The sequence below is a fragment of the Microbulbifer epialgicus genome (assembly GCF_041447265.1).
Classification (GTDB): Bacteria; Pseudomonadota; Gammaproteobacteria; order Pseudomonadales; family Cellvibrionaceae; genus Microbulbifer; species Microbulbifer epialgicus.
Genome location: NZ_JBGMEK010000014.1, coordinates 1 through 57,671, shown reverse-complemented (window position 1 = coordinate 57,671; position 57,671 = coordinate 1). Strand labels below are relative to the sequence as shown.

Below are 57,671 nucleotides of genomic sequence, written 5' to 3'. Positions count from 1 at the left end.
GAGAGGTCGTGGCCGAGACCCTGGGCCGCGATCTGGAAAAAGTGGCGATCTATGGGCGCGAGGGTCAGACCGGCGCCCGTGAGCGCGATACCATCGGCTTCGCCACTGTGCGCGGTGGCGATGTGGTCGGCGAGCACTCGGTGATGTTTTTGACTGAGGGAGAGCGGGTTGAGATCAGTCATCGCGCTAGCAGTAGACTCTCTTTTGCCCGCGGCGCGGTTCGGGCTGCTTTGTGGCTGGTTGGTGATGGCAGTGCGCGCACACCTGGACACTATGATATGCGCGATGTGTTGGGGCTGAACTAATCTCACCATGACCAGTTATTTTTGGTGCCTACAGGGGCGCCGCCAGATGATTTTGTAATTTTCATTTGCCCGCCATTTTTGTGGGCGAAGCTATAAAAGGCCGCTGGGTTTCCCACCCTATCGGCCACCCTGTAATCCCTTTTGAGGAACTGCTATTGGAAAAGAAGCTGATTGTCGGCAGTGAGGAGTGGTGCGGGTTTCCTGCACTTGGTATTCCGGCGATAAAGGCGCGAGTGGATTCTGGAGCGAAAACTTCCTGTCTGCACGCTTATAACATCCATACCTTTAAACGCGACGGCGAACCCTGGGTAAGTTTTGAGGCTCATCCATTGCAGCACCAGCGCCGCCCCTCTGTGCGTTGTGAGGCTCGGCTGCTGGATAAACGCCTGGTACGGAGTTCCTCAGGTGAAAGCGAGAAGCGCCCGGTAATTCGCACATCCATGTCTGTGGGGGGCAGCGTCTGGGATATCGAGTTGACCCTGACTAATCGCGACAGCATGGGTTACCGCATGTTGCTCGGCCGGGAGGCCATGCTGGGACGTATGTTAGTGGACCCCTCGGAGAGTTTTTGCCTGGGTGAGATTCCTCAAAGCCAGTTGGATGAGTTCTACCGAGATGAACACCATATAGCAGGTACCGGCCTGCGTATCGGTGTACTGGCATCCAATCCGGATCTCTACAGTAACCGCCGCATTATGGAAGCCGGTGCCGAGCGCGGGCATCGCATGAGTTTTCTCGATATCCGCCAGTGCTACATGAAGCTAGACCCGAGTGAGCCAGAGGTGCACTACCGTGATGGCAGAATCCTCAATAATCTAGATGCCGTGATTCCACGCATCCGCCCCAGCCAGACTTTCTATGGTTGCGCCCTGACGCGCCACTTTGAAAGCTTGGAAGTGTTTGCCCTGAACGGTTCGGCAGCAATCAGTCAGTCGAGGGATAAGCTCTTTTCCTTGCAGCTGTTACAGCAGAGTGGTCTGAATATTCCCACTTCCGGTTTTGCCAACTCTCCGGTGGATACCAACGAGCTGATTGAAATGGTGGGCGGCGCACCTTTGGTTGTGAAGCTGCTGGAGGGGACCCAAGGACGCGGTGTGGTGCTGGCGGAAACCCGCAAGGCGGCCGAGTCGGTGATCAATGCGTTCAAATCCCTGAAGGCCAACCTGTTGGTGCAGGAGTTTATTCGTGAAGCCCAAGGCAAAGATCTGCGCCTGTTTGTCATCGATGGTCGCGTGGTGGCTTCAATTCAGCGGGAAGCGGCACCCGGGGAGTTTCGTGCCAATATCCACCAGGGAGGCACTGCATCAGTGGTAAAAGTCACCCCGGAGGAGAAGCGCCTGGCGATTAAGGCCGCCAAGGTGTTGGGGCTCAAGGTGGCCGGAGTGGATATTATCCGCTCGAGTAAGGGGCCATTATTGCTTGAGGTTAACTCGTCTCCTGGCCTCGAAGGGATTGAGAGCGCCACACGCAAGGATGTGGCCGGCGCTATGATCATGTCTATCGAGAAGGCGCTCAAGTGGCGCTCGGCAGTAACAAGCGATGGTAGTGGAGGGACTCCTCAGGTGATGTAACGGTAGCTGCGGGCGGTAATGGCGCCGACGCTGGCAGGCCCGGTAGACTAACCTTCAGGGGTGGCCGGGCTTTCCGCTGGCGCGCAACCACAGCCTCGGCGTAGGTCTCAAGCCGCGGGCTTCCGCCGATCAAAACCGTTTGCCGGGGCGACAATTGTACTGTCCCGGGCGGTGCAACCCCCAGGGCTTGAACGACCGTGAAAACTCGCAGCTGTCGCACCTTCTCCCGCCTGTCCCTGATTTTTATCCTATTTCTAACTTTGCTTATCGGGTCGGGGGTACAGGCAGCGGTGTACCTCTCCGATACCCCTCTGGGGCGACGGGTGATGGTGGATTACATTTTGCACTTCGCCTACAACCTGCAGTGGCCGGTGAATGCCTTTGCTAACCATAATGCACCTTTCAAAGTCTGTCTGATGGGAGGAGGTTCCCTCGATGAACCGCTGGCTGAGCGCTTCAAAAATCAGCGTATCGATGGTCGCCGGGTGGAGCTGGAGAAGATCGATCTGAAGGAGATGCTGCGCGCGCGAAAATGCCAGATCGTGATACTTGGTGCCATGGAGCGCGCCAATTTATTAAAGATTCTGGTGGCCGTAGAATTCTTCCCGGTCCTCACCATCAGCGATGCCAAGCGCTTCGCCGCAACCGGCGGCATGATCGAGTTTGCTGACAGGGGCGGCGAGGTGGCTTTGCGCATGAACAAGACCATGCTGGAGAAGGCGGAGCTGAAAATGGGGAACAGCCTGTTCCGTCTCGGACAGAAACCGAATTGAACAATATTGGCCCGCTGCGGTTGGCGTATTTTTGCACTAGCGTCTAGAAGCGAATTCGCGTAGAATCTGCGCCCGAATTTGGGCCGGTGCCGCGAAGCTGAATCGCGCAGCGCGAGCCCACCAAAAAGCCGGTGGCAAGCATCGGCCAATTTGTGAGAGCCGCGCGTGAAAAGATTTTTAAAGCGAGATGAAGCTGCGATGTTTCATCTCGCTTTTTTATGCGCGCGCCAGTCAGGAGCCGCGTGCTCCAAAGCCCACAAACCCCGCCCGGAAGCAGTTCTGAAGATTGGAGTTCAATTTGACTAAAGCTGTCCCTACGTCGGAGGCCTTCATGCCCCACAACTTTATGCAGAGTACAACTCCCGCGCTGCTGGTGCTCGCTGATGGTAGCGTCTTTGAAGGACGCGCAATCGGTGCCCACGGCAGTTCTGTTGGCGAGGTAGTGTTCAACACATCCATGACCGGTTACCAGGAGATCCTCACCGACCCCTCCTACGCCCGCCAGATTGTGACTCTGACCTACCCGCACATCGGCAACACTGGCACTAACCAGGAAGATGAGGAGTGCGCTGAAATCTGGGCTGCCGGCCTGGTAATCCGCGACCTGCCGCTGCTCGCCAGCAGCTTTCGCAACGAGCAATCCCTGGAAGACTACCTGCGCGAGCGCAATATCGTCGGTATCGCCGATATTGACACTCGTCGCCTGACCCGCCTGCTGCGCGATAAAGGTGCACAGAGCGGTTGCATCGTCGCCGGTGACAATATCGATCGCGAAGAAGCCCTGGCCAAGGCCAAGGAATTTGCCGGTCTGAAAGGGATGGACCTGGCCAAGGTGGTGAGTACCAAGGAAGCCTACCCCTTTAGCGAAGGTACCTGGGAACTGGGCGAAGGCCACAAGGCCGCGCCGGAACAGCCCTTCAAAGTAGTGGCTTACGACTTCGGTGTGAAGCGCAATATTCTGCGTATGCTGGTGGATCGCGGCTGTGATATCACAGTAGTACCGGCGGAGACCCCTGCTTCCGAAGTACTGGCGATGAATCCCAACGGTGTATTCCTGTCCAATGGCCCCGGTGACCCCGAGCCCTGTGAGTACGCGATTACTGCTATCCGAGAGATCCTCGACGCCGGTATCCCGACTTACGGTATCTGTCTGGGCCACCAGCTGCTGGGCCTGGCGGTGGGCGGTAAAACTGCCAAGATGAAGTTCGGTCACCATGGTGGCAACCATCCGGTACAGGACCTGAACAGCACCAAGGTGATGATCACTGCACAGAACCACGGTTTCGAAGTGGACGCCGACAGCCTGCCGGACAATGTGGAAGTTACCCACAAGTCCCTGTTCGACGGTACCTTGCAGGGTATTCACCTGAAGGACAAGCCGGCCTTCAGCTTCCAGGGACACCCGGAAGCGAGCCCGGGCCCACACGATGTGACACCGTTGTTCGACCACTTTATCGATTTGATGAAAGAGCGCGCCTAAGGGCGTAGCCGCCCAGGGTAGGGCAAATAACCGCCGCTTTTGCGGCGGTTATAAGGAGACTCTGAATAACGCCGTAATACCTCTGCGGGTCCTTGAAGGCTGCAGATGTTAGGCGCAGCTCGCCGCGAATGGCCGTAGCCCTTTGCAAGAGCTGCAACGCAGCAGCTGTGGCCTTCAAGGCCCGCCCTTCGGGGCTTGCATAGCGATTCACACTCCGCGTTGCGACTTCTTGAAAGGTCTAGACATTCCTGCGAAGCCGCGCCTTGATTGTGAACCGCTCTGCAAGCCAGAGGCATCACGGAGTTGTTTAGAGTCTCCTTACAAGAAACGAATGAAATTTAGCGCAGCCGGCCTTAGCCGGTAGTAGAACGGAAGAAAGATGCCAAAACGCACAGATATCCAAAGCATTCTGATTATCGGCGCAGGCCCCATCGTGATCGGCCAGGCGTGCGAATTTGACTACTCTGGCGCCCAGGCCTGTAAGGCGCTGCGCGAAGAGGGTTACCGGGTGATCCTGGTGAACTCCAACCCGGCCACCATCATGACCGACCCAGCCATGGCCGATGCCACCTATATCGAGCCGGTGGAATGGCGCACCGTAGCCAAGATTATCGAGCAGGAACGCCCTGACGCCATCCTGCCCACCATGGGCGGCCAGACAGCATTGAACTGCGCACTGGACCTGGACAAGCACGGTGTCCTGAAGGAATTCAATGTCGAGCTGATCGGTGCGGACAAAGACGCTATCGAGAAAGCGGAAGACCGCGACCTGTTCGACAAGGCGATGAAGGCGATCGGCCTGGAAACTCCGCGCGCCAAGATCGTCCACTCCATGGAAGAGGCGAAGAAAGTACCGGAAGAGTTCGGCTTCCCGGTAATTATCCGTCCGTCCTTCACCATGGGTGGCTCCGGTGGCGGTGTGGCCTACAACTGGCCGGAGTTTGAAGAGATCTGTAAGCGCGGTCTCGATCTCTCCCCCACCAACGAACTGCTGATTGACGAATCCCTGCTCGGCTGGAAAGAGTACGAGATGGAAGTGGTTCGAGATAAGAACGACAACTGCATCATCGTATGTTCCATCGAGAACTTCGACCCGATGGGTGTACACACCGGTGACTCCATCACCGTTGCTCCGGCGCAGACGCTGACCGATAAGGAATACCAGCTGATGCGCAACGCCTCCATCGCGGTACTGCGCGAGATCGGCGTTGAGACCGGCGGCTCCAACGTACAGTTCGGCGTCTGCCCGAAGACTGGCCGCGTGGTTGTGATCGAAATGAACCCCCGCGTATCCCGCTCCTCCGCACTGGCTTCCAAGGCCACCGGTTTCCCGATCGCCAAGGTCGCGGCCAAGCTGGCAGTGGGTTACACCCTGGATGAGCTGCAAAACGACATCACCGGTGGTGCCACTCCGGCGTCTTTCGAGCCGTCCATCGACTACGTTGTCACCAAGATTCCGCGCTTCACCTTTGAGAAATTCGGCGAGGCCGATGCGCGCCTGACTACCCAGATGAAATCTGTGGGTGAAGTAATGGCCATCGGCCGTACCTTCCAGGAGTCCCTGCAGAAAGCCCTGCGCGGCCTGGAAGTGGGCAGCTTTGGTCTGGAAAGCAAGATTGACCCAAGCAAAGACGGCGCTGAGAGCCGCCTGCGCAGTGAACTTTCCGTACCCGGTGCCGAGCGTATCTGGTATGTGGGCGACGCCTTCCGCATGGGCATGAGCGTCGGCGAAGTTTACGACCTGTCCGGTATCGATCCCTGGTTCCTGGTGCAGATCGAAGAGCTGATCAAAATTGAAGAGCCGCTCAAGTCACTGCCTACCTCAGCGTTGACTGCTGAGCATATGCGTTTCCTCAAGCGCAAGGGCTTCTCCGATCGCCGCCTCGCGGACTTACTGGGGGTGAGCCAAAAGAGTGTGCGCGAATTCCGCCACAAGCTGGGTGTATTCCCCTCTTACAAGCGCGTGGACACCTGTGCTGCTGAGTTCAGCACCTCTACTGCTTACATGTACTCCACCTACGATGAGGAGTGCGAAGCGCAGCCGTCCGACAAAAAGAAAATTATGGTACTCGGCGGTGGCCCCAACCGTATCGGCCAGGGCATCGAGTTCGACTACTGCTGTGTACATGCCGCTCTGGCGATGCGCGAAGACGGTTACGAGACCATTATGGTCAACTGTAACCCGGAGACCGTTTCCACTGACTACGACACTTCCGACCGCCTCTACTTCGAGCCGGTAACCCTGGAAGATGTGCTGGAAATTGTTGCCAAAGAGAAGCCGGAAGGCGTGATCGTACAGTTCGGCGGCCAGACCCCTCTGAACCTGGCGCGCTACCTGGCCAACGAAGGTGTGCCGATTATCGGTACCACCCCGGAACAGATCGACCGCGCCGAAGACCGCGAGCGCTTCCAGCAGATGATTATGCGCCTCGGCCTCAAGCAGCCGAAGAACGCTATCGTGCGCTCCGTCTCCGAAGCCATCCAGGCCGCAAAAGAAGTTGGCTACCCGCTGGTTGTGCGCCCGTCTTACGTACTGGGTGGCCGCGCCATGGAGATTGTCTACAAGGAAGACGAACTGCTCACTTACATGAAAGAAGCGGTACAGGTTTCCGACGAAGCGCCGGTACTGCTGGACCACTTCCTCAACGCCGCCATTGAGGTGGATATCGATGCGGTATCCGACGGCCAGGACGTTGTGATCGGCGCCATCATGCAGCACATCGAACAGTGTGGTGTTCACTCCGGTGACTCCGCCTGCTCCCTGCCTCCTTACAGCCTGCCGGCGGATGTGCAGGACCGTATGCGCGAGGAAGTGAAAGCCATGGCTCGCGAACTGGGCGTGGTTGGCCTGATGAACACCCAGCTGGCCTATCAGGACGGCGAGATCTACGTGATCGAGGTGAACCCGCGCGCTTCCCGCACCGTACCGTTCGTCTCCAAGTGCATCGGTACCTCATTGGCGAAAGTGGCTGCGCGCTGTCAGGCGGGTATCAGCCTGAAAGAGCAGGGCTTTACCGAAGAGATTGTTCCGGATTACTACTCCGTCAAAGAGTCGGTATTCCCCTTCAACAAGTTCCCGAAAGTGGACCCGATTCTCGGCCCAGAGATGAAGTCTACCGGCGAAGTGATGGGTGTAGGCGCCACCTTCGCGGAAGCCTTCGACAAGGGCCTGGTTGCCGCTGGCGATCGCCTGCCGGAGTCCGGCCGCGTATTTATCTCTGTGCGTGACTTCGACAAGGCCGATGCAGTGGGCGTTGCCCGCGATCTGGTGGAGCTGGGCTTTGAGGTGATTGCCAGCCGTGGCACCGCCAAGGTCTTGCAAGAAAACGATATTCCCGTTACAACCGTCAACAAGATGAGTGAAGGTCGCCCGCATATCGTCGATATGATTAAAAACGATGAGATTGCACTGGTGGTGAACACCACCGAAGGGCGCCAGGCGATTCGCGACTCTGCGGATATCCGTCGCAGTGCCGAGAACCACCAGGTGTGCTACACCACCACCCTGGCGGCCGCTCAGGCCATGGCGATGGCGATGCGCCAGGAGCAACCGCTGCAGGTGCGTCGCTTACAGGATCTTCACCAGCGTGTCGTCAAGCTCTCTTAAAAGCTAATCAACTTGTGAATTTCGGCCGGGCATAGTGGTTTTACTTGGCCCGGTTTCGTCGTAACAATAATGGAGGTCCCACATTGAACCGGGTACCAATGACCGTTGAAGGCGCGGAAGCGCTGCGTTCAGAACTGGATAATCTGAAAAAGGTCGAGCGTCCTGCGGTGGTGCAGGCGATTGCCGAGGCGCGCGAACACGGTGATTTGAAAGAAAATGCCGAGTATCACGCAGCGCGGGAGAAGCAGGGCTTTATCGAGGGGCGTATCCAGGAAATTGAAGCCAAACTGTCGCAATCTCTGGTTATCGATGTTAAGTCGATTGAGCCTAGTGATAAGGTCATTTTTGGCACTACGGTGACGATTATTCACCTGGATGATGACCAGGAAGTGACTTACAAGATTGTGGGTGACGATGAAGCCGATGTAAAAAACAAAAAAATCTCTGTGAATTCACCGATTGCACGTGCCCTGATTGGCAAGGAAGTCGGAGATGTGGTGGTAGTGCACACGCCATCTGGTGTGGTGGAGTATGAGATCGATACGGTAGCGCATCTGTAATACAAGCAGAAAAAAAGGGCGGCCAGTGGCAGCCCTTTTTGGTGAAGAGCGATTATTGGAATACGACGCTGCTGTTTCCATGGCCCACCTGGAGGACCAGTGCAGTTTCACAGTGGCCAAACTGGCCTACCAAGATATCGTTGTAACCACCAACCTGGACTGCCACCGCCTCGTGCTTTTTACCTATCTGGCCCAGGTATACATCGTTACCATATCCAACCTGCTGAGCGTTCGCGTAGTGGTAGTAGCCGGCCTGGGAGATATCCGCCTCGTTGTACCAGCCTTTCTGGTCAATGAACGCATCATGATGCTTCCCGTAAACCTGACGGATATCGGCATCATTTCTATAACCATGCTGCTTGATATCGGCGTAGCTTTTATCACTGTACTGGTCTACGTCAGCGTCGTTCCTCCGACCTCTTTGGCGAACGACGGCATCATTGTGGTCGCCATACTGATCAATTTCAGCATCATTTCTGTAGCCGCGCTGCTTAATTCTGGCGTAATTGTAATCGCCGGGTTGGTGAATATCGGCGTCGTTTAGCCAGCCTTTCTGATCAATATGGGCGTCATTGTGATTTCCGGTCTGGTGCGCATGGGCATCGTTCAAGCCGCCGTGCTTCTGGTGGATACCGACGTAGTTCCCCACACCGTATTGAATAACGTCGGTTTCGTTCCAATAGCCTTTTTGTTTGATTACGACCACACCGCCGTAACTACCCACCTGTTTAATGGATGCCTCACCATAGTTGCCACTCTGCTTGATCTTGGCAACATTATACGCACCATGAGCCTGGAGAGTTTTCGCCTTGTTGCCATTACCTTCTTGATGGTGGAAAGACTTACTGACGTACTCATTTAATTGCAGGGTTTTAGAGCGGTTGTAGTCACCAATCTGTTTACTGACAGAGTGGTTATATCCCCCGCCATATTGCAGAACATTCGCGTGGTTAGCATCACCGTGTTGATACTGAATTGCTTTGCTGTCGTGCTCATTGGCCTGTTCAGCAGCAGCTTTATTGTAGTTACCATATTGCTTCTGCAAGATCAGGTTGTCTTTGGTGTCGGAGCCAAGTTGGATAGCGTAGGCGTCATTGCCGTGACCATATTGGGCCTGCTCGGTAACATTGTCGGCTGCAAAAGCAGCACCGCTGATAGCGAAGGCGATAGCGGCAGCGATAGGGGTCAGAGTCTTCATGAATTTCTCCATTACAACAAACATCAATGAAAAATACGTTCAGCTTTATTGGGCTGAGCAGTGTGGCACTTAGTCCTTTAGCCCTGTGCCGGGGGATTTACAGTAAAGGCGCCAAATCAGCTGAGAGCGCACAACTGTAAACTGGTCGCGTAGACAATCATTTTGATTGAAACGCAGGTAGACTGTGTCGAAGGAAATGCTGGGGGGGGGGAAACTGGTGCATGGTCGTTGGCATCCTTGATCCTGCTTAGGAGTCCAAATATTTGTTCCGTCCCCTTCATTCTTGTCCCTATAACTGGTTGCGGCTATAGGAGAGAAGTTCTATTTCTGTGGGAATAAAGTTCTATTTTTAGCAAAAAAAATAAGCGACATAAAAAATCTAATTTAGACCCTGATTCGTCCCTTTATGCAAAGTGATTATTTATAAGAGACTCGAAATACAGAAATGATGAATAAGGATAAACCCGCTGAAAAACGAGCCTAAGCAGGCTATTTTTTAAGGAAATATTACGTCCAAATCAATTGTAAAATTACTGGGTAGCCCAGCCCGGAAAGTAAGTTAGGTACAGCAGGTGCAGCCTTGCTGAAAGGCCTCGATGCCCTTCAGCAAGGCTAAAGTAAGAATTTATTGATGTACAACGGCCTTATTGCCATACCCTGTTTGGGTAATATTGGCAGACTCTGAAAAACCGCTTTGAATCACAGTGGCATCATTCATGCCGCCTGATTGGTTCACAATGACCAAGTGGCCTCCGCCGAAGCCGCCCGCACCTGACTGCATAATATTGGCACTATTCATATAGCCGTCCTGGTTAACAAAGGCGCTGTTATACCAGGAAACTTGCACAATGGTAGCAGCATTGCCATCACCATTTTGAATAATATCTGCTTCGTTATGCATATCTCTCTGTAAGATGTCGGCGCTGTTGGATGCGCCCATTTGCTGAATACTGGCGTAGTGTCCAGCGCCCTCCTGCTTGATTATTGCATCGTGGTAAGAGCCTTCCTGGAAGATATAGGCTTCAGAATCGAAGCTGGCATATTGGCCGACAAAGGCGCCATGCACACTGCCAATTTGCTCAATAACTGAATTATTGCCACTGCCCAGGTGCTGCTGGATCTCCGCTACATTGCCCACCCCACCCTGGCGAATGATCGCCTTACTATTGTGCGTGGACAATTGGTAGGTTTTGGCCTTATTGGCTGTACCAGACTGAAAGATTAAAACACTATTGTTTGCGCCCCCTAGTTGCAGGCTGTAACTGTCGTTCAGTGTTCCCCTTTGAACCTGGTAGATAGTGCTCTCAATTTCATCCCGTTGATCTGCTTCAGCGTTATGTAAGCTGCCACTTTGAAAAATTTCAATGTTGTTATCTATTGCAGCGCTATTTTGATCCGCTAAAGCCGTATTGCTGGAACCACTTTGTTCCAGTGTGGATGTGTTCCCCGCCGCATTGGCCAAGCCACTGGTGGTAAATAGCACCACCAGGGGTAAAACGGTAAATCTGTTCACTCCTTACTCCTGTGCATTACTACAAGTCATATTTTCCCATCCTCATGCCCGACGCAGATCCGGAGCGGGATGAAATTGATGTAATAAAAGAGGTTTTCATCGAGAAACCAATAGTTACAGTGGTACTCTAGTTGACTATTTCAAAAGAGAAGCGGTTTGGCATTAGGCTTTTTGTTTATTGTAATTGTTGACAGTTTTTTTGAGTTTTCTTTAGATAAGCAGAGCAAACTTTGCCAATATGGTAAGGTTTTTTAGTCTTATTTTTTACCTTAATAAAAAATCATCTATTGTCGATGCATAAGCACACTAGGGGCTAACGCCTTGATAATGTGATCCATGCCAAGTAAGCCAGTATTGCTTATAGGGTTGCAAAGCTTATGGGGTCGGTAATTTCATCTTCAACATTATTGTCGCTTCAATAATTAGAACGAGAAGTGAAAATAAATGGTGGCAATGCAAACATTCACTCTTACCATTATTTTCACTTCTCGATGATGTGAAATTTTATGTTGCCTAGCTTATTTTTTCGTCGATAAAGTGTAATTATCCTTAAAACAAAATTGGATTAGAATTTGATCAGGCTACTGATCTTTTAAACAGGGAGGGTTGGATGTGCCTGTTGGGCCTACATCATTATTGCTCCAATTATTGATCTGATTTGTACAGGTCATGTTTTCGCTATCGTCATTAAGATCAAGCCCGTTGTTAATAGAGGTATTATTTTTTACGGTGTTGTTGATGGTGGTTAGAGAGTCGATGGTTATGCCAACTTCGAAATTGTTATCAACATAGTTAAAAGTGACAATGTTTTCAGACCCAGTGCCTTCAAGTTCAATTCCATCTTCACCATTCTCGATCACAACGTTGCCGGATACTGTGTTAAAGCCTGTTTCAATGTCGATACCATCATCGGTATTAAATTTTAATAAATTATTACTTATGGTGCTGTTGTCCGCGTCGATTTTAATCCCGTTTAGCCCATTGTTTTCTATCTCATTTAGCGTGATTGATGTGTATTGTCCGTTAACGTTGATGCCATCCGATCCAGCACTGCTGATATAGTTGTTATTTATTGTGTTGTAGTTACTTTTATCGTTGATAACTATGCCATGCACACTTCCGTTTAGACCTATCGTTTTTGAGTTTGAAATCGTGTTGTAACTGCTTGTGACACTGATGCCATTATCAGTAAAATCCAATATTTGTGTGTTCAAAATAGTGTGGGAACCTATTCCATCAAGCTCTATTCCATTTGGGCAAGAATCAATCTTCCCACCAATAACGCTTGCGGAAATGCCCTTTACCAATATGCCTGCATTGCCTTCATCCAATGTGTTATTGCATTCAATCTGCCCCGCACCCAGCATTCTCAAGCTTCCCGTTGGTCCAACAATAGTCAGCGCATAAGGATTGGTTATTGTCAGCTCACAATTTAATGGCTGTACAAGTACAGTTGGAGTTAGTACCGTGTCGTAACATTGAACGGCTAGAGTATGAGCAGAAATTAAAGGGCCCAAAATAGTGATGGGATAAATAGCACTTTTCAGTATCGATTTCATATAAAATGTACCTGCGGATCTTCTCTATAAGATATTGAGATTAATGGTGTGTACGCTCAATTTAATTTAGAATTTTCTGCATGGAAAAGGCGGCCAGATTAAGGCCGCCTAAAAGAGAGTTTATGAAGGAATTACTGTACAACTATACCTACATTACCTACGCCAACCTGACTGGCTACAGAGGTTTCATTGAAGCCGAGTTGAGTGGTACTGTGGAAATTCAGCAAACCAGCCTGTGTAGTAGCGGCAGTATGGCCAAAACCAGCTTGGACAACACTATCTATATTGAGAATACCTAGCTGTCCAGTAAATGCGGTATTACCAATGCCGAACTGTGAATGACCAGATATGTTTAGAACTCCAAGTTGAAATTGAGTGGAATTATTAAACGCTCCAACTTGGGTGGCGCCAGCGATATTTAGTGCACCTATCTGATTGGACGAAAGAACATTTCCAAGTCCAATTTGTGTGTGTCCAGCAATATTCAAAATACCAAATTGATTCACTGTCGCAGTATTAAATGCACCGAAAGGCTGTACTACGGCGGCAATGTTGAACAGACCGGTTTGTGTGATAACAGTAGAATCTAAAACGCTAAGAGTTTGTACAACGGTTCCGACATTACCGAGACCGGTTTGGTTAACGAAAGCCCGGCTTCCAAAGGTTAGTGGGCCCTGCGATGTAAAGCCGAAGTTAAAGGTTCCAGCTTGATTAACGCCAGCAACTGATCCTAAAGATGCTGTCTGGAGTGAAAGAGCAGTGTTAAAATTACCAACCTGAGTATGCTCAATTCGGCCAAAATCATTGCCGCCAGTTTGGATAGCCGTTGAGCCATTCAGGAGTCCGGCCTGGACTTGGACGATAGTATTAAAATCATTGCCTGGGCCAACCTGGGTGGCCACTGCACCGTTGCCAGCGCCTACCTGGGTTTGAAAGACCTGGTTGTTGGCTGCCTGTGCGCTACCTGCAGCGCATAGAATAACGGCTGTTGCAATGGGAGCTAGCTTGTTCATAGATAACCTCTTTCTTCCTTGATAAAACTTACACGTGCAAGATGTGGTCAGAAGACCTACTGAACAATTACACTGATATCGCTGATGCTTTAGCGGAGACAACATCAGTTTCATTGAACCCGGTTTCATTGGCGGACTAACACCACCAGTTTTCGGCCCTTCACTTCAAGGAAAGGTACTTCCTGTAGATTGAAAAGCTAAATCATGTTCTTTGTTAGTGAGTGCGGCTAGGGTATCTCGTCTAGCTCCCACTAAAACTCTTAGTTTGAATGCCCGTATAATTCATTTCTGAAAATTATGACAAATTAGTCGCGCCTAACTTGGCCAGAGAGTTTGACTGCTAGGCGTTATCTGTTGCCTGGGGCGGAGTTCCAATGAAGCTGAAATTTGGATCTCGTATTTTTTGAATGTGTCTTGATCGAATATGTTATGAGTTTTGCTGTTAATACGAGTTTTTGCTATAGGACGGAAGTCCCTAAAAGATAGGAAAATAGTTCGTTTTTTGAACAATTTTGCTGGCGAGATGTCTGGTGTGCGTATTTGTACGAAAGATGAAGGGGTAGATACATTAGTTTAAACAAAATGAGTGAACTATTAACAAAATTTTACTTATTGATGCCACTTTTTAGAGCAATAAATGCTTTGATCTTGATCAAGTGCATTTATGTAAAAAATATTTTATCGCAATTTAACTTTATATTACATAATTTTGAAAATAAAATTTTTCTTGGCTTGTTGGTGTTGTCGAATTATTTTTTAGTTATTGGTTATTATGAATATAAGCCTGCTTTCTTAATCTGAAATCTACTCAATGTGCTTTTAAATGAAAGGTAAAAATTTTAATCATACTGATTGATGTAAGTTGTCGTTGCAGTTCCTGTTACTCTCACCGAGGCATGCAAACCATTTCCGCTCTGGTAAACATGGACTTTATGTAATAACCCTATCTCTTCGACGTAAGCACTATTTTGCATGCCGAACTGCGAAATGCCCGCAGTATTTCCCATGCCGTATTGATCTATATCGATGAAATTCTCATAGCCTACTTGTATTAGGCCGCTGAGGTTTTGATCTCCTACTTGACTGGATAAAACAATATTGTCTTCACCTGCCTGTGTAACAGAGAGACTATTTCTATTACCATCCTGACGAGCCGAGGTGTAATTTGTCTGCCCTGTTTGGCGCACATATACATTATTCGCGCCACCTTCCTGGTTGACGACAGTGAGATTGGATACTGAAAGGAGGTTGGCAGCACTTAATTCACTGGATACGGCCAGCTCGCTCGCTGCATCCAGGTCCGCACCGTTGCAAAATGCGGAAACAGATGCAAGGGTCGTAGCAAATGTGAGATATTGAAATTGTTTGGCGATCATTGGCATGGTCCCTCAGCCTGTTTGACGCTTCCACTATTTATACTGCCTCTCACATAATCACCGTGCTGTCATTTAAATAATACTGCAACACTGGATTGTTGATGTCATCAGGGTTAGCCAGTGCCCAGGAATTGTGGACAATGCCCTCGCTGATCAAGTGAATCACGGCAGATTCCATAGCTGATAGCATAGCAAGCTGTGCGGGTTCATTGAATGTGGTTCCCGCCTCCATTTCTAATAGACGCCGAAATCTAACATAGCGGAACACATCGGCACTGATTGCTTTTGAATAGACTGTTTTAGATGTCAATACAGAGTGCAATATTCGGCCGGAACGAATGTCGATTGCCCGAAGGTTAACGGTGACCTGATCTACACGGTACTGCTCATCCGCTCCGATGCCAAAGTAGCGTGCACCGGCGCCGCCAGTCTGGATGTTTTGGTCATATGCGACAATACCTCCCTCCAGTAAGACATTAGCGGCGATAAGTGTCGGTAGGGGGATATTATTGTTGACTGGCGCATCGGGTTTGGTAAGACCTGCCCGAATAATCTTTCGCTCTGTCAGCAGGTTTTGTAACCCCTCTCTTTCTAGGGCAATAAACCAACCAGATTCATTAAGTACATCCATTAGCATGGCTGCACCGCCCTGAGTTACGGCAGTTGAGAAGCTACTATTAGGAGCTGGCTTATATTGCCCGGTTTGATCCCTGAAATTGTACACCGCAGCAAGAATTTTCCCTCTGGGTTCGGGTAAATTCAGTAAGTCCCGGTAAGTATTCATACGGGGGGTTAGCATGGCATCTGTGCGCCCGGGGCCAAATAAAGCATCACCGAGGCTTTTAACCGCTGAACACCCACTTAAAGAGAGAATGAACGCCATTATGGGCAAAGCTATGGCTATTTTTATTGCATTACGCATTGCCAGTTTTCCTTCGGAGTTGGACCGGACACTAGTTAGCAGGGTTTAGCCCACTCACTATTATTTCGCTTTTATCACCAGTATTTCGATCGGTAATCAATACTGTAAGCACGCCATCGTTATCAACGATCTGCACAACAAAATCGTCAGTAATCAACTCTCCGCTGTTGCCATCTCCAACATCTGTGAGAAGTTGATTAAGGAGTCGGGTTTCTAGAGAATCGGTAAAACGATCGAGTGCGCTGGGCTGTTCGTAAAGATCTTCAGGCTTGTTTGGGTCTTCATGTCTATCTTGCGACTGAGCATTTTGGAGAAGGTAGGTGCCATTTAGGGGATTGCCGCCAAAATTCGGATTCACGGGTTCGTATATTAACTCCGTAGTATTTCCTGTACCGCTTACGAAAATACTGAAAGGTACTATGGCCGTCACTATCAGTGATTTGATCTTCATTAAAATTCGTCCTTTCCCAAGTCAAAATTGTCAGTAAGTGCGCTGCGTACGCGCTCCTGTAGCACAGCCTCATGAATATACTGGGCAGCTTCATCGGCCAGGCGATGGATATTGTTAGTACTTGGACTTATGAAACGCCGAAATACTATTTTGTCGTTATAGGTGACCCAGATTAAATTACCCCAGCGTGCAGAAGGTCGCTCATAAATTGTTAAGTTGTAAGTGGCATCCGGATAATTCAAGTTCCTATATTCACTCATGAATCGTGCGAAATCATGCCCTGTTCGTGTTATTGTGCGATCAATATTAAATCCGCTAATTTCGTCTTCAAGCCTGCCAGAATCTGTGTCTGCTGGTGGAACAATGGTGTCATCCTGCGCTATGACATGAACGGTAAGGAACATGAAAATCAGCAGCGCTGGCCTCATATTTTCTCTTCCAAAAGATTCATTTTTGCCCAGTTACTAGCTTGTAGGCGGTTTTTGACTCCAATTTTTCTAAATATCTTATACATATGGTTTTTGACTGTATGTTCGCTCAGATGTAGCCTGGTCGCGATATCACTGTTGGACTCTCCACCGGTTAATTGATTTAAAATTTCCTGTTCTCTTCGAGTCAGGGATAAGTAATTTGCGTGACTATTTTGGTGTCTTTTCTCACAGCTATTTATTGCATGTTTTATTTTTTGTGTGAGGTTTTCTTGGCTAGTGCTGCTGTCACATAGTAAGTGGAATCCATTCTGGCGCAGCTTTTCTGTTACATGTACTGGCAGGTCCGGTGGAAAGTTTATAAGAAAAGCTTTGGGATGCTTGATTTTTTTTAGGTCAGACAAAAATCTTTTGGCACTCGCAGATGCGTCAAACTGCCAGCAATCAATAATGATTGCTTCATAATTTTGCAGGCAGTGTCTTTGTTTTCCGATGCTGGACTTTTCCCAGGGGTTGGGTATGTTCTGAGAAAAAAGTGAAAACAAAAGTTCGCCTTGCAGGCCGGAATTGCTAAAAAAAAGAACCGGCATATACCTCGTACCTCTCCTTGGTAAATATTAACGCTGCTTAAGCATCAGCTTGAGCTCTGTGCTGTTCTGTCGTGAAAGTCTCTGGATTTGTCTTATGATTCCTTTTGCAGCAGGAATCGATGTGTACGTGTAATCCTACTTGAGGTTAGGCAAAACAACTCACTCAATGAGAATTTAGTTTGGAGTGTAGTCGGGGGAGTAGATCAGCTTGGAAAAAAGGATGCCTTATTTTTTCTTAAAAAACGTATTTTTTGACATTGTCGTCGATGTTTTTATTGAGTTGTTTTTTGTGTTTAGATGAAATTTGAATGTTGGTGTAAGAATCTCATTTTTTAAAATATGATTTTCAGTGTGCCTAAGAGGAGCAGAGGCTTATATCTTTTCCTCTCAACTCATGGCGGCTCTTAATAGCTATTTTTTGATTGATTACGATGAATAGTGCATGAGCGTTGCCATTGAGGGGAATTCTGTTTTTGGAAATGTGGCGTGCATCGTGCATCGTGCATCAGAATGGCTAGGGTCTTTCAATCGGAAAGTGGCGGGCTCGTAAACGTGAGTTTTTTGATTGGCGGAAATCGAGACAAGCAGTCTGGCGCGCTATTTTAATCTTCCACAGAACGTGGTTTTTCCACTTTAGGGGGGGCGTAGGCTGGTGTTGATGTTGACGTCTAGCCATATATAGTGTGAGCTTTTGGGCGATTGTATGGTTTCCAGCTGTTAGGATGGTCTACCGGCATATTTTTTGGGGGGATAAAGTGACAGTGTATATAGAAAGTCTGCCAATTTGGCTGTGGCTCCTGCTGGGATTGTGCTCGCTATTTTTGATTAGAGGGCCGGTGCACAGAGCTATTTATGCGCTGGCGCGCTTGTCCCATCGCGCTTTGCGGTTTGCAAGTCTTGCTTTTGCGGCAGCCGAGCAGCGGTTAGTTGTACGTAATCAGGAAGTATTACTTGCTGCGGGGAAAGAGGCCGCTGAGCGACGCATTGAGCGGGAGCTCGAGCGGATAGAGGCCACTATGCGGCGGGAGTTGTCGCAATATCCTACTCTTCACCGCCGCCTATGCGAACAGCTGGCTGCGCTTGATGAGGATTATGTACACAGTGCGGAGGTCCCTCCGGAGCCTTCCAATTGGGCCAGGGCTATTCGCTCCGTATCGGAGATACCGGCCCAGGACGACTCGGTGGTGGCCGATGTGCTGGATACCATTAATCACTCAATGCGAAAGGCCGAATCCAGAGCGCTCGAATCCTATCGGGAATCCACACGTGAGCGGCACCAACTGCTTAAGCGTATGATGCCAAGCTGGCGTGCAATGCTGAAAACACTCGGGCGGATAAATAAGAATGTGGAGTCGGTGATTCGTCGTGCTAAAGCTCTGGATGGCCATATAGAGCGCTACGAGGAAATTGTGCAGGAAAGTGATCGTGGGCTGCGCACTCTCACCGCCTCCTCTTTTAATCGTTTTCTGGCTTCATCGGTTTTCCTACTCGTGGTATCGGCAGGTATATTGGTGAATTTCCAGTTAATCGCGCGCCCAGTTTCTGAAATTGTCGGCGGTAATATTCTGCTGGGTAACTTCTTTACCGCGGATATTTTCGCCTTCGTGCTGATCTTCCTCCAGGTCGGCATCGGATTGGTAGTTATGGAATGCCTGGGGATTACGCGATTATTTCCTTCGATTGATGCCTTGACAGACAGTACGCGCCGAAGCCTGAAGTGGTCGGCAGTCATTTTGTTGCTTCTATTTGCCGGAGTGGAGGCGAGCCTGGCATTTTCCAGGGAGTTGCTTTTCGAGCGGGATCAGTTGTTGGCGGGCGTTGCTGAGGGAATTACCGGGGGCCTGGGGGAGACCGAATTGCATTGGACCTTATTGTTGGCGCAAATGGGGCTAGGTTTTACTCTACCGCTGGTCTTGGCATTCTCTGCAATACCACTGGAGCAATTTATTTCCTCGGCGCGCACTGTATTGGGGATGTTTTTGGTCTTTACATTACGCTTGCTTGCAACATTGTTGCGCCTGCTTGCCCTGGTTTCGCTGCATAGTGGTGTCATTCTGAATCGAATTTACGATCTGGTGGTTTTCCTGCCTTTGTGGTTGTACAAGCTTTATTTGCGCAGGCAACAAGATCAAAAAAGAGCTGGCACTGGGAGGGAAGGCCAGCCAGCAGGCATCAATGGAAAAGTGGGAGAGGGGTTGCCTGCAGAGCAAGCTGGAAATGTGTAATGCTTTTGTGGATAGCCAATCTTATTGATATTGGTGGTGGTGATACATGGTTATGCTGTTGGTTTTCTGCATTATTCTGATTGTGCTGTTTCTTTATGCGCGCTCAAGGCCTGCACGAAAATCTGCCCTGAAACTTCCAAAATTGCAGGGCCCGATGGTCATTGCCCACGGCAATGATTGTGGCAATGGTCTCTACCCCGGAAATACCCTGCTATACCTGCAAAAAATGGTCGAGATGGGTGTCGATGGGATTGAGATCGACCTCTGGTTGACTGCGGATGGCCATCTGGTGTTATTACATGATCCGGATTTGAAGGACTCATCAGATGGCAGCGGCTTTGTCGAAGAGATGACCCTGGCCCAACTGCAGGCATTGAATATTGCTTATCAATGGAGCCACGATGGGGAATCCTACCCCTACCGCGATAATCCGCTGCGAATCCTCACCTTTGAAGAAGCATTCCAGGTGGTGGAAAATACCCCTCTCATCCTGGATATAAAGAGTAAGCAATATCGAGTAGCAGAAGTGCTGAGCGAGGCATTGCAGCGCCTCGGCAAACAGAGCCAGGTGATTGTTGCTACCTTTCACCAGGAGGTAATACGGGAATTCCGGCGACTCAGTCCCGACATTGCTACGGGGGCGGCGACTTGGGAGGCGGCACGACTGTATTTTGCCCAGTTAATTCGCGCAGAAAACCTACTAGCCCCCAATTACCAGACGACGCAACTGCCCATGTGTCGTTACGGTATTGATGTGGTGACTGCTGGCACGGTGCGTGCTGTGCGTAAGCTCGGCCTGCATCTTTCTGTTTGGACGGTAAATAGTCGGGCCGATTTGCAGCACTATATCGACCTGGGAGTGGATGGTATTGTTACCGACCGCCCGGATATCTTGTTGGCAATGTTGCCCGACCGGGAGCCTGGAGCGGCGCCAAAGCTGCTCGGCCAGATCCCCTAAATATAACCCTATGAAAATAACAATAGAGAAATCTTCATGAAGCAGATAGCAGGTATCGCGACGCTGGTGGCGTCGCTGCTAACCACCCCGGTATTGGCGGAGGACCGTTTTTCTAAAGTAGAAATTATCAGTGAGCCTGTAGCGGGCAATGTTTATATGCTTAAAGGGGCGGGCGGCAATATTGCCGTATTGGTTGGGGAAGACGGTACTTTTATGGTCGATGACCAGTATGCGCCGCTCACTGCCAAAATTCAGAAGGCTGTGACGGGCTTGACGGACAAACCCCTACGCTTTGTGATCAATACCCACTGGCATGGAGATCATACCGGTGGTAATGAGAACCTGGGTAAAAGCGGCGTACTGATCGTGGCCCATGAAAATGTACGTGAGCGTGTGAGTACCGAGCAGTTTATCGAGGCTTTTAAGCGCAAGGTTGAGCCTTCACCGCCTGAGGCGCTGCCGGTGATTACCTTTAGCGATGCCACTACCTTCCATTGGAATGGCGACAAGGTGCGGGTGCAGCATGTAGGCTCGGCCCATACCGACGGTGACGCCATCGTGCATTTTGCCAAAGCAGATGTAATTCATATGGGGGACATCTATTTTAACGGCACCTATCCATTTATCGATCTATCCTCTGGGGGCTCTGTGGATGGCATGATTGAGGCCATGGATACTGCCCTGGCTCTGTCGGGGAAAGAAACCAAAATCATTCCCGGCCACGGACCCTTGAGTACCCCTGCAGAAATGAAAGTGCAGCGGGACATGCTGGCGACGCTGCGGGACCGTATTCTGAAGCTGATCAATACTGGTAAAAATCGCGAGCAGGTGATTGCCACCAAGCCTACCAAGGATTTTGATGACAAATATGGCCAGGGCTTTATGACTCCGGATATCTGGACTGGAATTGTCTATGATTCTCTGGCCGCCAAAGCTAACAATTCCTGATAGGTGTTAAAACACAAACTGAATAAACCCGTCCAATAAAAAAGGGCCCGGATATCACTATCCGGGCCCTTTTTTTAGCGGCGGTATAGGATCGCAGCCGCTCTCTCAGTGACTTCCCTGTGGGGGCGCGCTGTCAAAGCTGGCTGCGGTTTCCGCAGCATCTCCTTTGCTTTCCTCGCGTACCCGGAACCAGGCGGCGTATAGTGCTGGCAGGAAGATTAGGGTCAGGCCTGTGGCCACGATCAGCCCGCCCATAATGGCCACGGCCATGGGCCCGAAGAAGTCGCTGCGGGACAGCGGAATCATCGCCAGCACCGCGGTGAGGGCGGTGAGGGCGATGGGGCGGAAACGCCGCACGGTGGATTCGACAATAGCATCCCAGGCGCTCAGGCCCTGGCTGATATCCTGCTGGATCTGGTCTACCAGGATCACCGAGTTACGCATGATCATACCGGCCAGGGCAATAGTGCCGAGCATGGCCACAAAACCGAAGGGTTTGCCGAACAGCAGCAAAAACAGCGTGACGCCAATCAGGCCCAGCGGTGCGGTGAGGAATACCATGGTGGACAATGACATACTGCGCAGCTGCAGCATCAGGAGAGTAAATACTACCAGGACAAATAGCGGCATTCCGGCGTTAACCGACTTCTGCCCGCGTTCGGATTCCTCCACACTACCGCCAACATCCAACAGATAACCGGGTGGCAGCTGGTCTCGAATGGTCTGCAACCGCGGCCAGACCTCATTCACCACCGTTGCGGGTAACTCTTTACTGTAAATATCGGCGCGCACGGTGACTGTGGGCAGGCGATCGCGGTGCCAGATGATGCCCTCCTCGAAGCCGTACTCCAGAGTGGCGATTTGGTTTAGGGGTACGCTGCGGCCGCTGTTGGTCTGTACCGCAAGGTTGCCCAGTTGGCCCAGGGCGTAGCGCTCCTGTTCGTCGCCGCGCACACGCACATCGATCAGCTCGTTACCCTCGCGGTATTGACTCACCGTCATGCCGGTGAGCGATCTTTGCAGGGCTCGGGATAAAGACGCGCTGTCAATGCCCATGGTGCGGGCGCGGTCCTGATCGATATTCAGGTTGACGGTTTTGCTGGGCTCCTCCCAGTCCAGGTGCACGTTGGTCACCTGGGGGTTCTCCCGCACGCGCTCAGCTACCTGGCGGGCAAGACTGCGCACTTCACCAATATGCTCACCGGAAATGCGGAACTGCACCGGGTAGCCAACCGGTGGACCATTCTCCAGGCGGGATATGCGGCTGCGCAGGGTGGGAAATTCCTCTCCCATGGTTTCAATTAGCCAGCTGCGTACCTGTTCGCGCTCTTCCACACTGCGAGTCATGATCACAAACTGGGCAAAGCTGGCCGCTGGCAGCTGCTGGTCCAAGGGCAGGTAGAAGCGGGGTGAGCCAGTGCCCACATAGGCCACATAGTTTTCCACTTGTTCGTTTTTATCCAGTAGTGCTTCCAAGCGTTTGGCCTGGTACTCGGTGGATTTCAGCGAGGCGCCCTCTGCCAGCTTGAGATCCACCAACAGTTCCAGGCGCCCGGAGGAGGGGAAAAACTGCTGTGGCACCAGACGGAACAAGGCCAAAGAACTGATAAAGATCGCCAGCGTCGCCATAATCACGGTTTTGCGGTGGCGCAGGCACCAGGTGATCAGGCGGCGGAAGCGCTGGTAAAAGGGTTTCTGGTAGGGGTCCTGCAGTTCGCCACTGTGGTCGCGGCGCGCGAGGTTGGGCAGCAGGTAGTGGCCGAGGTAGGGCACAAACACCACCGCGGTAATCCAGGAAACCACTAGCGACAGGGTGACTACCTGGAAAATGGAGCGGGTGTATTCTCCGGTGCCGGATTGGGCTGTCGCGATGGGCAGAAAGCCGGCGGCGGTAATCAGGGTACCGGTGAGCATGGGGAAAGCGGTGCTGGTCCAGGCAAAACCGGCCGCCTTAAGCCGGCTCAATCCCTGCTCCATTTTTATTGCCATCATTTCCACGGCGATAATGGCGTCGTCCACCATCAGGCCGAGGGCGAGTACCAGAGCACCCAAAGAAATTTTATGCAGGCCGATGTTGAAGTAGCTCATCAATGCGAACGTCATGGCCAGCACCAATGGAATCGACAGCGCCACTATCATACCGGGGCGGCTACCGAGGGAGAAGAAACTCACCAGCAGCACAATGCCCAGGGCTTCGGCCAGCACCTGCAGGAATTCCCCTACGCCGCGCTTTACCGCTGCGGGCTGATCGGAAACCTTGCGCAGCTGCATGCCGATCGGCAGGTCTTCCTGCAATTCGGCGAAGGTGGCATCAAGCTGTTTACCCAGCTTGAGAATATCGCCTCCCTCTTTCATGGACACGGCCAGGCCAATGGCGTTCTCCCCCATAAAACGCATGCGAGGCTGCGCTGGGTCGCTGAAACCGCGACGTACTTCGGCGATATCCCCAAGTCTCTGGGTGTGTCCATTGGCGGTGATGGGAAACTGGCGAATTTCATTAACCGAGTGAAATTGACCGCTAACGCGGATGCGTACCCGGTCACTCACGGTATCGATAAAGCCCGCGTCGGCCACCTGGTTTTGCGATTGCAGGGCACTTTGGACTGCGGTGAGAGGAATACCCAGGGAGGCGAGCTTGGTGTTGGAAATCTCCACCCAGATTTTTTCATCCTGCAGGCCCAGTAGCTCCACCTTACCGACATCTTTGACTCGCTGCAGCACCAGCTGTAGGCGCTCGGCGTAATCCTTCATTAGCGCATAATCGAAGCCGCTGCCGGTGAGGGCGTAGATGTTGCCGAAAGTGGTGCCAAACTCATCATTAAAAAGCGGACCCTGGATATCCGGGGGGAGTGTGTGGCGGATATCGCTGATTTTTTTACGCACCTGATACCAGAGGTCAGGAATATCCCGCGAGTGCATGTCGTCGCGGGCGACAAACAAGACCTGGGACTGGCCGGGGCGGGAGAAGGAGGAGATACGCTGGTAGTCGCCGGTCTCCAGCAGCTTCTTTTCTACACGCTCGGTAATCTGGCGCGAAACCTCCTCGGCACTGGCGCCTGGCCACAGGGTGTTGATCACCATCACTTTGAAAGTAAAAGGAGGGTCTTCACTCTGCCCCAGCTGCGTATAGGAAACGGCGCCCAGCAGCCCCAGTACGATCATGGCGTAGAGTACCAGCGGGCGGTTTTTCAGTGCCCATTCGGAAAGGTTAAAACCCATGGCAGTTTCTCTATCTGGTTTGCGCGGGTGCATTTAGCGTGCCGCGTATTGGCAACTTTGTTGGGGGCAGCTGCGAATGGTGCCCGTTCGCTTTTTTTCTGTGTTGTGGCCGGCCGTTTAATCCTGGCGTGCGAGAGTGCGGTCCGGGTCGATTGGTCGGTTCATACGGTCCACCGGGCGTACCCGCTGCCCTTCCAATATAAGGTGGGTGCCGGCGGCCACTATCCAGTCGTCGGCACTGAGGCCTGCAAATATCGGCACAAACTCCTGGCCATAGGGCCCCACCGTGACCTGGGTTTTGTGCAGGGTTTGCTGCTCACTATCCAACACCCACACGAAAGCTATGCCAGCGTCGGCGCTCACTGCGGACATGGGCACTTGCAGAATGTCGGTAGCGGCCTTCCTGGGTACAAATACTCGGGCGCTCTGGCCTATCTCAATGCCCCTGGTTTGATTGGTAAAGGCAACGCGAGCCTCAAATGTGCGGGAAATTGGGTCTGCGGCGGGGGAGAGTTCACGCACCTGTGCAGAAAAGGATTTACCGGGCTGCGACCAGAGTTCCACAGTGAGAGGCTGTCCCACGCGGAAATTGGCGATAGCCTGTTCCGGCAGGTCGATACGCACCTCGCGCTCACCATCGGCGGCCAGTTCAAAAATCCCCTGTCCGGCGGCCACAACCTGGCCAGCTTCCGCCATAAGTCGAGCGATAACGCCGCTCTTCGGGGCTTTCAGCTCAGCGTAGGCGGCCTGGTTGCGCGCCACGTCGAGCTGTGCCTGGGCCTGTTGCAAACGGGCCTCGCTGGCCTCATAGCGGGTTTCCACGGTCTCGAATTGGGAGTGACTGACCAGTTGGCGCTCGAGTAGTTTGCGGTGGCGTTCAAGCTCGCTGCTTGCCAGGCGCTGGTCGGCTTTGGCGGATGTCAATTGTGCGCGGGCAGAGTCCAATTGCAAGAGCAGGTCTTCCGTGTCCAACTCGGCGAGGGGTTGTCCCTTTTCAACACGGTCTCCCACATTGACCAGGCGCCGGTGCATCTTGCCACCTATACGGAAGGCCAGGGCTGGTTCGAAGCGCGCGCGAACTTCTCCCGGGTAAACATCCAACTGGGCGCTGGCTATCTGAGGGCGGACCATTACTGCCGGGCGGGGCTTATCTGCTTTCTCGGTGGGTTCCGATGGCGTACAGGCAGACAGTAGCAGGCTTAGCGACAGTGTGGCGAAGAGTAGCGATCGGTACATAGGGGCTCCCTTCCTCGGCGGCGAGGTGAATCCTGGTCGGATTGGAAATGGCCGGGCGGCCGGTAATGTTATACTGGCGAGTATAGTAAATTTATTAAACTGACGAGTCCAGTATATGGAGTGCTATGTCTGAACAGCCTCAAGGTGCCGCCCAGCGCGGTCGCCCCAAGGACCTGGCCAAACGCCAGGCTATTCTCAATGCAGCCAAAGGGCTGTTCCTGTCCAAAGGTTTTGCCGCCACCAGCGTGGATGCGGTGGCCTCTGCTGCAGGGGTGTCGAAGCTCACGGTATACAGCCACTTCTCCGATAAGGAGACGCTATTCAGTGCGGCTATCACCTCTCGTTGCGAGATGATGATGCCCCTGCCTATTTTCGACCTGAGAGAGGACGATTCGGTGGCAGAGGTCCTGGAGCGCATTGGCCAGGCCTTCCTGAGCATGGTGGACAACGAAGATAGCATCCGTCTGTTACGGCTTTTGTGTGCCTTAGCCTCGCAAGAATCGAAATTGGCACAGTTGTTCTTCGACGCAGGTCCCCAGCGTGTCCTACAGGGTATTGAGCAGGTACTGCGCCGCGCTACCGAGATGGACAAGCTACGAGTAGAGGATCCGGCGGAAGCCGCCGAGGATTTTATCGGCATACTGATGGGGTGCCGTCATATGCGCGTGTTGATTGGCTGCTGTGCGGTTCAGGGGGAGGAGGAGCGGCGCGAGCGGGTGCACAAGGCGGTAACATTATTTATGCGGGGTTACTGCTGACTTGTGCTATTGGCCCGGGCTGTTCGGCATAACCGGACAGCGGCTGATATCCTCACTGATTTCCAACCAGCTTGGTTTGTGTTGGCAGTAGACGTAGCGTTCGGGTTGGATAAATGCCGGATCGTCGAAGGCGCCTCCGGCAATGCCGCGATAATTGGGCAAGAATTCCAGGGTCCAGCTGAGTGCGCTGCCGCAGTGTATGCAGAACTGACACTTAATCCAGCGACCCGCATCGGACATTAGCCGATGGCTTCTCAGTTGACGACTGGGCAAGGCCACCTTTTCTTTGTCGAAATACACCGACACGCCCAACAGGCTGCCGGTGCGCTTCCTGCACCAGCTACAGGAACAGAGGCTGACTCGGCGCGGCTTGCCCACTGCGCGAAAACGCACAGTGCCACAGACACAGCCCCCTTCGTGGATCGTCTCCATTCCCGTGCCCTCTGGGTCAGGTTTTAATACGGTAGCCGGTGCGGAATATCCACCAGATAGTGGTCAAACACAGAAGCAGGAACAGCAGGATCATTCCGATACTGAGGCCCAGGTTGACATCGGCCACTCCGTAAAAAGCCCAGCGAAAGCTGCTGATCAGGTAGACCACCGGGTTAAACAGGGTAATCTTCTGCCACATTTCCGGCAGCATACTGATGGAATAAAAGGCTCCGCCGAGGAAAGTCAGGGGGGTGATTATCATCAGGGGGATAACTTGCAGCTTCTGAAAGTCGTCCGCCCAGACCCCGATAATAAATCCGAACAGGCTGAAGGTGACGGCGGTTAACGTCAAAAATATGATCATCCAGAACGGGTAGGCGATCTCGTAATCCACGAAGACGCGTGCGGTTAGCAGGATCAACAGCCCTAGAATTATGGACTTGGATGCCGCCGCGCCCACATATCCGGCGACTATTTCGAAGGCCGATACTGGCGCAGATAAAACCTCATAGATGGTACCGGAGAATTTAGGGAAGAAAATCCCAAAAGACGCGTTGGAAATACTTTCGCTCAGCAGCGCCAGCATAACCAGGCCGGGAATAATGAAAGCTCCATAGCTGACGCCGTCGATATCTCCCATACGCGAGCCAATCGCCGCCCCGAATACGATAAAGTAGAGGGAAGTTGAGAGTACCGGGGAGGCGATACTCTGCATCAGCGTGCGCCAGGTACGCGCCATTTCGAACTTGTAAATTGCCGCTATTCCATACCAGTTCATTCCTGGGTCTCCTTGCTCAGAAGTTCCTCGCGTTCACGGCGTGCGCCGTTTACCAGATTGACAAAGATCTCCTCCAACGAGCTTTCCCTGGTGTGTAGATCGCGGAATTCTATATTTACTGCATTGAGGCGGCGCAGGAATTCTGCGATACCTGTATCCTCGCTCTTGACGTCAAAGCGATATACCAGTTGGCTGCCGTCGCCACTCAGACTAAGGGGCAGGTCGGCAAGAGCATCGGGAATTTTCTGCAGGGGCTCAGGCAGATTCAGGCTGAGTTCTTTTTCACCCATTTTCTGCATTAGGATATTTTTTTCTTCTACTAATACCAGCTCTCCGTGATTGATCACACCAACGCGATCGGCCATTTCTTCGGCCTCCTCGATATAGTGCGTGGTGAGAATAATTGTGACGCCGGAATCCTGCAGTCCACGTACCATTTCCCACATATCCTGGCGTAACTCCACGTCTACACCTGCTGTGGGTTCGTCCAGGAACAGAACATTGGGTTCGTGGGACAGCGCCTTGGCAATCATCAGTCGGCGCTTCATACCGCCAGACAGGGTAATAATTTTGTTGTCCTTTTTTTCCCAGAGGGACAGCTGCCGCAAGATTTTTTCCAGGTAGGCGGGATTGGGAGCCTTGCCGAACAGTCCGCGGCTGAATTTCACTGCGGCCCAGACGGTTTCAAAGGCGTCGGTCGAAATTTCCTGGGGCACCAAGCCGATTTCATTGCGGGCCTTGCGATAGTTTCTTTGAATGTCATAACCGTTTACGGTGACCTTGCCGTGGCTGGCGTTGACAATGCCGCACACAATGCTGATTAGCGTGGTTTTGCCGGCACCATTGGGGCCGAGCAGGGCAAAAATTTCTCCGCGTTTAATTTGCAGGTCAACATTGTTGAGGGCGGTAAATCCTCCGGCATAGGTTTTGCCGAGGCCCTGGATCGAAATAATAGGTTCCACTTTCTCTCCTTGCCAAAGCGATGGATGCTTCTTTGGCGCTGCGTTGTCGGGCGGGTAGCTATCCTACCGCAAAATAGTTTCCGTGGATGTTTTTGTTTTGAGGCAGTGCACTGTTATTGATACACCCGATAGTAAAAATAACCCCAGACCGATGGTTGAAAAAGCACTGGTAATACCGAAGCTGTCAATCCACGGTTGGCTCCAAAAAGGGGATAGAAACTGCCCGATAAATATACTGGCGGTCAGTGCTCCGGAAACGCGACCGCGCATATGTTCTGTGGCCGACTGCAAGCCGGTAGAAAATATATGTGGTATGAGCGTTCCCATACCACTGCCGTAAACTGCCATGGCAATAATAATTGCGGAGTAAGAATCGGCTATGGAAATCAGGCTCATTCCGACCGCCATGGCAGCGAAACTAAAGGCGAAATTCCCAAATTTTCCAAAAGTGCTGCATACACGGGGGAATAGCATGAGTGAGGCAAGAGCCCCCATCAGATTGCCTGTGGCGATAGCGATGCCAGTCAGACTCGGTGAATTGATGCCGATATCCCGCAGCAGGAACGGTAATTGGGTAGGAATCAGGAAAAATGCCAGGCTGTTTAGCATTGCGGCACTGAGTAGGGCGGCAAATCCGAGCCAGAAGCCGTTGTACAAAGGAGCTTTTCTCAGGCTTTTATCAGAGTGGCTACGCTGTGGCTCTGGTAAGTGGAGTAGCACGGCGGGAACCAGCAGTAGTGCTACAGCGTAAATTGCGAAAGGTCCGCGCCAATGTAATTCTGCCAGAAGCCCACCAAGTATCAGACAGATAACACCGCCGAGGCTGATAAAGGCCCCCTGCTGCCCCATATATACCTGTCTCTGCGCAGGGGTGAAGTAGTCTCCAGCCAGGGCGGTTACTGAAGTCATTGTGCCCGCCACGGCAACGCCCAGCAAAATACGGCTGACGAGTATGCCCTCAAGGCTATGTTGCAGTAGGGCGGATGTCCCGGCCAAGGCATATAGCCCAACCGCTAATAACAGTGGTCTGCGTCGCCCATAACGATCGGAAATAACACCGGCAAAGGGCGCACAGAGGGCGATAGTCAGTGCAGGTAAGCTCAATACAAGCCGACTTAGCAGGGCACTGTTGGGGTGCTGGGCAAAATGGGCTGCCAGTGCGAGCAGTGATGGTGCCACTGTCGCCCCGGACATGACTGTGAGTGCTGCAAGACAGAGCAGTGTCAGGCGGCGTGCAGCGGGAATTTCGGTCCCCCCAGGTGTGGCGAAAGTAGCTGCGGAACTCATCGCCCGGCTCCCAATTCACGACCTTCCAGCTTTGAGCCTCGTACTGTAGAGGGGGCGTGGTTTACGATCTGTCGGGCTAGGTTGATACTCAGGCTTTGCGCTGTGACCATCAGTTGAAAGAAGCCCGGTGCTACCTGTGCCTGGGAAGGCTGGTTTTGTTGTTTATGGTTCCAGTTCATTGTGTATCTCCCTTCGCTTGCATTGAAATGCCGCGCAGTGTAAAACCTAAAGTATTGTTGAGGTCAATGGGAGAGGAGGCTTTTCAGTGACTGAGTTACGTACCAAGAAAACGGCACCTGGCGCGGGTAAAGGTATGCGGCGCGAGCTGACTGTGGGTGAGGTGGCCGAGCGCAGTGATGTGGCGGTGAGTGCGTTGCATTTCTATGAAAGCAAGGGCTTGATCAGCAGTTGGCGTACAGGAGGAAACCAGCGGCGTTATTCCCGCGATGTGTTGCGTCGAGTAGCGATTATCAAGGTGGCGCAAAGCACGGGAATTCCCCTGGCCGAAATTCGTGAAGCGCTAGCAGCCCTACCTGATAGCCGCACACCTAACGCCAAGGACTGGGCGAAACTCTCCGCAGGCTGGCGTGAGAATTTGGATCGGCGTATTCGTCAGTTGATCCAATTACGCGATCGCCTTGAGGGCTGTATTGGTTGTGGTTGCCTCTCCATGGAGAATTGCCCTTTGCGCAATCCTGGCGACCAGGCGGCAAAGCTGGGTGGGGGTGCGCTTTATTTGGGGAATGAGGAGTAGTTCGAGTCGGCTGTATTACTTAAAAACGATGATTTATCTTAACCCGGCAGATTAATCTGCCGGGTTAAGTAGTGGATATTTTCAATCGAAAATATTCTGATAAAACTCCATTGTTCCATTCCATGAATCCATCGCCGCCTCTTTATTGTAAGCGAGTGGCAGTCCGAACTTTTTGCCCCGCTCGGTGGCCATGGGATTGGTGAAGCCATGCAGTACATCAGGGTAACTCACCAGTGTGAGCTTGGCGCCGGCCTCCTGCATTTCCTCGACAAAGGCCCCTACTTGCTTAGGAGGAATCATGGCATCGGCACCGCCGGTGTAGACTTGCAGCTCCGCCTGGATCTTGCCCTTTTCCGCGGCAATATCACTGGCAAGGGCGCCGTGATAGCTGACGGCTCCGCGCAGATCCAGGCCCAGGCGTGCCATGGACAATACCACCCCGCCGCCAAAACAATAGCCCTGTGCGGCGATGCGGCTTGGGTCGACACTGGCATGTTGCTGCAACAGCGATAGCGCAGTGCGAAAACGGGCTTCCAGGGCGACGGGGCTTTTAAGCGCTTCATCGTGGAATTGCTGCGCTTGGGCGGGGTCGTCAGTTTGTTTACCAGTGCCGAACATATCTATAGCGAAGGCGCGGTATCCCTGCTCAGCCAAGCGGTTGGCCTGCTCCCGTACAAAGGCGTTATGCCCCCACCACTCGTGCACCAGAATTACACCGGGGCGTTTCTCACTAATGTCATCATCCCAGGCGAGATAGCCGGTAAAGGAATCTCCATTGACCGTATAATCAATCACTTCGGATTTCATAGGTTTTCCATTTGAAGATTTAGTGGTTGTATGTTCTAAGTTTTAGCATTTGCCGGCCCCTTTAATTCGATGACATTTTTTTCCGGGTCGGAAATATAAATCGACGGGCCCACTCCTTCGGCGCCGTAGCGCTGCTCCACTGGAGAGGCGTCAATATTTTTTGCCTTCATGACCCTGAGAATTTCCTTCGGCTCAAATGGGTCTATGCGTAAGCAGAAGTGATGCAGATTGCGTCCCTCGCTTCCCGGCGCGGCTCCGCCAGCCCGGCCAACCGGCTGGTCTACCGGAACCAAGTCTATTAAGCAGTTTCCCGCCCGTAATTGATAGAGGCCTAAATCGGTATTCTCCCGCTCCATATGGCAGCCGAGGACTTCCTCATAAAAGTCCCGCATAGCATCCAGTGACTTCACACGAAGTACCAAGTGATCGATATGACTGATATTGAACATAAAGAGCCGTATATATTGATGAATATTACGTGGAATAATGGCACTTACGCACCGGCCCTAAGTGTAGGGGGCGAAAGGCATTGAGATGGCTCTATACAGAGGATTTAGCGTCATAACGGGGTTCTTTATGCGGGGCTGAGAATCCTTAGGCCTGCTTTTTGCCGACCCTAGGCGTGGGCGGCGCATTTATCACCAAGTTCTTTGCATTTGTTTTTTGCTGAACGGACCACTTCCGTTTGCATAACTGCTGCTACAGTCTGCCCTGCGGTGTCGCTCTTGCGAGCGGTGCGAATCAGAGCTGAAATTTCCGGTTTACAGGAACCGCAACGAGTTCCACAGCCGAGGGCGCTGCCCAGGGCTTCTACGGAATTGATGCCATTGCTAATGGCCTTCTCGATTTGTGGTCGGGATACCTGTCTACAGGTACAGATCATCTGCACTCCCGCCGGGATGGCGTGCAGGAACTGTGCAGGGAACTTAGGCAAGTCCAGCTGCAGGTAGCGTTCCAGGGTGGGGCGGTCTGGCAGGGTATGCCATTCATTACTGGCAAAGATCAACAGCTGTATCCGCTCTGCATAGGCCAACCAGCGCTGGCTTTTTAGCGTTTTAATTTGCTGCCAGTGGGTGCCTGGAATGTTTTCCAGCAGTTGTGCCCCCAGTTTGCGCCCATTCAGGTGGCGGCGCAAGGCCAGTTCAAAGCGATATCCACCAGTGCAGGGCACGCGATACCAATGCAGTAAGTTGTTATCACTTTGCTTCTGTAACCACTGCCACAGGGATTTTGCTATTGGGTCCGGGCAAATCAGGCTGGCGTAACTGTTACACGGCAGCAGCTGCAGCTTTACGGGTACCTGTTTGAATTCCGGCTGGCCGGAAAAAGGGTCCACGGCTGTTCCGGTAAGGGCGCTGACTTTCGCCTCTTGGGCCAGGGTTTCGCTCCAATGGATAGGGGCAAACAATTCACCGGGCTTTTGTGCCTCGGTTAAAACTGCGCGTCCGTACATCCTGCCATGGGCACTGCGCACCTCTATCAGGTTGCCTTCTTTAATCTCGTATTTGTGCGCATCCCTTGGATTGATTTGTATCTCGGCAATTTCGCTGTGATCGAGCAACTTGCGTGAACGTCCGGTGCGAGTCATGGTGTGCCACTGATCGCGCATTCGGCCACTGTTTAACCACAAAGGGTAGGCATTGCTGATTTTTTGCTCCGGCGCGCGGGGGTTAATCGGTACAAAATTGGCCCGTCCGCTCTCGGTAAAGAATTTACCGTCGCGAAACAGGCGCGCGCTGCCATTAGGGTTGCGGTTATTCACCGGCCACTGCACTGGTTGAAGGTCATCGTATTCCTCGCGTTGGATTTGGCCTAACAGGGAAATATCGAAGGCGCGACTGCCACTGTTCTCGAATCCTGACAGTTGTGCATGCTCACGGAAAATATCCACAGGGTGGGAATAATCAAATTGCTCGGTAAAACCCAGGCGTCTGGCCAGGTCGCAGATTGCCTGCCAGTCGTGGCGGGCTTCGCCAGGAGGGGCAAGAAAAGGGCGCTGCCGGGAGATACGCCGTTCAGAATTGGTGACGGTACCGTTTTTTTCTCCCCATCCGGTTGCCGGCAGTAATACATCGGCGCAACGTGCAGTATCTGTTTCGGCTACGCAATCGGACACAATCACCAGCGGACATTTACGCAGGGCTGCGGTTATGCGGTCGGCATCAGGCATGCTCACCGCGGGGTTGGTGGCCATAATCCAGATCGCCTTGATCTGACCGCTTTCCACTGCACGGAATAAATCCACGGCTTTTAAACCTGGAGTCAATGCTACCTTTGGTGCGCGCCAGAAACGGCCGATGCGGTCGATAGCATCCATATTAAATTCCATATGGGCTGCGAGGATATTGGCCAGCCCGCCCACCTCTCGTCCGCCCATGGCGTTGGGTTGTCCGGTAATGGAAAAAGGACCGGCACCGGCTTTACCGATACGCCCAGTGGCCAGGTGGCAATTGATTATTGCGTTATTTTTATCTGTCCCACTACTGGATTGGTTGATGCCCTGGGAGTAAAAGCTAATGGTTTTTTTGGTTTTGGCAAATAACCAGAAGAAAGCCTGCAGTTTTTCTACGGACACACCACAATTCAGAGCGGTTTGCTGTAAAGACCAGTGTTGGGCTGAAGCGAGAGCAGTCTCAAAACCCTGAGTGTGCTGCTGAATATAGTGGCGGTCAATCTGATTGTGCTGTGCGAGGAAGTTGAGAAGCCCATTAAACAGCGCAGCATCACTGCCGGGAGTAATGGCCAGGTGCAGATCGGCCACTTCGCTGGTAGCGCTGGCCCGCGGGTCAATCACCACCAGTTTGGCACCACCCGCCTGCATACGCTGGAATAGGATTGGGTGGGTCCAAGCCGCATTGGAACCAATTAATACAATCAGGTCTGCGTGTTCAAGATCCTCATAACAACAGGGCACGGCGTCGGCACCGAATGCGCGTTTATACCCTGCGACTGCTGAGGACATACACAGACGCGAATTGGTATCAATATTGGCGCTGCCAATAAAACCTTTCATCAATTTATTGGCAACGTAATAATCTTCGGTAAGAAGTTGCCCGGAGAGGTAAAAAGCAACAGAGTCGGGCCCGTATTCGTCAATATTTCGTGCAAAAGCATTGGCGACAAAGGACATGGCGGTTTCCCAGTCGCACTCCTCGCCGTGTAGGCGAGGGCGTAAAAGGCGGCCGTGCTCACCAAGGGTTTCCCCGAGCGTGGAACCTTTAACACACAGGTGGCCAAAATTGGAAGGGTGTTGGGGGTCGCCATTAACTCTAATGGCAGTGGGATTCACGCGCTCTTCCTTGTTGACCTTAACTCCACAGCCCACACCGCAATAGGGGCAAGTCGTACAGGAGCGGCGCGCGCTCAATAATTCCTTTGCTGCCATTACTGTATCTTATTGCAGTCGATGTAAACCGTATCCCTATTAATTGCCATTGGATAGGTGGCAAGCCTGATACTGCTATCTTCCATGCAGACTCCATCGATCAGGCGGAAGTGGTGTTTATAAAGTGGGGAAGCAACAGTTAATTCCCCTTCCAGTTCCGCAATCATTCCTCGTGCAATTACGCCAGCTTGTGCGATTGGATCCCAGTTGTCAACGGCATAAAGCTGCTGTTTCTGGTCGGGTAAAAAAAACAGGGCGATACTTTTTTTTGCAACAATTTTACCAGTTGGATTAGCTGTTTCCACGGATTTTGTGCAAGTATCGCCCCAAAGGGCACACACCCCGGAGTTGTTCACCAAATCTGATCGCTGACAGATCGGTAACCATTGGGGGTGGGTTATGGCAATTGAATTTTTTTGATTTTGTTGTAGGGCGGCTGAGATCATAATAAATTCCTCGCAAGAATTGATAAAAACTTGAAAGTGAAAATAATGTAATTTTGAAACCGGCATTTATTGCTGCAGGTCCATCTTCAGGCGGATTCTGCAGTTTCCACAATTTCTTCTACAGTGGCCGGGCGTGGTTGCCCACGTTCTTTGACAAAAACAATCTTGTCATCGGTCTCGTCACTGTTGACAAACTGGCGAAAGCGCTTGAGCTTTTCTGGATCGTTTATCGCGGATTTCCATTCACACTGGTAGGTGCCAACCACGTGCGCCATTTGGGCTTCCAGTTCTGTGCAAACCCCCAGCTTGTCATCAATAATGACTTCACGCAGATAATTGAGGCCGCCATCGAGGTTTTCCAGCCACACGGAAGTGCGCTGTAATTTATCGGCGGTACGCACATAAAACATCAGAAATCGATCGATATAGCGAATCAGAGTGCTGTCATCCAGATCTGTTGCGAACAGATCTGCATGGCGTGGGCGCATACCGCCATTGCCACAAACAAACAGATTCCAACCTTTATCTGTAGCGATAACCCCAACATCCTTGCTCTGTGCCTCAGCGCACTCACGGGTACATCCGGATACGGCCATTTTAATTTTGTGGGGGGAGCGCAGGCCCTTGTAACGATTTTCAATGTGTAGTGCCATGGACACACTGTCTTGTACACCAAATCGACACCAGGTGCTTCCAACACAGGATTTAACTGTGCGTAGGGATTTGCCATAGGCGTGGCCAGTTTCAAAGCCGGCATCAATCAGCTCGCTCCAGATTTCCGGTAATTGTTCCAAGCGCGCGCCAAATAAATCGATGCGCTGACCGCCGGTGATCTTAGTGTAGAGGTTGTAACGCTTGGCCACTTCGCCAATTACAATCAGTTTTTCTGGTGTGATCTCACCACCGGGAATACGCGGCACCACCGAGTAGCTACCATTTTTCTGCATATTCGCCATAAAAGTATCATTGGTGTCCTGAAGTCCGACGTGAGACTGTTCGAGGATATGCTCATTCCAAAGAGATGCGAGTATAGAGGCTACGGTGGGCTTACAGATTTCACAGCCGTGGCCAGCACCATGTTTGTCCAAAAGTTCGGTGAAAGTTTTAATTTCTTCCACCCGGATAATGTGGAACAACTCCTGGCGGGAAAAGGAGAAATGTGCACAGAGGTGGTTATTTACCTCCATGCCCAATGCGGCGAGTTCTTCATCAACTATATTTTTCAACAGTGCGGCGCAGCCACCACAGCCGGTAGAAGCTTTGGTTACATCTTTGACTTCTACAAGGGTGTGACAGCCCTCTGCGACTACATCAACTATCTGACCCTTGCTGACGTTGTGGCAGGAGCATACGGTGGCGGAGGCCGGCAGGGCTGCGGCGCCCAGGGCAGGTGTAGCACCATCGGTTGCGGGTAAAATCAATTGCTCTGGGTGTTCAGGCAGTTCGATGTCGTTGAGATGGTATTGCAGTAGAGTATCGTATTCACCTGTATCACCGACGAGTACAGCACCGAGCAGCTTTTTCCCATCGGCATTGGTAATCATGCGCTTGTAAACACCACTCTGTTCGTCTACAAAAGTAATCGCGGCAGCGCCCTCGCTGCGCCCGTGAGCGTCTCCGATGGAGCCAACCTGGACTCCAAGAAGTTTCAGCTTGGTGCTCATATCAGCACCAAGAAAATATTCTTTTTCTCCAAGAAGTTGGGCAACGGCGGTGCGTGCCATGGCATAACCGGGTGCAACAAGACCAAAGATCCGCTCCTCGTACAAGGCGCACTCGCCAATGGCAAATATATTTGGGTCGGAAGTGCGGCAGCTGCTATCGATGACGATACCGCCGCGTTCGCCGGTCTGCAGGCCACAGGCTTTAGCCAACTGGTCCCGGGGACGAATACCGGCGGAGAATATGATCATATCGGTAAGGAGTTCACAGCCCCCTTTAAATTGCATGCGCAACTGCCCGTTCACCCCCTCGATAAGTTCGGTGACGGTATTGGTGTGTACCCTGACACCCAGTGCTTCAATTTTTTCTCTCAGCAGTGCGGAGCCGCCGTCATTAAGCTGGGTGGCCATCAGTCCGGGGGCGAACTCGACCACATGGGTCTCGAGCCCCAATGCTTTTAGTGCATTTGCAGCCTCAAGTCCTAGTAGGCCGCCGCCAATCACGACACCACTTTTGGAAATAGCCGCAGCCGCATGTATTGCATCGAGGTCTTCCAGTGTGCGGTAGACAAAGCAGCGTTCCTGCTGGTGACCGGGAATAGGGGGAACAAATGGATAGGAGCCGGTGGCGAGTATTATTTGATCGTAGGGGTGGGAGATACCACTTGTGGCGGTGACTGTTTTATTTTCCCGATCGATTTCCACAATTGTATCGTTGAGTCGGACTTCAGACCCCCACTGCCGGTACTGTTCGATATTGCCCAGGGCCAGATCTTCCGCGGTACAACCGGCAAAATATTCGGACAGGTGCACCCGGTCATAGGCAGGTCTGGATTCTGCACAGAAGATAGTAACTTCAAAATGAGGGTGCTGTTGGCGACTGGTCAGTTGCTCGAGAAAATGATGCCCGACCATACCGTTGCCAATCACAATCAGCTTTTTTTTCTCTGCATTTTTTGTCATTTACATTCCTGCCGTCACTAGTCGGTATTTTCGGCAGGGGGAGGGCCCGGATGAAAGAGTACAGGCGCCTCCTCTTCTGCCGAAGAGTACAGGCGCCGTTGCCTCGAATTGGAAGAGTATTTTGTTGGTAATTAAATACATTCAATCTCCATGCCAATATTATTTATAGGAATGACACTGTAATTAGCCTAATGTCCACATTGTTGCGACAAATTGGTGCATGTGTAAATTTTCTGCGCCGCAAAAGTGCTTATTTGAACCCTGTCTGCTAGAACTGGAAAAAATAAAGTAGGTGGGAGAGGAGAAGGATCAGTACCAGCAGCTGCCAGAAGAGAATTGGATTGCGTTCCAGTAGTGGACGATTTTGCGGCAATTTGAATTCCGGATTTGGAATTTCCAGATCTCGCACAAATTCTGACAGTGCGCTGTAGCGTTTCCTGGGGTCAGCCGAACAGGCTTTTTTCAATGCGCCGTCAATCCAATGGGGAATATCCTCCCGATATTTAGAGGCGCTGATATAGCGTATCTGGCTGTAGCTCTTCAGACGATAGTGATGATTGCCAAGCCGCTCCGGATAGGGGTATTTACCGGTGAGCAGTTCGTAGGCGATAACCCCTAGGGAAAAAATATCCGATCTGTGGCCGGCACTATCACCAAAAAAGAACTCCGGTGCTGCGTAATTCTTGCTGCCGGGGGCACACTCACCAGATAGGTGTAATTGCTCCCTGAGACCGGGACCGTCGGCACCGCCGAGATCGACAATCACCAGGCGCCCATCGTTGCATATCATGATATTTTCTGGCTTAAGATCACCGTGCACAATTTCCAGTCGTTGCAGGCTGCGCAGCGCGCTGATTAATTGCCCTAGCAGCTCCCGTACCTGGGGAATCTGTGGGTGCGGATTCAATTGCATCCATTGCCGCAGGCTCTGTCCTTCAATATATTCGAGGATATGATACAGGCAGCGTCGTTCTGCGCTCGGAGGGAATACCTTGATTATTCCGGGATGGGAGATCCTGCGCCCGGTCCACTCTTCAGCAACAAAGCGCTCTATATACGAGGGGTCATCACAATAATTGACCGAGGGTGTTTTTATGACACGCAGGGCACTATTCCCCTGATCCCGTGCGAGGTATAAGTGACTGCGATTACTGGCATGCAGCTCCTGCAAAATCAAGAATCCGTCGAGCTGCTGGCCGGGGTATAGGTCGGGGGCGAATGGTAATTCGCAGTTACGCATGGCCAGTTCATCGCACTGCGGTAGACCCACAGTGTTTACTCGGCAGACTACCGCGCTCAGGTTGTCAGTTGAGCCGGCTTCCAGGGCTGTATTTATCAGTTGCTGGGCAGTGGATAGGCAGAAGCCGAGCAATTGTTCGGTGATTGTAGATTCTGGCAGATAATCGTGGATACCATCACTGCTGATCAGGAAAATGTCACCAGCTTGTAATGCTTCCAAGCGGTAGTCCACATCAACATGGGCATCCATTCCTAGTGCGCGGCTGAGAAAAGTGCGCCCAGGCCCCAGGGTATGGCTGTGATCGCGGCTCAGGCATTCCAGCCTGCCATCGCGCAAACGATAAATTCGTGAGTCGCCAATGTGTACCAAGTGAGCGCTTGTGCCTTTAAAAATGACTGCAGAGAAGGTAGTCAGCCATCCCCGTTGAATTTCCGTACTGCCGCCGCTCTGTCGAAAAAGCCAACTGTTGAGCGAGTGTAATACCCGTGCCACGGCGTGTTTGGTGGACCAGGTTTCCGGGGTGCTGTAGTAGTCGGAAAAAAAACCATTGATGGCGGCGCGAGCCGCCTCGCCACCGGCTTCGGCATTGGCGACGCCATCCGCTACCGCGGCGAGGCAGCCGTATCGTTGTGTATCGGAACCCTCGGGAAGCCTTACTGCGCATGCGTCGTCATTGTGTCGGCGGTGGCCGGCACAGGAGGCACTGAACAGTTGCAGGGCATCTTTGCTGTTGTCGTGCAAGCTTTCAGCGCCATCGGGACTCTGGCTTGCCGGCCCCGATACCGTTGTTGTGTCGTGGTCAGGCGACATCGATCATGGATACGCTGCCATCGGGGAGCACCTCAGCCATTTGTCCCTCAGGTTCTTCCAGTAGTAACAGGGCGGCGAAGCCGAGCAGGGCCGTTGCACAGATTACCAGGAAGAAAGTCTGGTAGGACACCATGCTGAGCACCGTGAGATAGAAAACTGCACCGACATTGCCGTAGGCACCGGTCATCCCCGCTATCTGTCCGGTTAGGCGGCGCTTAATTAGGGGGACTACCGCAAATACCGCACCCTCGCCGGCCTGTACAAAGAAGGAGCAGGCCATTGCGGCGATCACGGCCAAGTACAGAGGCCATGCGGCATCAATCAGGCTCATAGTGAAATAACCCAGGGCCAGGCCGGCGGTCAATACGAGTAAGGTTGGCTTGCGGCCCCAGCGGTCGCTAATCAGTCCGCCTGCCGGACGCGACATCAGGTTCATAAATGCATAGGCCGAGGCGAGTAGCCCTGCTTTGACCGGGTCCAAAGTAAATGTTTCCGAGAAAAACAGGGGGAGCATGGAAACTACAGCGAGCTCGGAACCAAACGTAGCAAAATAGAGCAGATTCAAGACTGCGACCTGTTTGAATTTATATCTGTGTACAGGTGCGGGGGGATTGCTGAGCACCTCTCGATTAATACTGTATGTTTTGTTTATATCCAACAGGTAAAGTACTACCAGCCCGCAGTAAATCAGATTTGCGGTAAGGTTGGATATTAAGCTCACACCGCTGGACAGTTTCCAAGTGAGCAGGGCCAGTGCTGCATACATGGGCACTTTCATGCCCAACAACAGGACAAAATCTCCGGTGCTGGTAACTTCCATTGCGCCAATTTTTTTTGGCTTAAAATAGGTGGAACCCTTGGGTGTGTCGGTAACAGAGAAGTAATAAATCACGCTGTATACCAGCGCAATTGCTCCAGTAAGACCAATCGCATAACGCCAGCCGTCATCACCACCAAAGAACAGTGCAATGGTGGGCAGGGACATGGCTGCGGCGGCAGAGCCAAAGTTTCCCCAGCCTCCATAAATTCCCTCAGCGGTACCCAGCTGTCGGGCGGGGAACCATTCCGATACCATGCGGATACCGACTACAAATCCCGCACCAATGAATCCAAGCAGGAAGCGGCCGATCGCTGCCTGCACGAAATTGTCTGCCAGGGCAAAGATAAAGCAGGGCACACTACCTATAGCCAGTAATAGAGAGTAGGTGAGCCTTGGCCCGTATTTGTCAGTCAGCATCCCTATTACGATGCGTGCTGGAATAGTCAAAGCGACATTTAAGATCAGTAGAGTTTTAACTTGATCCGGGGTAAGCGATAAGCTCTTGGCAATTGCCATTAACAGGGGGGCATGGTTAAACCAGGCAAAAAAGGTGATAAAGAAAGCCACCCAGGTGAGATGTAGAACTTTTATCTTTCCGCGAAACGAGAATAGATTGAGTGTGTCACTGGACATGCGCATTTCCTTTGTTTGCGAATTCCACAGGCACAAAAAAGGCCCATAGCCACAGCCATTTGGCTGTAGTCAATGGACTTCGTTGCCCATAATTTTCGGCGAACAACCGCTTCACCGCGCTGATGCGCCTGAGGGAAGGCAATTGCATCATCGAATTATTTCCATTCAATTAATGTGCCATTATCTTTGTGCGACCAGGAAGTCCACTGTTTGTTGGTAGAGGTCCGGACAAAAGGCCTCTTCCGCCTGGAATGAAGTTCCGCTGAAGTTCCTACACATTTCCAGTAGCTGTCTTGCTCTGTCAGCGCTGGGGCGGCCGATATCGTTATCTGTATGAGCAAAGAGGTGCCACCCGGGGTTAGCAATTACCTTTGAATTGCGACGTTGAAGCATCTGATCACTCAGTGATAGCTGTATCAATTTCTCAGGTAGGTCCAGATATTGCTTTTGAGATAGCAGTCCGGCCACAGTGCACCTATGTTCGCGCGCGGCGAGCCAGGTACAGGCTTTTAATAGAGCTGCGCGTAGAGCCAAGTGAGTCGCAGGGTTGGCCTGATGCCAGCTATTGGTGACTGCGAAAACTTTTTCTGGCATCGTGGGTAGCAGGGTATTGCAGGCCGTGACAACCACGCCGGTGCCCTTATGGGCGGCGAGAGTGCTCCAGGGCTCCCCCACACAGTAGCCGTCGATAACGCCATTATGGAGATTTTCCAACATCTGCTCAGGGGGAAGAACTACAAGTTGTATTTCCCTGTCTGGATGGATACCGGCCGAGAGCAACCAGTGTCGCAGTTGTAAGCTGTGGCTGGAGAAGGGGTAAACAGTGGCAAGTCTCACTGGTGTGGAGCCGGGGTTGTCTTGCAGGTAACGTTTGAATGCTGCAGCAATCTCACTCTGTGTTTCGCCCTCACGATAGTTTTTAAGACGATGAAAAAGCGCCTCGGACAGGGTGATAGCATTGCCATTACAGCTGAGAATCAAACCAGTCAATAATCGCTCATGGCAATTTGGTAAGGTCTGTGTCAATGTCAGCGGCATTGGCGAGAGCATGGCGGCAGCGTCCGCTTTGCAACCAATTAGTTTGTCACGGAGGGTTGCCCAGGAGGTTTCCTTCTGCAGTTGTACGTCCAGGCCAAACTGATGGAAGTAGCCTTTCTCCTTGGCGACAATAAAAGGCGCACTGTCAGTGAGGCGCAGGTACAAAAGTTTGACAGAGCTTTTTTCCAGGCGGAGGGAAGATAACATCGGTAATTTAATGCTCGCTTTGGAAATAATGGATAAGTTGTTCTGCCACTGCTCGTATAGTGGAATTGCTGCTCATAGCAAGATTGCGTAGCGTCTTGTGCGCTTCCTCTTCACTAAGGTTTTTCTTGGCCATTAATAATCCTTTGGCTCGCTCTATGGTTTTCCGGTCGATCAATTGTTTTTGGGTTCGCTCAAGGGACAGACGTAGTTGCTGGAAATTTTTAAATTGCGCCATGGCAATTTCGATGGCAGGTGCCACTCGTTCTGGCGTGATTCCTTCAGCCATATAGGCGCTTACTCCAGACTCTACGGCGCGGCTAATAAATTCTGAATCACCGCGACTGGAGAACATGGCTACAGGGGTGGGGGCCTCTCGATTGACGACAGCCAGGCTTTCCAAAATATCCCTGTCTGGAGATTCAATATCGATTAATACAATATCCGGCCGAAATTTTTCCACCTGGAAAAGAAGTCCCTCTGCACTATTGATTTGGGCGAGAATGGAATAGCCGGCAGCGCGTAACCGCTCACAAACCAAGTGAGCACGTTCGGGGTGGTCGTCTACCAGCATGATTCCAGGATTTTTACTTGTCACTATCTACTGCGGCACTCGTTTATGGGTTTTACACTTTCCCAAGTGTCAATCAATAGTTATGCCAAGCATGCAAGAGTGGGATAAACAAAATATATTCTTCTGTGTCCATGAAGTGTGGATTGCTTCACTGCCTTTTCCTGGTGCAATATTCTGCGGATATTGCTTTTTCTGCACAAGCGGGGCGCCTTGTAGAAATTTCTATGGAGGGTAATGTGATCTGGTTTTCTTTGCGTGATATTATTCCGAGTAAGGTTAATATATGGAAATTATCATCACTTACTTACTAATTATGTGTGATGAATACCCTGCCAGAAGTAACTATGTGGACTAAAATTGAATATTTTAGGAGGTGCTAGGTGGGGAATTAACAATATAAAAAATAGTCAGTATTGACCAAGTTTATATAAAAGATCCGGCTTTGTGACTAGCAAAGGTCCACGCTCAAGTCAACATTGAACCAAAAGGGTCACCATTGAAATGGTAGAATTGTTGCCAACTTTTTCGTGTTGGTCTCTACCAATCAATAGTCTTATAAATTTCACCAATTGCCGCTATCAGCTTATTCCTCTTTTCATCCCCTGTTGCGAAGTTTACACTCGATCTGTTTATAAATTGGGCAATCCAATACTTTTCGAGGTAGATGTAGCTGTAAGTTCATAATATCAACTAAGAGGGGCACAGCGGTGATTATAGCCATACCTAGGGAGACCGCAGAGGGGGAGGCACGTGTTGCGGCTACTCCCGATAGCATTAGGCGTTTACGTAATTTGGGATTTTCCGTTGCGGTAGAAAGGGGGGCTGGTAATAAGGCCCGTTTTACTGATGAAGCTTATGCTGAAGCCGGTGCGGAAATCCGTGAAGATATGCAAAAGTGCTTGGTCGATGCAAATGTGGTGCTCAAAGTACAGCCCCCCACTGATACAGAATTGGACCTTATTCCTGAAGGGGCTACACTGATCGCCTTTCTTAAACCGGCGCAAAATGCTGAGTTCCTGCAAAAGCTCGCCGAGCGGAATATCAACGCATTAGCGGTCGAGTCTATTCCCAGAATTTCTCGCGCACAAAAAATGGATGCGCTCAGTTCCATGGCGAATATCGCCGGTTATCGAGCGGTGATAGAGGCTGCACACAACTTTGGCCGCTTCTTTACCGGGCAGATTACCGCCGCAGGAAAAATACCTCCAGCAAAAGTGCTGGTGATCGGTGCCGGCGTAGCTGGTCTCTCGGCAATTGGTACCGCAAAAAGTATGGGAGCCATCGTGCGTGCCTTCGATACACGTGAGGAAGTGCGGGAGCAGGTAGAGTCTATGGGGGCGGAATTCCTTACCGTGGAGGTAGAGGAGGAAGGCTCTGGCTCCGGAGGGTACGCTAAGGAGATGTCCAGGGAGTTTATTGAGGCCGAAATGGCGCTGTTCCGCGAGCAGGCCAAAGAGGTGGATATTGTAATTACTACAGCCCTTATTCCGGGTAAACCCGCACCCAAACTGTGGCTGGCCGATATGGTTGATAGTATGTCGAAAGGGTCGGTAGTAGTTGATCTTGCGGCGGAAATGGGAGGAAATTGTGATTATACGGTGCCTGATGAGAAGGTAGAGCAAAGCGGCGTAACGATTATTGGGTATACCAATCTGCCCAGCCGCGCAGCGACTCAATCTTCCAGGTTATATTCCACTAATCTCGCTCACCTAATTGGAGAATTAACCCCAGAAAAGAATGGAGAAATTCACCTGGATTTTGGTGATGAGGTAATTCGAGGTGCAACGGTCGTTAAATCCGGAGAAATAACCTGGCCACCTCCTGCGCCTAAAATTTCCGCGCAGCCCAAGTCCGCGGTAATGACGGCTGAGAAAGTAAAAGTGATAGTGGAGGATAGAACTAAAAAACGCAAGTCCCCGCTGTCTATTGTTGTATTTTGGGCTGTTGCAGCGGTGTTACTTTTGTGGTTGGGCGAGGTTTCTCCACCAGACTTTGTAGCGCACTTTACCGTTTTTGTTCTTGCAATCTTTATTGGCTGGCAGGTTATTTGGAATGTCACTCATGCATTACATACACCACTGATGAGCGTGACCAATGCGATCTCCGGCATAGTCATTGTAGGTGCACTCGTACAGTTGGGATCTACAGGTTCGGGACTGGTGACATTGCTCGCTTTTATCGGGGTGTTGGTTGCTAGCATCAATATATTCGGTGGATTCTTTGTGACCTACCGTATGCTGAAAATGTTTCGCCGGTAAAGGAGAAAAATTATGATGAACGGTATGATTGCAATGGCTTACCTTTTCTCCGCGGTGATGTTTATTTTAAGTCTGGGCGGCCTATCAAGCCATGAGACTGCGCGCAGGGGAAATATTTATGGCATGGTGGGTATGGCATTTGCCATTATCGCTACCATCTCGGGGGTGGCTACCGGTGCCTATTGGATGGTAGCTATCGCCATGGTTGTCGGCGCTGTTATCGGGTTATCTCTTGCCAAGCGCGTGGCTATGACGCAAATGCCGCAAATGGTGGCCTTGTTACATAGTTTTGTCGGCCTGGCGGCGGTATTAATTGGTTGGGGGGGATTCCTGGATCTGGACGTTACCCGTCATGGTGCGGCACATGTTGTACATAGCACTGAGATTTACCTTGGAGTTTTTATTGGGGCTATTACTCTCACTGGCTCTCTTGTGGCATTTTGTAAATTACAGGGGCTTGTTTCTGGTAAGCCGCTGATGCTGCCCGCCCGCCATTGGCTTAACCTGATTGCGATTCTGGCCTGCATTGTGTTGGGTGCACTGTTTGTACCTGCTGATGTCAGCGCGGGTACAGTTATAAACCTGCTTCTGATGACTGCTATTGCGCTGTTGCTTGGTGTTCACCTCGTTGCTGCGATCGGCGGTGCTGATATGCCAGTTGTTATCTCTATGCTTAACAGTTACTCCGGATGGGCCGCAGCAGCGACCGGGTTCCTGTTGGGCAATGATCTGTTGATTGTCGTAGGTGCTCTAGTGGGCTCTTCAGGTGCGATTCTTAGCTACATCATGTGCCGCGGCATGAACCGCTCTTTTATCAGCGTGATTCTTGGTGGATTTGGTTCGGATGGTGGCGAAGTGTCCGATGAGGAGGTTGATGGTGAGGTTATCGCGATCGATCAACAGGAGCTGGCAGATGATCTCAAAGCGGCCGACAGTATTATTATTGTGCCTGGTTTCGGTATGGCTGTCGCTCATGCTCAACAAGCTGTCAGTGATCTGACTGACCGTTTAAGAAAAATGGGGAAAACTGTCCGGTTTGGTATCCACCCAGTGGCTGGTCGCCTCCCAGGGCATATGAATGTCCTACTCGCTGAAGCGAATGTGCCCTATGACATTGTGCTGGAAATGGATGAAATCAATCCAGATTTTCCCAGTACAGACTTGGTACTAGTTATTGGTGCTAACGACACTGTAAACCCCGACGCGGTGGAAAAGCCCGGCTCCCCTATAGCCGGTATGCCCGTACTAGAGGTGTGGAAAGCCCGTAAGGTAGTTGTACTTAAACGATCTATGGCCTCGGGTTATGCAGGTGTTGCCAACCCACTATTCTATAAGGAGAACGCGAGGATGTTGTTTGGGGATGCCAAGGATAGTCTTCAGGGGGTACTTGGGAAGGTGGCTGATTAAGGAAAAAGATTACTCAGCTAAGGGTGGCTATAGTCCTGCAATTGCTAGCTTAAACACTCTTTTGCCCTGCCTGCCAGTGCACGATTGAAAATCGCCTTTCAATCGTGCGAGCGTATCAAATAGTGCCTAATATCGCTTGATACTGTCTAGAATGTTAATCTTTCATCCATCTCATAAACTTATATTAAAAATATTATAGGGAGTTGGGCGTGGGGATTAACTTTAGAGCGATAGCCTTGAGGGGAATAGTGGGGCTCGGGATTACTGGACTTTCCGCCTGTGGTTTAGGCGGTGGTAGTGATGAAGATGATAATGGGAGTTCTGACAATGAGGCTTGGGTAAAGGGTAACTTTTCACCTTCATCGACTTATGTAGCTAAGTGCGTCTCTCCCCGATCGGGGGGAACTTACGAGGATGTCAAGGGTAGCCGATTGGATGAGAATAATTGGCTGCGCTCAATGAGTAACGAGCTCTATCTTTGGTATGATGAAATTGAAGATCAAGATCCCGCTAGTTTCGATGATTCCCTTTCCTATTTTGAACAGTTAAAAACCTTTGCGCTAACGTCTTCGGGTAGTGCGAAAGATCGCTTTCATTTCACAGCACCGACAGAAAAGTGGTTATCAGAAATGGAGGTTGGCTATGGGTTGCAGTGGGGTTTGTTATCAGCGCCGGATGAGCTGCCACGCAGAGCCGTTGTCGCCTATCTGGATAATGAAAGAAATGATGATGATAATAATTTACCTGATACTGTGACTCGCGGTGCAAAAATTGTCAGCGTCGATGGTGTCGAATTTGATTATGGCGATGATGTGGATACTTTGAATAACGCCCTTTGGCCTACTACGGCGGGAGAGAGTCATACATTTGAAATACTGCCACTAGGAGCTACTGACCCTGTAGAAGTTACTTTAGTCGCTAAAGTAGTTGAGTCAGATCCTGTACAGCATGTAAAAGTTGAGACTACTAACTCCGGTCGAAAAGTGGGCTATATGCTGTTTAATGACCATCTCGCCAGGGCTGAAAGTCAGCTGATTAGTGAGGTTAAACTACTTGTGTCTGAGAATATCGATGACCTGGTATTGGATCTTCGCTATAACAGCGGCGGTTATCTGGGTCTTGCTTCTGAATTGGCTTATATGATTGCTGGTGATGCAAGTGAGGGGCAGGCATTTGAGCACATCCGGTTTAATGATAAATATCCGGAAATACATCCGTTTAAGGGGGAACCGATTACTCCAACTCCGTTTTATACTACCGCACTTGGAATTGGTGATGAATCTCTAAAAGGGAATCCTTTACCAACTCTAAACCTCCCACGTCTATTTGTTTTGACTGGTGAAAATACCTGTTCAGCTAGTGAAGCCATTATGAATGGTTTGCGAGGAATAGATGTGGAGGTAATCCAGATTGGCGGAATCACTTGTGGTAAGCCCTATGGCTTTTACCCTTTGGATAACTGTGGCACTACCTATTTTACCATTCAATTTGCTGGTTCAAATGCAAAAGGTTTTGGAGATTACACTGACGGATTTTTCCCTGGAGGTCACTTCGGAACAGGAGCAGATCTGCCTGGTTGTGAAGTCGGGGATGATTTTGATCATTTACTAGGTGATGTAAATGAAGCGCGTTTTGCAGCCGCACTTAATTATATTGAGAGCGGGGACTGTGGTGAGATAACGACAAGTGCCTTTTCCGAATCTGGTGTCAATGATCACAGGCTCGAGCCCAGTGTTCGTGTACCAAAGGACCTTTTTCGCAGTAGCCGCATTATGGTGGAATAGGTGTGAGAGTCTTTGCTCGGCTTAAGTTGCCTTTATTTGCTATGGCGTGTGCTGGTTGTGTGGCTCAGCAAGTTTCTGCTGAACTGGAACCAGCTCTGCTAATTGAGAAGAATTCCCGGGTTCACAACGAGGTACAGCGTATTGTTTCTGAAGCCATGGGAGGAATAGAAATCCATATCAACCCCGAGGTATTTGCAGAAAGTAGTTTACTTGTTCTCGATAAGACCCCTCGTCAGATGGGGTTGATTGGTCGAGATATGGGGCGGCCAATAAAGTTCAAACTCCTATTTGATGGCAGTACTTGTTGGGTTATGCGTTTGCCTGATGGACCGCGCTGGAAGCTGGAGGCCTTGTGTTCTCCAGCAATCCAAAATTAATAAGCTCTTAGGGCGAAGTGGTGTTGTGCCACTTCCCTATACTTTTAGCGCAGTAGGTTGGATTTCCGCACATCCGGTTTCTGCGCTGCGCGGTAAATCAGGGCAACCTTACCGATCTCCTGAACCAGCTCTGAAGAGGATTTTTCACAGAGCTCCCCTACCAGTTGGTGGCGAACTTCGCGGTCGGCGATCATCAGTTTGACCTTGATCAGCTCGTGGTCTTCGAGTGCTCGATTCAGTTCTTCCATTACCCCCTCGCTCAGCCCATTGCCAGCTACGGTCACGACAGGTTTCAAATTGTGACCGAGTGAGCGAAGTGCTTTTTTGCGGTCGGCGGTTAAAGGCATACAATACTCCATTACCACTTTGTGGATATCGATGTGGGAACGGCCACGGTTCGCGATCTTTGCCAGTAGTTGTATGGCGAACTCGATCGCAACCTGTGGCCGCTCTTACAATTAAGCTGTAGTGATTGTAGGCATTGTACCTGATGGGCCGATCTAAGAGCAGCCACCGCTGGTTGCGTGAACATTTTAATGACCAGTACGTCAAGCAGTCCCAAAAAGAGGGCTATCGCTCCCGTGCCAGCTACAAGCTGCAGGAGCTCCAAAAGAAGGACCGCCTGTTCAAGCCAGGCATGACCGTTGTTGACCTGGGAGCGGCGCCGGGTGGCTGGTCCCAAGTGGCAATGGAGCTGGTGGGGCACAAAGGCCGGGTTTTGGCGTCTGACATATTGCCGATGGACCCTTTGGCGGGGGTGGATTTTGTACAGGGCGACTTTACCGAGGAGTCAGTGCTCAATGAGCTTCTGCAGCATCTCGGTGATGACTTGGCAGACCTTGTGATTTCCGATATGGCCCCCAATATGAGTGGAATACGTGACGTAGATCAGCCCGCCTCCATGTATTTGGTGGAACTGGCCGTGGATATGGCCCGCCAGGTGCTGAAACCGGGTGGGGCCTTTGTTGCCAAGGTGTTCCAGGGCGAGGGCTTTGACGAGCTGATCCGCGACTTGCGCGGTAGTTATACCAGTGTTGTGACCCGTAAGCCTGGCGCGTCCAGACCCCGCTCCCGTGAGGTCTATCTGGTGGCGCGGGGCTTTAAGGGCGGTTAATAAAAAAGTATCGGCGTATTTCTGGTCTGGGCGTCCGATATGGTATAAGCGATACCAAGATCGGGGGCAGGGCCGCTGACCCCCGCACCTATACTGGTTTGGACCGGTATCGATGCGACCGGTGTTGCCGGGTGGACGGATTTTGAGTGCGAAAGCGAGAGGGCTATCCCTTTGAATGATATGGCAAAGAACCTTGTACTGTGGTTAATCATCGCGGCGGTGCTGCTGATGGTATTTCAGAACTTTAAACCGCAGTCACGGGATGAGGCTCTCAGCTATTCCGACTTTGTTCAGGATGTGCAGTCGGGCCAAGTTAAGGATGTGGTTGTGGATGGCCTGGTAATTACCGGCGAGAAGGCTGATGGCAGCCGCTTCAAGACTATCCAGCCACAAATTATTGACGATGAGTTGACCAACGAGCTGGTTCGCAGCGGTGTACGGTTTATTGGGCGGGAGCCAGAGTCTCCCAGTATCTGGCAGCAGCTCCTGGTGGCGAGCTTCCCGATCCTGATTATTATTGCGGTCTTTATGTTCTTTATGCGCCAGATGCAAGGGGGGGCCGGTGGGCGCTCCGGCCCAATGGCATTTGGTAAGAGTAAGGCGCGCCTGCTCGGTGAAGACCAGATCAAGACCACTTTTGCTGATGTTGCAGGTGTCGATGAAGCGAAAGAAGAAGTCCAGGAACTGGTAGAGTTTCTGCGGGACCCCACCAAATTCCAGCGCCTGGGCGGCAATATTCCCCGCGGTGTGCTGATGTGCGGCCCTCCCGGTACCGGTAAAACTTTGCTGGCCAAAGCAATTGCCGGTGAGGCCAAGGTACCCTTCTTTTCAATTTCCGGTTCCGACTTTGTTGAGATGTTTGTTGGTGTGGGTGCTTCTCGTGTACGGGATATGTTTGAGCAGGCCAAGAAACAGGCGCCTTGTATTATCTTTATCGATGAGATCGATGCCGTTGGCCGTCACCGCGGGGCTGGAGTTGGTGGTGGTCATGATGAGCGCGAGCAAACCCTGAACCAACTGCTGGTGGAAATGGATGGCTTTGAGGGCAATGAAGGAGTGATTGTAATTGCCGCCACCAACCGCCCGGATGTTCTCGACCATGCTCTTTTACGTCCTGGCCGATTCGATCGTCAGGTGTTTGTTGGCTTGCCGGATATTCGCGGGCGGGAACAGATCCTCAAAGTGCACATGCGCAAGGTGCCCTTGGACGATAAGATCAATGCCCAGACAATCGCGCGCGGAACCCCCGGCTTCTCCGGTGCCGACCTGGCCAACCTGGTGAATGAGGCGGCCCTGTTTGCCGCTCGAGCCAACAAGCGTACCGTGACCATGGAAGAATTTGAGCGGGCGCGCGATAAGATCATGATGGGCGCCGAGCGCAAGTCCATGGTGATGAACGAGAAGGAAAAGGTGAACACTGCCTACCATGAGGCTGGCCATGCGATTATCGGCCGCTTGGTGCCTGAGCATGACCCTGTGCATAAAGTCACCATTATTCCTCGTGGTCGTGCCTTGGGTGTCACTCAGTTCCTGCCCGAAGAGGACAAGTACAGTCTCTCCAAGCGGGCGATTGAATCGCAATTGTGCTCTCTGTTTGGTGGTCGTATCGCCGAAGAGATGACTCTGGGAATCGACGGTGTGACCACTGGCGCCTCCAACGACATTGAGCGGGCCACTGATCTGGCGCGTAATATGGTGACCAAATGGGGGCTTTCGGAGAAACTGGGCCCACTGCATTACGGTGAAGACGAGAGCGGCCAGCCAGGCCAGGGCAATCCGGTATCAGGCAAAACCTCGAACGAGATTGATGAGGAGGTGCGCCGTATAATCGATAGCTGTTATGACCGTGCCAGCAAGTTGCTGGAAGAAAACAGGGATATCCTCGAGGCGATGAAAGATGCCCTGATGGAATATGAAACCCTGGATGCTGAGCAGGTAGATGATCTGATGGCACGTCGTAAAGTTCGTGCACCGAAAGATTGGCAGGACAATAATTTTGGCTCTGGAGGAAGCAGTTCTACCGGTGAAACGGATAAGACTGATACCTCTGAAGCTTCTACCGAGGCTGATAAGAGTAACCCTGTGGGCGGCCCGCTGAACGAACACTGATCTCTAACGAGACAAGGACAATACAAACGGAATGCCCGGACGGATTTAAGGCGCTTGCTTGCTCCGTTCTGGCATTCCTTTTTTTTATCTCTGTACATGAAAGTCACTTGCGGAAAATTTGTGCTGGACCTGTCCAGGCCAGTGGTAATGGGGGTCCTAAATACGACGCCGGACTCTTTCTCAGATGGTGGCAGTTATTATGCTGCCGGCAATCTTGACCTGTCTTTGGTGCTAAAGCGCGCCGAACAGATGCTGAACGAGGGGGCTGCCATTCTCGATGTGGGTGGTGAGTCCACACGCCCTGGGGCGAGTCCGGTCTCAGGACAAAAAGAGCTGGACCGGGTTGTCCCTGTGGTAGAGGCCATTTGTGCGAACTTTGACGTAATTGTATCTGTCGATACCAGTACCCCTTTAGTAATGCATGCTGCGGCAGCAGCGGGAGCGGGACTAATTAACGATGTTCGTGCACTGGAGCGCCCCGGTGCCCTGGAGGCGGCCGCGAAAACGGGGCTGCCAGTTTGTCTGATGCATATGCAGGGCCAGCCACGCAGCATGCAAAATGCCCCTTCTTACACCAATGTGGTGGAAGAGGTAGCGACTTACCTCAAGAGCCGAATCCGTGTGTGTGAGGATTATGGGATTATGCGCGAGCGTCTGATCCTTGATCCGGGCTTCGGCTTTGGTAAATCCGATGAGCACAATTTGGCTTTGCTGCGGGGGTTATCGCAGCTAGCCCCCACTAATATGCCCATACTGGCGGGGCTCTCACGCAAGTCCATGATTGGACGACTGTTGCAGCGCGAAGTGGATGAGCGACTACCGGGCAGCTTGGCGCTTGCCATGATGGCTGCGCAACGGGGGGCAAGTATTTTGCGGGTCCACGATGTTGCAGAAACTGTGGATGTACTTCGCTTGCAACAGATGATTGATCGCGAGTAAACAACCTAAGGAGCCTCGAAAGTCCCGCAGAGATATTACGGAATTATTCTGAGGTTCCCCGAATAGAAGTTTTTCCGAACCGCCGGGAGCGGCTTCTGTCATTGTTTGAAAGATGAAAATGAGCGCTTCAAGACGTTATTGAGAAGAGTTATGGAAAGAAAGTATTTTGGCACTGATGGTATCCGTGGTCGCGTGGGTGAAGGTGCAATTACCCCGGATTTTATGCTGCGACTGGGTTACGCGGCGGGCAAGGTGCTGGGGAAAATGTCTGGTGAAAAGCGTACCGGGCGCCCCTGTATCCTGATTGGCAAAGATACAAGGGTATCCGGTTATATGTTTGAGGCGGCCCTGGAAGCGGGTTTAATCAATGCCGGTGTAGATGTAGGGTTGCTAGGCCCCATGCCGACGCCAGCGATTGCATACCTTACCCGTACATTCCATGCTCGCGCGGGGATCGTAATCAGTGCCTCCCATAACCCATATCACGATAATGGCATTAAGTTTTTCAGTGCCGAGGGCAGTAAGCTGCCGGATCAGGTGGAGTTGGAAATCGAGGCCGCATTGGCACTTCCGATGGAAACGTCCAAGGATCTTGGTAAGGCTCACCGCATTGATGATGCAGCTGCGCGCTATATCGAGTTCAGTAAGGCCTCCACACCATGGAACTACTCCCTGGATGGGCTCAAGATTGTATTGGATTGTGCTAATGGGGCCACATACCATATTGCCCCCAAAGTTTTCCGCGAACTGGGTGCAGAGGTCCATGCCATCGGTATAAGTCCTGATGGATTAAATATCAATCTGGAGTGTGGCTCCACCAAGCCGCAACAGTTGCAAAAAACTGTGATTGAACAGAAGGCAGATTTGGGAATTGCTTTTGATGGTGATGGCGATCGAGTGCTATTTGTGGATAGCAACGGTGAGCTTATCGATGGTGATCAACTGCTGTTTCTTATAGGCCTGCACCAGCAGGAGTTCCTTGGTGGTTGTAAAGGTATTGTGGGTACCTTGATGAGTAATTACGGCTTTGAGCTTGCGTTGCGGGAGCGCAATATCCCCTTTGAGCGCGCTAAGGTCGGCGACCGCTATGTACTGGAGAAAATGTCTGCCAATGGCTGGATGCTCGGGGGTGAGTCCTCTGGCCACATTATCTGTGCTGATGCTTCTACTACCGGGGATGGCATCGTCGCCGCACTTCAGGTTCTGAGAGCTCTATCCGATTTTGGGGAACCCTTGCATCAGCTCAAATCCCGTATGAAAATGCTGCCCCAGCACATGATTAATGTGCGACTTGGGCATCGGAACGGTGTGCTCGATCATGCGGACGTAAAAGCGGCTGTTAGTGAGGCGGAACGCCAATTGGCCGATAGTGGAAGGGTCCTGCTGCGCCCCTCTGGAACGGAGCCCCTGATTCGGGTGATGGTAGAAGGGCGCGACAGTACTCAGGTGGAGCAGTTAGCAAAACAGATATCCTCTGTAGTTGAACGCATTGGAAACGGCTGATCCGAATTTAGGGATGTATTGGTAAGTTGGCCTGCCAGTAAACCAGAATAAAGTCGTATATTTTAGGTTGTATGTTGGCGGCAATGCCGCTAAGATTTGCGCCCCTTGAAGGAGCACACATGCGAAAACCGCTGGTAGCAGCTAACTGGAAAATGAACGGCAGCCGTGAGTTTGCCGAGCGTTTTTTCACAGACCTCAACCTCGAAGGGGTGACCTCTGGAGTTGTAGTCTGTCCTCCCTTTCCGTACCTCTCCCTGGTTGCCCAGGAAGCAGAGGAAAAGGGTGGTTTTGCTGTTGGTGGGCAAGACTTGAGCCAGGAGCCCAGCGGGGCTTTTACTGGCGAAATTTCTGCCAGCATGTTGCTCGATTCGGGTGCCCGATATGTAATTGTCGGGCATTCAGAGCGCCGAAGTTTCTACAGTGAAACTAGTGAGCTAGTCGCGAAGAAGTTTTTTGCCGCTCAAGCCGCAGGTTTAATTCCCATCTTATGTATAGGGGAAACCCTGGAGGAGCGGGAGCAGGGGCGTACTCTCGAAGTTGTTGCTACGCAGATGCAGGCTGTGAGTGAAGTAATCGACACAGATGCCTGGAAGCGTGCAGTTGTGGCCTATGAGCCCGTTTGGGCTATTGGCACAGGCAAGACTGCGACTCCTGAGGAGGCCCAGAGCGTACATGAATTTATTCGTGCTCAGCTTGGCCAAGTTGGTGATGAAGTACAGATTTTATATGGCGGTAGTGTAAAATCCGCAAATGCCAGCGCACTTTTTGCGCAGGCAGATATTGACGGTGCCCTTGTGGGCGGTGCTTCGCTTGATGCGAAGGAGTTCGCCGCGATATGTCGCGCTGCTGTTTAAAGAACAGCGGATGGGTTAGAGAATACTGAATAACGGGTTGGTTCAACCCCGGCAGAGAGTTTCCAGAAAATGGAAAAATTGGTATTAGTCGTACACGTTCTGACTGCGCTGAGTATTATCGGTTTGATTTTACTGCAACAGGGTAAGGGTGCCGAGGCTGGTGCTTCCTTTGGTGCTGGTGCATCGCAGACTGTTTTTGGTAGTCAGGGAAGCGGAAATTTCTTTTCCCGCTTGACAGCAATTTTTGCGACGGTATTCTTCGTCACCAGTTTGGGGCTGGCCTTCCTGGCCCGCCAAGATGCCGATGCTAATATCGATGCTGATCTGCCGCAAATTCCTGCGGTGATAGAGGAAACTAGCCCGGCTGGTGAGTTGCCTGAAATCCAAAATGATATCCCGCAGCTCGAAGCAGACTTGGAAGCCGGTGATGTTCCGCAGGCTCCCACTGACAGCGGATCAGAGGATTCTGAAGCTGGTCAGGACAGTGAGGAACAACAGTAAGATTTTTGCCCAGGTGGTGGAATTGGTAGACACGCTATCTTGAGGGGGTAGTGAGCTATGCTCGTGCGGGTTCAAGTCCCGCCCTGGGCACCACATCAAGATCCGAAGAAGTTCGGAATCATCCAGAAAGCCCGGTAAATCCGGGCTTTTTGCTATCTGGAAGGTACACAGCCTTCCGCTCCCGTTCATTGTCATCCGGTGCTATCTGGCGCTACATTTGGTGCTACCTAGTTCAATTTAGAAACTGGTAGCACCACCAATGGCCCTAACAGATACCCAAATCAAATGTCCGATAACACTATACGTAGGGCAATTTTTAATATGGACTGGGATGGTTCCCAAAAGGAAGAAGTAAAGCGAACCCCCATGGTTTCCGCGCTACAGCTTCTTCAATCCTGAATGAGACCGGCTTTAATCCTGACGCCATTGAAAGGCAGCTTTCCCACATGGAAAGGAATTGGGTGCGGGCTGCATATACCCAATATGCTCGTTATATGGATGAGCGAAAAGAAATGATGCGGTGGTGGGCAAATTACCTCGATGAGATGCGGGGGCGCGGTGCCGATATTTGCAAAGCAAAGTTAGAACTTTCCTTCGAAGGCTGAATATTAGATTGAAGCAATTTTTCAACGTGGCTCGCTATTTGTTAGGTTTATATCAAAGTTAATCCAGGCCCACTCCTATGGGATGAAAAGATCGAGCCTACTGCTCGTAGCCTGGATTCTAATTGTGGGTTCCGTAGGGATATAGTTATGAATGATTCACTACGAATAATTGAGACCGACAACCTTGTAATGAGTATTGAAACAGCTCTTAAGCGGTTTTAAGGAAATGCTTGGGCACCGGAAGAAAACTTGAAAGAGTTCCTTGCCCAGCTTAGGTGCCCGTTTAGACTTGACCGCAACAGTGCGCGCTTAGGGATCACAGTAAAGCAATTAAAACACATTGGCGTTTAATGAAGCTTGAGTACGAAGATCGCGGTGCGGTGGGCTTAATATGATAGTTATAGAAGGCATGCACCGCGCAGAATCAAGTGTAGTAGTTCAGACTTGATCTGACAGTTACCGGTTTTTCAGAAGGTGCTTTGTCAGGTCAAATTCAGTTTACGAGTTTTTCCTTCCAGGTGCTTTTTCCATCTTCAAGTGTTGCCATCGGAGTGCGGCCACAACACTTTTTACCCTGATGGGTACGGTCATTATTGTAATATGTGAGCCATTCGTCCAGATCCTTTTGTAACTCTTCTATTGATCCATAGATCTTCCGGCGTAATGAAGGCTGGTAGAACTCTTGTAGAATGGTTTTATGGAAGCGCTCACAGATGCCGTTGGTTTGTGGATGCCT

Annotated in this window: 49 protein-coding genes, 1 tRNA gene and 1 pseudogene (1 of these 51 running past the window's edge); 23 read left to right on the top strand and 28 right to left on the bottom strand. The window is 51.3% G+C overall.

Annotated features, from left to right (window positions below; genetic code table 11):
- The 5 genes and pseudogenes from dapB to carA form a co-directional block, all read left to right on the top strand.
- Positions 1–305: the 3' end of a 4-hydroxy-tetrahydrodipicolinate reductase gene (dapB, locus tag ACCI49_RS08650; RefSeq protein ID WP_371838561.1), read on the top strand. The gene continues 508 nt to the left of window position 1, outside the view; only the last 305 of its 813 coding nucleotides appear in the window; its start codon lies beyond the left edge, outside the window; its stop codon occupies positions 303–305.
- Between the two features lie 80 nt (positions 306–385).
- A pseudogene (locus ACCI49_RS08645) lies at positions 386–862 on the top strand (ATP-dependent zinc protease family protein); the annotation flags it as partial.
- 84 nt (positions 863–946) lie between these two features.
- Complete coding sequence (gene rimK, locus ACCI49_RS08640; RefSeq protein WP_371838593.1) at positions 947–1,876, top strand: 30S ribosomal protein S6--L-glutamate ligase; 930 nt, start codon at positions 947–949, stop codon at positions 1,874–1,876.
- A gap of 197 nt (positions 1,877–2,073) precedes the next feature.
- Positions 2,074–2,649, top strand: coding sequence for a YfiR family protein (locus ACCI49_RS08635; RefSeq protein WP_371838560.1), 576 nt, complete (start codon positions 2,074–2,076; stop codon positions 2,647–2,649).
- Between the two features lie 331 nt (positions 2,650–2,980).
- Positions 2,981–4,129, top strand: coding sequence for a glutamine-hydrolyzing carbamoyl-phosphate synthase small subunit (gene carA, locus ACCI49_RS08630; RefSeq protein ID WP_371838592.1), 1,149 nt, complete (start codon positions 2,981–2,983; stop codon positions 4,127–4,129).
- On the opposite strand, the gene ACCI49_RS08625 is transcribed toward carA, so the two are convergent.
- Complete coding sequence (locus tag ACCI49_RS08625; RefSeq protein WP_371838559.1) at positions 4,101–4,340, bottom strand: hypothetical protein; 240 nt, start codon at positions 4,338–4,340, stop codon at positions 4,101–4,103. The two genes, carA and ACCI49_RS08625, sit on opposite strands and share 29 nt — an antisense overlap.
- A 168-nt stretch (positions 4,341–4,508) precedes the next feature.
- On the opposite strand from ACCI49_RS08625, the gene carB reads away from it, so the two are divergent.
- On the top strand, positions 4,509–7,736 hold the full coding sequence (carB, locus tag ACCI49_RS08620; RefSeq protein WP_371838558.1) for a carbamoyl-phosphate synthase large subunit: 3,228 nt from the start codon (positions 4,509–4,511) through the stop codon (positions 7,734–7,736).
- An 83-nt stretch (positions 7,737–7,819) separates the two neighbouring features.
- Positions 7,820–8,296 (top strand): transcription elongation factor GreA, encoded by a 477-nt coding sequence (gene greA, locus ACCI49_RS08615; RefSeq protein WP_371838557.1) that lies wholly within the window; start codon positions 7,820–7,822, stop codon positions 8,294–8,296.
- A gap of 52 nt (positions 8,297–8,348) precedes the next feature.
- On the opposite strand, the gene ACCI49_RS08610 is transcribed toward greA, so the two are convergent.
- The 9 genes from ACCI49_RS08610 to ACCI49_RS08570 form a co-directional block, all read right to left on the bottom strand.
- Positions 8,349–9,494 carry a hypothetical protein gene (locus tag ACCI49_RS08610; protein ID WP_371838556.1) on the bottom strand — a complete coding sequence of 382 codons (1,146 nt, stop codon included), beginning with the start codon at positions 9,492–9,494 and terminating at the stop codon, positions 8,349–8,351.
- Positions 9,495–10,119: 625 nt separating this feature from the next.
- Positions 10,120–11,007 (bottom strand): hypothetical protein, encoded by an 888-nt coding sequence (locus ACCI49_RS08605; protein ID WP_371838555.1) that lies wholly within the window; start codon positions 11,005–11,007, stop codon positions 10,120–10,122.
- A gap of 581 nt (positions 11,008–11,588) precedes the next feature.
- On the bottom strand, positions 11,589–12,566 hold the full coding sequence (locus tag ACCI49_RS08600) for a right-handed parallel beta-helix repeat-containing protein (protein ID WP_371838554.1): 978 nt from the start codon (positions 12,564–12,566) through the stop codon (positions 11,589–11,591).
- Positions 12,567–12,697: 131 nt separating this feature from the next.
- Positions 12,698–13,579 carry a hypothetical protein gene (locus ACCI49_RS08595; RefSeq protein WP_371838553.1) on the bottom strand — a complete coding sequence of 294 codons (882 nt, stop codon included), beginning with the start codon at positions 13,577–13,579 and terminating at the stop codon, positions 12,698–12,700.
- 839 nt (positions 13,580–14,418) lie between these two features.
- Entirely contained in the window at positions 14,419–14,955 is a 537-nt protein-coding gene (locus ACCI49_RS08590) for a hypothetical protein (RefSeq protein WP_371838552.1), read from the bottom strand.
- A gap of 49 nt (positions 14,956–15,004) precedes the next feature.
- Positions 15,005–15,877: a CsgG/HfaB family protein gene (locus tag ACCI49_RS08585; protein WP_371838551.1), complete on the bottom strand. Its 873-nt coding sequence runs from the start codon at positions 15,875–15,877 to the stop codon at positions 15,005–15,007.
- Positions 15,878–15,908: 31 nt separating this feature from the next.
- Positions 15,909–16,328: a curli assembly protein CsgF gene (locus tag ACCI49_RS08580; RefSeq protein WP_371838550.1), complete on the bottom strand. Its 420-nt coding sequence runs from the start codon at positions 16,326–16,328 to the stop codon at positions 15,909–15,911.
- Entirely contained in the window at positions 16,328–16,756 is a 429-nt protein-coding gene (locus tag ACCI49_RS08575) for a CsgE family curli-type amyloid fiber assembly protein (RefSeq protein WP_371838549.1), read from the bottom strand. The genes ACCI49_RS08580 and ACCI49_RS08575 overlap by 1 nt, the downstream gene beginning before the upstream one ends.
- Positions 16,753–17,346, bottom strand: a complete 594-nt coding sequence (locus ACCI49_RS08570) for a helix-turn-helix transcriptional regulator (RefSeq protein WP_371838548.1) — start codon at positions 17,344–17,346, stop codon at positions 16,753–16,755. The genes ACCI49_RS08575 and ACCI49_RS08570 overlap by 4 nt, the downstream gene beginning before the upstream one ends.
- A gap of 836 nt (positions 17,347–18,182) precedes the next feature.
- Here ACCI49_RS08570 and ACCI49_RS08565 point away from each other — a divergent pair.
- The 3 genes from ACCI49_RS08565 to ACCI49_RS08555 are packed head-to-tail and all read left to right on the top strand — an operon-like array spanning position 18,183 to position 21,477.
- On the top strand, positions 18,183–19,571 hold the full coding sequence (locus ACCI49_RS08565; RefSeq protein WP_371838547.1) for a hypothetical protein: 1,389 nt from the start codon (positions 18,183–18,185) through the stop codon (positions 19,569–19,571).
- 46 nt (positions 19,572–19,617) lie between these two features.
- Positions 19,618–20,529, top strand: coding sequence for a glycerophosphodiester phosphodiesterase family protein (locus ACCI49_RS08560; RefSeq protein ID WP_371838546.1), 912 nt, complete (start codon positions 19,618–19,620; stop codon positions 20,527–20,529).
- 36 nt (positions 20,530–20,565) lie between these two features.
- A complete protein-coding gene (locus tag ACCI49_RS08555; protein WP_371838545.1) occupies positions 20,566–21,477 on the top strand; it encodes an MBL fold metallo-hydrolase in 912 nt (303 codons plus the stop codon).
- Between the two features lie 105 nt (positions 21,478–21,582).
- Here the strand turns inward: ACCI49_RS08555 and ACCI49_RS08550 are convergent, their stop codons facing one another.
- Complete coding sequence (locus ACCI49_RS08550) at positions 21,583–24,729, bottom strand: efflux RND transporter permease subunit (RefSeq protein WP_371838544.1); 3,147 nt, start codon at positions 24,727–24,729, stop codon at positions 21,583–21,585.
- 84 nt (positions 24,730–24,813) lie between these two features.
- Complete coding sequence (locus ACCI49_RS08545; protein ID WP_371838543.1) at positions 24,814–25,932, bottom strand: efflux RND transporter periplasmic adaptor subunit; 1,119 nt, start codon at positions 25,930–25,932, stop codon at positions 24,814–24,816.
- Between the two features lie 125 nt (positions 25,933–26,057).
- Here ACCI49_RS08545 and ACCI49_RS08540 point away from each other — a divergent pair, with 125 nt between their 5' ends.
- Positions 26,058–26,690, top strand: coding sequence for a TetR/AcrR family transcriptional regulator (locus ACCI49_RS08540; RefSeq protein WP_371838542.1), 633 nt, complete (start codon positions 26,058–26,060; stop codon positions 26,688–26,690).
- Positions 26,691–26,696: 6 nt separating this feature from the next.
- On the opposite strand, the gene ACCI49_RS08535 is transcribed toward ACCI49_RS08540, so the two are convergent.
- The 5 genes from ACCI49_RS08535 to ACCI49_RS08515 form a co-directional block, all read right to left on the bottom strand.
- The gene (locus ACCI49_RS08535) at positions 26,697–27,122 is read right to left on the bottom strand and encodes a GFA family protein (protein WP_371838541.1); all 426 of its coding nucleotides are present in this window, start codon (positions 27,120–27,122) and stop codon (positions 26,697–26,699) included.
- 16 nt (positions 27,123–27,138) lie between these two features.
- Complete coding sequence (locus ACCI49_RS08530; protein ID WP_371838540.1) at positions 27,139–27,900, bottom strand: ABC transporter permease; 762 nt, start codon at positions 27,898–27,900, stop codon at positions 27,139–27,141.
- Complete coding sequence (locus ACCI49_RS08525; protein ID WP_371838539.1) at positions 27,897–28,862, bottom strand: ABC transporter ATP-binding protein; 966 nt, start codon at positions 28,860–28,862, stop codon at positions 27,897–27,899. The genes ACCI49_RS08530 and ACCI49_RS08525 overlap by 4 nt, the downstream gene beginning before the upstream one ends.
- Before the next feature lie 63 nt (positions 28,863–28,925).
- Positions 28,926–30,149, bottom strand: a complete 1,224-nt coding sequence (locus tag ACCI49_RS08520) for an MFS transporter (RefSeq protein ID WP_371838538.1) — start codon at positions 30,147–30,149, stop codon at positions 28,926–28,928.
- Positions 30,146–30,328 carry a hypothetical protein gene (locus ACCI49_RS08515; protein ID WP_371838537.1) on the bottom strand — a complete coding sequence of 61 codons (183 nt, stop codon included), beginning with the start codon at positions 30,326–30,328 and terminating at the stop codon, positions 30,146–30,148. The genes ACCI49_RS08520 and ACCI49_RS08515 overlap by 4 nt, the downstream gene beginning before the upstream one ends.
- 86 nt (positions 30,329–30,414) lie before the next feature.
- On the opposite strand from ACCI49_RS08515, the gene soxR reads away from it, so the two are divergent.
- Positions 30,415–30,903, top strand: coding sequence for a redox-sensitive transcriptional activator SoxR (gene soxR, locus ACCI49_RS08510; RefSeq protein WP_371838536.1), 489 nt, complete (start codon positions 30,415–30,417; stop codon positions 30,901–30,903).
- 81 nt (positions 30,904–30,984) lie between these two features.
- Here the strand turns inward: soxR and ACCI49_RS08505 are convergent, their stop codons facing one another.
- From ACCI49_RS08505 to ACCI49_RS08465, 9 genes are all read right to left on the bottom strand, one after another.
- Complete coding sequence (locus ACCI49_RS08505) at positions 30,985–31,710, bottom strand: dienelactone hydrolase family protein (RefSeq protein ID WP_371838535.1); 726 nt, start codon at positions 31,708–31,710, stop codon at positions 30,985–30,987.
- 35 nt (positions 31,711–31,745) lie between these two features.
- Positions 31,746–32,159 (bottom strand): VOC family protein, encoded by a 414-nt coding sequence (locus ACCI49_RS08500; RefSeq protein ID WP_371838534.1) that lies wholly within the window; start codon positions 32,157–32,159, stop codon positions 31,746–31,748.
- 167 nt (positions 32,160–32,326) lie between these two features.
- Positions 32,327–35,095, bottom strand: coding sequence for a nitrate reductase (locus ACCI49_RS08495; RefSeq protein ID WP_371838533.1), 2,769 nt, complete (start codon positions 35,093–35,095; stop codon positions 32,327–32,329).
- Complete coding sequence (nirD, locus tag ACCI49_RS08490; protein ID WP_371838532.1) at positions 35,095–35,607, bottom strand: nitrite reductase small subunit NirD; 513 nt, start codon at positions 35,605–35,607, stop codon at positions 35,095–35,097. Before nirD ends, ACCI49_RS08495 begins: the two co-directional genes overlap by 1 nt.
- Positions 35,608–35,627: 20 nt before the next feature.
- Positions 35,628–38,165, bottom strand: a complete 2,538-nt coding sequence (gene nirB / locus ACCI49_RS08485; protein WP_371838531.1) for a nitrite reductase large subunit NirB — start codon at positions 38,163–38,165, stop codon at positions 35,628–35,630.
- Between the two features lie 268 nt (positions 38,166–38,433).
- Positions 38,434–40,215 (bottom strand): bifunctional protein-serine/threonine kinase/phosphatase, encoded by a 1,782-nt coding sequence (locus tag ACCI49_RS08480; protein WP_371838530.1) that lies wholly within the window; start codon positions 40,213–40,215, stop codon positions 38,434–38,436.
- Positions 40,205–41,668 carry a NarK family nitrate/nitrite MFS transporter gene (locus ACCI49_RS08475; protein ID WP_371838529.1) on the bottom strand — a complete coding sequence of 488 codons (1,464 nt, stop codon included), beginning with the start codon at positions 41,666–41,668 and terminating at the stop codon, positions 40,205–40,207. The genes ACCI49_RS08480 and ACCI49_RS08475 overlap by 11 nt, the downstream gene beginning before the upstream one ends.
- A 180-nt stretch (positions 41,669–41,848) precedes the next feature.
- A complete protein-coding gene (locus ACCI49_RS08470) occupies positions 41,849–42,913 on the bottom strand; it encodes a CmpA/NrtA family ABC transporter substrate-binding protein (RefSeq protein ID WP_371838528.1) in 1,065 nt (354 codons plus the stop codon).
- Between the two features lie 7 nt (positions 42,914–42,920).
- Complete coding sequence (locus ACCI49_RS08465) at positions 42,921–43,508, bottom strand: ANTAR domain-containing response regulator (protein WP_371838527.1); 588 nt, start codon at positions 43,506–43,508, stop codon at positions 42,921–42,923.
- Between the two features lie 683 nt (positions 43,509–44,191).
- On the opposite strand from ACCI49_RS08465, the gene ACCI49_RS08460 reads away from it, so the two are divergent.
- The 4 genes from ACCI49_RS08460 to ACCI49_RS08445 all read left to right on the top strand — a co-directional run bounded on the left by ACCI49_RS08460 (position 44,192) and on the right by ACCI49_RS08445 (position 49,310).
- A complete protein-coding gene (locus ACCI49_RS08460) occupies positions 44,192–45,742 on the top strand; it encodes a Re/Si-specific NAD(P)(+) transhydrogenase subunit alpha (protein WP_371838526.1) in 1,551 nt (516 codons plus the stop codon).
- Positions 45,743–45,757: 15 nt separating this feature from the next.
- Positions 45,758–47,149 carry a Re/Si-specific NAD(P)(+) transhydrogenase subunit beta gene (gene pntB, locus ACCI49_RS08455; protein ID WP_371838591.1) on the top strand — a complete coding sequence of 464 codons (1,392 nt, stop codon included), beginning with the start codon at positions 45,758–45,760 and terminating at the stop codon, positions 47,147–47,149.
- Between the two features lie 431 nt (positions 47,150–47,580).
- Positions 47,581–48,933: a S41 family peptidase gene (locus ACCI49_RS08450; protein WP_371838525.1), complete on the top strand. Its 1,353-nt coding sequence runs from the start codon at positions 47,581–47,583 to the stop codon at positions 48,931–48,933.
- A gap of 2 nt (positions 48,934–48,935) precedes the next feature.
- The gene (locus ACCI49_RS08445; RefSeq protein ID WP_371838524.1) at positions 48,936–49,310 is read left to right on the top strand and encodes a hypothetical protein; all 375 of its coding nucleotides are present in this window, start codon (positions 48,936–48,938) and stop codon (positions 49,308–49,310) included.
- A 44-nt stretch (positions 49,311–49,354) separates the two neighbouring features.
- Here ACCI49_RS08445 and yhbY read toward each other — a convergent pair whose 3' ends face one another.
- Entirely contained in the window at positions 49,355–49,657 is a 303-nt protein-coding gene (yhbY, locus tag ACCI49_RS08440; protein ID WP_371838523.1) for a ribosome assembly RNA-binding protein YhbY, read from the bottom strand.
- A gap of 143 nt (positions 49,658–49,800) precedes the next feature.
- On the opposite strand from yhbY, the gene rlmE reads away from it, so the two are divergent.
- From rlmE to ACCI49_RS08405, 7 genes are all read left to right on the top strand, one after another.
- Positions 49,801–50,424 (top strand): 23S rRNA (uridine(2552)-2'-O)-methyltransferase RlmE, encoded by a 624-nt coding sequence (rlmE, locus tag ACCI49_RS08435; protein WP_371838522.1) that lies wholly within the window; start codon positions 49,801–49,803, stop codon positions 50,422–50,424.
- Between the two features lie 180 nt (positions 50,425–50,604).
- Complete coding sequence (ftsH, locus tag ACCI49_RS08430; protein ID WP_371838521.1) at positions 50,605–52,533, top strand: ATP-dependent zinc metalloprotease FtsH; 1,929 nt, start codon at positions 50,605–50,607, stop codon at positions 52,531–52,533.
- A gap of 96 nt (positions 52,534–52,629) precedes the next feature.
- Positions 52,630–53,472: a dihydropteroate synthase gene (folP, locus tag ACCI49_RS08425; RefSeq protein WP_371838520.1), complete on the top strand. Its 843-nt coding sequence runs from the start codon at positions 52,630–52,632 to the stop codon at positions 53,470–53,472.
- Positions 53,473–53,622: 150 nt separating this feature from the next.
- Positions 53,623–54,975 carry a phosphoglucosamine mutase gene (gene glmM, locus ACCI49_RS08420; RefSeq protein ID WP_371838519.1) on the top strand — a complete coding sequence of 451 codons (1,353 nt, stop codon included), beginning with the start codon at positions 53,623–53,625 and terminating at the stop codon, positions 54,973–54,975.
- 119 nt (positions 54,976–55,094) lie between these two features.
- Entirely contained in the window at positions 55,095–55,829 is a 735-nt protein-coding gene (gene tpiA, locus ACCI49_RS08415; protein ID WP_371838518.1) for a triose-phosphate isomerase, read from the top strand.
- Positions 55,830–55,898: 69 nt separating this feature from the next.
- Entirely contained in the window at positions 55,899–56,330 is a 432-nt protein-coding gene (secG, locus tag ACCI49_RS08410) for a preprotein translocase subunit SecG (protein ID WP_371838517.1), read from the top strand.
- 7 nt (positions 56,331–56,337) lie between these two features.
- Positions 56,338–56,423, top strand: a tRNA-Leu gene (locus ACCI49_RS08405).
- 1,005 nt (positions 56,424–57,428) lie between these two features.
- Here the strand turns inward: ACCI49_RS08405 and ACCI49_RS08400 are convergent.
- The coding region (locus ACCI49_RS08400; RefSeq protein WP_371838516.1) for an integrase core domain-containing protein at positions 57,429–57,671 on the bottom strand (243 nt) is incomplete at its 5' end.

Bases quoted from the DNA above. Each gene is read 5' to 3' on its own strand.
- secG (WP_371838517.1), top strand. From the start codon at position 55,899: ATGGAAAAATTGGTATTAGTCGTACACGTTCTGACTGCGCTGAGTATT.
- ACCI49_RS08590 (WP_371838552.1), bottom strand. From the start codon at position 14,955: ATGATCGCCAAACAATTTCAATATCTCACATTTGCTACGACCCTTGCA.
- carA (WP_371838592.1), top strand. From the start codon at position 2,981: ATGCCCCACAACTTTATGCAGAGTACAACTCCCGCGCTGCTGGTGCTC.
- ACCI49_RS08475 (WP_371838529.1), bottom strand. From the start codon at position 41,668: ATGTCCAGTGACACACTCAATCTATTCTCGTTTCGCGGAAAGATAAAA.
- ACCI49_RS08505 (WP_371838535.1), bottom strand. From the start codon at position 31,710: ATGAAATCCGAAGTGATTGATTATACGGTCAATGGAGATTCCTTTACC.
- ACCI49_RS08470 (WP_371838528.1), bottom strand. From the start codon at position 42,913: ATGTTATCTTCCCTCCGCCTGGAAAAAAGCTCTGTCAAACTTTTGTAC.
- ACCI49_RS08610 (WP_371838556.1), bottom strand. From the start codon at position 9,494: ATGAAGACTCTGACCCCTATCGCTGCCGCTATCGCCTTCGCTATCAGC.
- ACCI49_RS08555 (WP_371838545.1), top strand. From the start codon at position 20,566: ATGAAGCAGATAGCAGGTATCGCGACGCTGGTGGCGTCGCTGCTAACC.
- ftsH (WP_371838521.1), top strand. From the start codon at position 50,605: ATGGCAAAGAACCTTGTACTGTGGTTAATCATCGCGGCGGTGCTGCTG.
- ACCI49_RS08495 (WP_371838533.1), bottom strand. From the start codon at position 35,095: ATGGCAGCAAAGGAATTATTGAGCGCGCGCCGCTCCTGTACGACTTGC.
- yhbY (WP_371838523.1), bottom strand. From the start codon at position 49,657: ATGCCTTTAACCGCCGACCGCAAAAAAGCACTTCGCTCACTCGGTCAC.
- ACCI49_RS08580 (WP_371838550.1), bottom strand. From the start codon at position 16,328: ATGAAGATCAAATCACTGATAGTGACGGCCATAGTACCTTTCAGTATT.
- ACCI49_RS08535 (WP_371838541.1), bottom strand. From the start codon at position 27,122: ATGGAGACGATCCACGAAGGGGGCTGTGTCTGTGGCACTGTGCGTTTT.
- ACCI49_RS08530 (WP_371838540.1), bottom strand. From the start codon at position 27,900: ATGAACTGGTATGGAATAGCGGCAATTTACAAGTTCGAAATGGCGCGT.
- ACCI49_RS08585 (WP_371838551.1), bottom strand. From the start codon at position 15,877: ATGCGTAATGCAATAAAAATAGCCATAGCTTTGCCCATAATGGCGTTC.
- nirD (WP_371838532.1), bottom strand. From the start codon at position 35,607: ATGCCGGTTTCAAAATTACATTATTTTCACTTTCAAGTTTTTATCAAT.
- ACCI49_RS08480 (WP_371838530.1), bottom strand. From the start codon at position 40,215: ATGTCGCCTGACCACGACACAACAACGGTATCGGGGCCGGCAAGCCAG.
- tpiA (WP_371838518.1), top strand. From the start codon at position 55,095: ATGCGAAAACCGCTGGTAGCAGCTAACTGGAAAATGAACGGCAGCCGT.
- glmM (WP_371838519.1), top strand. From the start codon at position 53,623: ATGGAAAGAAAGTATTTTGGCACTGATGGTATCCGTGGTCGCGTGGGT.
- folP (WP_371838520.1), top strand. From the start codon at position 52,630: ATGAAAGTCACTTGCGGAAAATTTGTGCTGGACCTGTCCAGGCCAGTG.
- ACCI49_RS08550 (WP_371838544.1), bottom strand. From the start codon at position 24,729: ATGCACCCGCGCAAACCAGATAGAGAAACTGCCATGGGTTTTAACCTT.
- ACCI49_RS08575 (WP_371838549.1), bottom strand. From the start codon at position 16,756: ATGAGGCCAGCGCTGCTGATTTTCATGTTCCTTACCGTTCATGTCATA.
- rlmE (WP_371838522.1), top strand. From the start codon at position 49,801: ATGGGCCGATCTAAGAGCAGCCACCGCTGGTTGCGTGAACATTTTAAT.
- ACCI49_RS08545 (WP_371838543.1), bottom strand. From the start codon at position 25,932: ATGTACCGATCGCTACTCTTCGCCACACTGTCGCTAAGCCTGCTACTG.
- ACCI49_RS08595 (WP_371838553.1), bottom strand. From the start codon at position 13,579: ATGAACAAGCTAGCTCCCATTGCAACAGCCGTTATTCTATGCGCTGCA.
- ACCI49_RS08570 (WP_371838548.1), bottom strand. From the start codon at position 17,346: ATGCCGGTTCTTTTTTTTAGCAATTCCGGCCTGCAAGGCGAACTTTTG.
- ACCI49_RS08500 (WP_371838534.1), bottom strand. From the start codon at position 32,159: ATGTTCAATATCAGTCATATCGATCACTTGGTACTTCGTGTGAAGTCA.
- ACCI49_RS08540 (WP_371838542.1), top strand. From the start codon at position 26,058: ATGTCTGAACAGCCTCAAGGTGCCGCCCAGCGCGGTCGCCCCAAGGAC.
- nirB (WP_371838531.1), bottom strand. From the start codon at position 38,165: ATGACAAAAAATGCAGAGAAAAAAAAGCTGATTGTGATTGGCAACGGT.
- pntB (WP_371838591.1), top strand. From the start codon at position 45,758: ATGAACGGTATGATTGCAATGGCTTACCTTTTCTCCGCGGTGATGTTT.
- ACCI49_RS08560 (WP_371838546.1), top strand. From the start codon at position 19,618: ATGGTTATGCTGTTGGTTTTCTGCATTATTCTGATTGTGCTGTTTCTT.
- ACCI49_RS08515 (WP_371838537.1), bottom strand. From the start codon at position 30,328: ATGAACTGGAACCATAAACAACAAAACCAGCCTTCCCAGGCACAGGTA.
- ACCI49_RS08600 (WP_371838554.1), bottom strand. From the start codon at position 12,566: ATGAAATCGATACTGAAAAGTGCTATTTATCCCATCACTATTTTGGGC.
- ACCI49_RS08520 (WP_371838538.1), bottom strand. From the start codon at position 30,149: ATGAGTTCCGCAGCTACTTTCGCCACACCTGGGGGGACCGAAATTCCC.
- carB (WP_371838558.1), top strand. From the start codon at position 4,509: ATGCCAAAACGCACAGATATCCAAAGCATTCTGATTATCGGCGCAGGC.